This is a genomic window from Alcaligenes nematophilus, assembly GCF_026344155.1.
Taxonomy (GTDB): Bacteria; Pseudomonadota; Gammaproteobacteria; order Burkholderiales; family Burkholderiaceae_B; genus Alcaligenes; species Alcaligenes phenolicus.
In genome coordinates this window covers 56,181-112,262 of sequence record NZ_JAPKMZ010000006.1, presented here as the reverse complement: position 1 = coordinate 112,262, position 56,082 = coordinate 56,181, and the positions used below count along the sequence as shown (strand labels likewise).

Annotated in this window: 55 protein-coding genes (2 of these 55 running past the window's edge); 29 read left to right on the top strand and 26 right to left on the bottom strand. The window is 57.5% G+C overall.

Translation table 11 applies throughout. The features are described from left to right. The 3 genes from leuA to OSH04_RS16090 all read right to left on the bottom strand — a co-directional run. Positions 1–904: the 5' portion of a 2-isopropylmalate synthase gene (leuA, locus tag OSH04_RS16100; protein ID WP_251197007.1), read on the bottom strand. It extends 791 nt beyond the left edge of the window; only the first 904 of its 1,695 coding nucleotides appear in the window; the start codon lies at positions 902–904; its stop codon lies beyond the left edge, outside the window. Positions 905–1,042: 138 nt separating this feature from the next. Beyond that, a complete protein-coding gene (locus OSH04_RS16095) occupies positions 1,043–1,195 on the bottom strand; it encodes a hypothetical protein (RefSeq protein ID WP_155624357.1) in 153 nt (50 codons plus the stop codon). Between the two features lie 39 nt (positions 1,196–1,234). Further along, complete coding sequence (locus OSH04_RS16090) at positions 1,235–1,789, bottom strand: hypothetical protein (RefSeq protein ID WP_009460264.1); 555 nt, start codon at positions 1,787–1,789, stop codon at positions 1,235–1,237. Positions 1,790–1,805: 16 nt separating this feature from the next. Between OSH04_RS16090 and rpoN the strand changes: the two genes are divergently transcribed. Next, positions 1,806–3,191: an RNA polymerase factor sigma-54 gene (gene rpoN / locus OSH04_RS16085; protein ID WP_009460262.1), complete on the top strand. Its 1,386-nt coding sequence runs from the start codon at positions 1,806–1,808 to the stop codon at positions 3,189–3,191. Positions 3,192–3,371: 180 nt separating this feature from the next. Here the strand turns inward: rpoN and OSH04_RS16080 are convergent, their stop codons facing one another. The 9 genes from OSH04_RS16080 to OSH04_RS16040 all read right to left on the bottom strand — a co-directional run bounded on the left by OSH04_RS16080 (position 3,372) and on the right by OSH04_RS16040 (position 13,883). Next, positions 3,372–5,498, bottom strand: coding sequence for a TonB-dependent receptor (locus OSH04_RS16080; protein WP_060186555.1), 2,127 nt, complete (start codon positions 5,496–5,498; stop codon positions 3,372–3,374). Between the two features lie 564 nt (positions 5,499–6,062). Then, on the bottom strand, positions 6,063–6,701 hold the full coding sequence (leuD, locus tag OSH04_RS16075) for a 3-isopropylmalate dehydratase small subunit (protein ID WP_266108842.1): 639 nt from the start codon (positions 6,699–6,701) through the stop codon (positions 6,063–6,065). Continuing rightward, a complete protein-coding gene (gene leuC, locus OSH04_RS16070) occupies positions 6,698–8,110 on the bottom strand; it encodes a 3-isopropylmalate dehydratase large subunit (RefSeq protein WP_266108841.1) in 1,413 nt (470 codons plus the stop codon). Before leuC ends, leuD begins: the two co-directional genes overlap by 4 nt. After that, positions 8,107–9,012, bottom strand: coding sequence for a hydroxymethylglutaryl-CoA lyase (locus OSH04_RS16065; RefSeq protein ID WP_266108840.1), 906 nt, complete (start codon positions 9,010–9,012; stop codon positions 8,107–8,109). The genes leuC and OSH04_RS16065 overlap by 4 nt, the downstream gene beginning before the upstream one ends. Continuing rightward, positions 9,009–10,220: a CaiB/BaiF CoA transferase family protein gene (locus tag OSH04_RS16060; RefSeq protein ID WP_266108839.1), complete on the bottom strand. Its 1,212-nt coding sequence runs from the start codon at positions 10,218–10,220 to the stop codon at positions 9,009–9,011. The genes OSH04_RS16065 and OSH04_RS16060 overlap by 4 nt, the downstream gene beginning before the upstream one ends. A gap of 128 nt (positions 10,221–10,348) precedes the next feature. After that, positions 10,349–11,647: a TRAP transporter large permease gene (locus OSH04_RS16055; protein WP_060186550.1), complete on the bottom strand. Its 1,299-nt coding sequence runs from the start codon at positions 11,645–11,647 to the stop codon at positions 10,349–10,351. 1 nt (position 11,648) lies between these two features. After that, positions 11,649–12,167, bottom strand: coding sequence for a TRAP transporter small permease (locus OSH04_RS16050; protein ID WP_026483845.1), 519 nt, complete (start codon positions 12,165–12,167; stop codon positions 11,649–11,651). Between the two features lie 58 nt (positions 12,168–12,225). Beyond that, positions 12,226–13,227: a TRAP transporter substrate-binding protein gene (locus OSH04_RS16045; RefSeq protein ID WP_035268657.1), complete on the bottom strand. Its 1,002-nt coding sequence runs from the start codon at positions 13,225–13,227 to the stop codon at positions 12,226–12,228. A 35-nt stretch (positions 13,228–13,262) separates the two neighbouring features. Then, positions 13,263–13,883: an isochorismatase family protein gene (locus tag OSH04_RS16040; RefSeq protein ID WP_026483844.1), complete on the bottom strand. Its 621-nt coding sequence runs from the start codon at positions 13,881–13,883 to the stop codon at positions 13,263–13,265. Between the two features lie 173 nt (positions 13,884–14,056). On the opposite strand from OSH04_RS16040, the gene OSH04_RS16035 reads away from it, so the two are divergent. The 3 genes from OSH04_RS16035 (at position 14,057) to bfr (ending at position 16,092) form a co-directional block, all read left to right on the top strand. Beyond that, positions 14,057–14,941, top strand: coding sequence for a LysR family transcriptional regulator (locus tag OSH04_RS16035; protein ID WP_026483843.1), 885 nt, complete (start codon positions 14,057–14,059; stop codon positions 14,939–14,941). A gap of 131 nt (positions 14,942–15,072) precedes the next feature. Continuing rightward, the gene (locus OSH04_RS16030; protein ID WP_009460253.1) at positions 15,073–15,342 is read left to right on the top strand and encodes a (2Fe-2S)-binding protein; all 270 of its coding nucleotides are present in this window, start codon (positions 15,073–15,075) and stop codon (positions 15,340–15,342) included. 270 nt (positions 15,343–15,612) lie between these two features. Beyond that, positions 15,613–16,092 (top strand): bacterioferritin, encoded by a 480-nt coding sequence (bfr, locus tag OSH04_RS16025; protein ID WP_035268652.1) that lies wholly within the window; start codon positions 15,613–15,615, stop codon positions 16,090–16,092. Between the two features lie 139 nt (positions 16,093–16,231). Here the strand turns inward: bfr and OSH04_RS16020 are convergent, their stop codons facing one another. From OSH04_RS16020 to OSH04_RS16000, 5 genes are all read right to left on the bottom strand, one after another. Next, a complete protein-coding gene (locus OSH04_RS16020) occupies positions 16,232–17,650 on the bottom strand; it encodes a short-chain fatty acid transporter (protein ID WP_035268650.1) in 1,419 nt (472 codons plus the stop codon). A 364-nt stretch (positions 17,651–18,014) separates the two neighbouring features. Continuing rightward, positions 18,015–18,638, bottom strand: coding sequence for a hypothetical protein (locus tag OSH04_RS16015; protein WP_035268649.1), 624 nt, complete (start codon positions 18,636–18,638; stop codon positions 18,015–18,017). 108 nt (positions 18,639–18,746) lie between these two features. Continuing rightward, entirely contained in the window at positions 18,747–20,360 is a 1,614-nt protein-coding gene (locus tag OSH04_RS16010) for a peptide chain release factor 3 (RefSeq protein WP_266108838.1), read from the bottom strand. A 97-nt stretch (positions 20,361–20,457) separates the two neighbouring features. Beyond that, positions 20,458–21,081, bottom strand: a complete 624-nt coding sequence (locus OSH04_RS16005) for a LysE family transporter (protein ID WP_009460249.1) — start codon at positions 21,079–21,081, stop codon at positions 20,458–20,460. A 64-nt stretch (positions 21,082–21,145) separates the two neighbouring features. Further along, positions 21,146–22,609: a DEAD/DEAH box helicase gene (locus tag OSH04_RS16000; RefSeq protein WP_009460248.1), complete on the bottom strand. Its 1,464-nt coding sequence runs from the start codon at positions 22,607–22,609 to the stop codon at positions 21,146–21,148. 426 nt (positions 22,610–23,035) lie between these two features. Between OSH04_RS16000 and OSH04_RS15995 the strand changes: the two genes are divergently transcribed. From OSH04_RS15995 to OSH04_RS15975, 5 genes are read left to right on the top strand one after another with little or no spacing between them, the layout of a single operon-like run. Continuing rightward, positions 23,036–23,656, top strand: a complete 621-nt coding sequence (locus tag OSH04_RS15995) for a LemA family protein (protein WP_009460247.1) — start codon at positions 23,036–23,038, stop codon at positions 23,654–23,656. 20 nt (positions 23,657–23,676) lie between these two features. Beyond that, positions 23,677–24,636, top strand: a complete 960-nt coding sequence (locus tag OSH04_RS15990; protein WP_266108836.1) for a TPM domain-containing protein — start codon at positions 23,677–23,679, stop codon at positions 24,634–24,636. Positions 24,637–24,653: 17 nt separating this feature from the next. Beyond that, positions 24,654–25,151, top strand: a complete 498-nt coding sequence (locus tag OSH04_RS15985) for a TPM domain-containing protein (RefSeq protein WP_035268642.1) — start codon at positions 24,654–24,656, stop codon at positions 25,149–25,151. Between the two features lie 15 nt (positions 25,152–25,166). Further along, positions 25,167–26,573 (top strand): DUF2868 domain-containing protein, encoded by a 1,407-nt coding sequence (locus OSH04_RS15980; RefSeq protein WP_266108835.1) that lies wholly within the window; start codon positions 25,167–25,169, stop codon positions 26,571–26,573. Next, positions 26,570–28,018 carry a DUF3482 domain-containing protein gene (locus OSH04_RS15975; RefSeq protein WP_266108834.1) on the top strand — a complete coding sequence of 483 codons (1,449 nt, stop codon included), beginning with the start codon at positions 26,570–26,572 and terminating at the stop codon, positions 28,016–28,018. Before OSH04_RS15980 ends, OSH04_RS15975 begins: the two co-directional genes overlap by 4 nt. A gap of 11 nt (positions 28,019–28,029) precedes the next feature. On the opposite strand, the gene OSH04_RS15970 is transcribed toward OSH04_RS15975, so the two are convergent. From OSH04_RS15970 to OSH04_RS15960, 3 genes are all read right to left on the bottom strand, one after another. Continuing rightward, positions 28,030–28,473, bottom strand: coding sequence for a DUF488 domain-containing protein (locus tag OSH04_RS15970; RefSeq protein WP_266108833.1), 444 nt, complete (start codon positions 28,471–28,473; stop codon positions 28,030–28,032). Positions 28,474–28,699: 226 nt separating this feature from the next. Beyond that, positions 28,700–28,948 carry a GlsB/YeaQ/YmgE family stress response membrane protein gene (locus tag OSH04_RS15965; protein ID WP_026483834.1) on the bottom strand — a complete coding sequence of 83 codons (249 nt, stop codon included), beginning with the start codon at positions 28,946–28,948 and terminating at the stop codon, positions 28,700–28,702. 150 nt (positions 28,949–29,098) lie between these two features. After that, entirely contained in the window at positions 29,099–30,667 is a 1,569-nt protein-coding gene (locus OSH04_RS15960) for an amidase (RefSeq protein WP_266108832.1), read from the bottom strand. 142 nt (positions 30,668–30,809) lie between these two features. On the opposite strand from OSH04_RS15960, the gene OSH04_RS15955 reads away from it, so the two are divergent. From OSH04_RS15955 to OSH04_RS15895, 13 genes are all read left to right on the top strand, one after another. Then, positions 30,810–31,706, top strand: a complete 897-nt coding sequence (locus tag OSH04_RS15955) for a LysR family transcriptional regulator (protein WP_266108831.1) — start codon at positions 30,810–30,812, stop codon at positions 31,704–31,706. Positions 31,707–31,751: 45 nt separating this feature from the next. Continuing rightward, a complete protein-coding gene (gene thpR, locus OSH04_RS15950) occupies positions 31,752–32,351 on the top strand; it encodes an RNA 2',3'-cyclic phosphodiesterase (protein WP_022983394.1) in 600 nt (199 codons plus the stop codon). After that, positions 32,348–33,286, top strand: a complete 939-nt coding sequence (locus tag OSH04_RS15945) for a LysR family transcriptional regulator (protein WP_009460222.1) — start codon at positions 32,348–32,350, stop codon at positions 33,284–33,286. Before thpR ends, OSH04_RS15945 begins: the two co-directional genes overlap by 4 nt. 197 nt (positions 33,287–33,483) lie before the next feature. After that, complete coding sequence (locus tag OSH04_RS15940; RefSeq protein ID WP_060186544.1) at positions 33,484–34,158, top strand: DUF4286 family protein; 675 nt, start codon at positions 33,484–33,486, stop codon at positions 34,156–34,158. A gap of 37 nt (positions 34,159–34,195) precedes the next feature. Next, positions 34,196–35,164, top strand: coding sequence for a TRAP transporter substrate-binding protein (locus OSH04_RS15935; RefSeq protein WP_009460211.1), 969 nt, complete (start codon positions 34,196–34,198; stop codon positions 35,162–35,164). A gap of 15 nt (positions 35,165–35,179) precedes the next feature. Further along, positions 35,180–35,671: a TRAP transporter small permease gene (locus OSH04_RS15930; protein ID WP_035268627.1), complete on the top strand. Its 492-nt coding sequence runs from the start codon at positions 35,180–35,182 to the stop codon at positions 35,669–35,671. Next, positions 35,664–36,959, top strand: coding sequence for a TRAP transporter large permease (locus tag OSH04_RS15925; RefSeq protein WP_035268625.1), 1,296 nt, complete (start codon positions 35,664–35,666; stop codon positions 36,957–36,959). The genes OSH04_RS15930 and OSH04_RS15925 overlap by 8 nt, the downstream gene beginning before the upstream one ends. 18 nt (positions 36,960–36,977) lie before the next feature. Then, positions 36,978–37,796, top strand: coding sequence for an NHL repeat-containing protein (locus tag OSH04_RS15920; RefSeq protein WP_251197000.1), 819 nt, complete (start codon positions 36,978–36,980; stop codon positions 37,794–37,796). Positions 37,797–37,860: 64 nt separating this feature from the next. Beyond that, positions 37,861–38,997 carry an ABC transporter permease gene (locus OSH04_RS15915; RefSeq protein WP_009460199.1) on the top strand — a complete coding sequence of 379 codons (1,137 nt, stop codon included), beginning with the start codon at positions 37,861–37,863 and terminating at the stop codon, positions 38,995–38,997. Then, positions 38,991–39,788 (top strand): ABC transporter ATP-binding protein, encoded by a 798-nt coding sequence (locus OSH04_RS15910; RefSeq protein WP_009460197.1) that lies wholly within the window; start codon positions 38,991–38,993, stop codon positions 39,786–39,788. The genes OSH04_RS15915 and OSH04_RS15910 overlap by 7 nt, the downstream gene beginning before the upstream one ends. Continuing rightward, positions 39,788–40,705, top strand: coding sequence for an MlaD family protein (locus tag OSH04_RS15905; protein ID WP_035268619.1), 918 nt, complete (start codon positions 39,788–39,790; stop codon positions 40,703–40,705). The genes OSH04_RS15910 and OSH04_RS15905 overlap by 1 nt, the downstream gene beginning before the upstream one ends. After that, positions 40,702–41,337 (top strand): ABC-type transport auxiliary lipoprotein family protein, encoded by a 636-nt coding sequence (locus tag OSH04_RS15900; protein WP_035268616.1) that lies wholly within the window; start codon positions 40,702–40,704, stop codon positions 41,335–41,337. Before OSH04_RS15905 ends, OSH04_RS15900 begins: the two co-directional genes overlap by 4 nt. A gap of 4 nt (positions 41,338–41,341) precedes the next feature. Continuing rightward, positions 41,342–41,683, top strand: coding sequence for a hypothetical protein (locus OSH04_RS15895; RefSeq protein ID WP_009460191.1), 342 nt, complete (start codon positions 41,342–41,344; stop codon positions 41,681–41,683). Between the two features lie 196 nt (positions 41,684–41,879). Here the strand turns inward: OSH04_RS15895 and OSH04_RS15890 are convergent, their stop codons facing one another. Further along, positions 41,880–42,560 (bottom strand): HAD family hydrolase, encoded by a 681-nt coding sequence (locus OSH04_RS15890; RefSeq protein ID WP_035268613.1) that lies wholly within the window; start codon positions 42,558–42,560, stop codon positions 41,880–41,882. 206 nt (positions 42,561–42,766) lie between these two features. Here OSH04_RS15890 and dctP point away from each other — a divergent pair, with 206 nt between their 5' ends. From dctP to OSH04_RS15875, 3 genes are all read left to right on the top strand, one after another. Further along, complete coding sequence (dctP, locus tag OSH04_RS15885; RefSeq protein WP_035268610.1) at positions 42,767–43,741, top strand: TRAP transporter substrate-binding protein DctP; 975 nt, start codon at positions 42,767–42,769, stop codon at positions 43,739–43,741. Positions 43,742–43,873: 132 nt separating this feature from the next. Next, positions 43,874–44,398: a TRAP transporter small permease gene (locus OSH04_RS15880; RefSeq protein ID WP_035268608.1), complete on the top strand. Its 525-nt coding sequence runs from the start codon at positions 43,874–43,876 to the stop codon at positions 44,396–44,398. Between the two features lie 2 nt (positions 44,399–44,400). Further along, a complete protein-coding gene (locus OSH04_RS15875; protein ID WP_035268605.1) occupies positions 44,401–45,723 on the top strand; it encodes a TRAP transporter large permease in 1,323 nt (440 codons plus the stop codon). Positions 45,724–46,619: 896 nt separating this feature from the next. Here OSH04_RS15875 and OSH04_RS15870 read toward each other — a convergent pair. The 3 genes from OSH04_RS15870 to OSH04_RS15860 are packed head-to-tail and all read right to left on the bottom strand — an operon-like array spanning position 46,620 to position 49,720. Next, on the bottom strand, positions 46,620–46,922 hold the full coding sequence (locus OSH04_RS15870; protein WP_266108827.1) for a zinc ribbon domain-containing protein: 303 nt from the start codon (positions 46,920–46,922) through the stop codon (positions 46,620–46,622). Beyond that, on the bottom strand, positions 46,922–48,082 hold the full coding sequence (locus OSH04_RS15865; RefSeq protein WP_266108825.1) for a thiolase family protein: 1,161 nt from the start codon (positions 48,080–48,082) through the stop codon (positions 46,922–46,924). The genes OSH04_RS15870 and OSH04_RS15865 overlap by 1 nt, the downstream gene beginning before the upstream one ends. 21 nt (positions 48,083–48,103) lie before the next feature. Then, the gene (locus OSH04_RS15860) at positions 48,104–49,720 is read right to left on the bottom strand and encodes an ATP-dependent acyl-CoA ligase (protein ID WP_266108824.1); all 1,617 of its coding nucleotides are present in this window, start codon (positions 49,718–49,720) and stop codon (positions 48,104–48,106) included. A gap of 356 nt (positions 49,721–50,076) precedes the next feature. On the opposite strand from OSH04_RS15860, the gene OSH04_RS15855 reads away from it, so the two are divergent. After that, positions 50,077–51,033, top strand: coding sequence for a Bug family tripartite tricarboxylate transporter substrate binding protein (locus OSH04_RS15855; protein WP_026483815.1), 957 nt, complete (start codon positions 50,077–50,079; stop codon positions 51,031–51,033). Between the two features lie 233 nt (positions 51,034–51,266). Here OSH04_RS15855 and OSH04_RS15850 read toward each other — a convergent pair whose 3' ends face one another. After that, the gene (locus OSH04_RS15850; RefSeq protein ID WP_009460173.1) at positions 51,267–51,935 is read right to left on the bottom strand and encodes a GntR family transcriptional regulator; all 669 of its coding nucleotides are present in this window, start codon (positions 51,933–51,935) and stop codon (positions 51,267–51,269) included. A gap of 147 nt (positions 51,936–52,082) precedes the next feature. On the opposite strand from OSH04_RS15850, the gene OSH04_RS15845 reads away from it, so the two are divergent. Together OSH04_RS15845 and OSH04_RS15840 are read left to right on the top strand one after the other, a co-directional pair. Further along, complete coding sequence (locus tag OSH04_RS15845) at positions 52,083–52,967, top strand: LysR family transcriptional regulator (RefSeq protein ID WP_266108823.1); 885 nt, start codon at positions 52,083–52,085, stop codon at positions 52,965–52,967. A gap of 106 nt (positions 52,968–53,073) precedes the next feature. Further along, positions 53,074–54,321: a D-amino acid dehydrogenase gene (locus OSH04_RS15840; RefSeq protein WP_266108822.1), complete on the top strand. Its 1,248-nt coding sequence runs from the start codon at positions 53,074–53,076 to the stop codon at positions 54,319–54,321. Between the two features lie 198 nt (positions 54,322–54,519). On the opposite strand, the gene OSH04_RS15835 is transcribed toward OSH04_RS15840, so the two are convergent. Continuing rightward, complete coding sequence (locus OSH04_RS15835; RefSeq protein WP_266108821.1) at positions 54,520–55,530, bottom strand: acyltransferase; 1,011 nt, start codon at positions 55,528–55,530, stop codon at positions 54,520–54,522. A 278-nt stretch (positions 55,531–55,808) separates the two neighbouring features. On the opposite strand from OSH04_RS15835, the gene rmuC reads away from it, so the two are divergent. Then, positions 55,809–56,082: the beginning of a DNA recombination protein RmuC gene (gene rmuC / locus OSH04_RS15830; RefSeq protein WP_266108820.1), read on the top strand. Its footprint extends 1,094 nt past the window's final position; 274 of the gene's 1,368 nt are visible here — the first part of the coding sequence; it begins with the start codon at positions 55,809–55,811; its stop codon lies off the right edge, out of view.

Sequence of the window (56,082 nt, the reverse complement as noted above, 5' to 3'; positions counted from 1 at the left end):
CCAGTTCAGGGTCTACGCCCTGGGTGTACAAGTTCAGGGCCAAGGTCACCAGGCAAACGTTGCCGGTGCGCTCGCCGCTACCGAACAAGCAGCCCTCGATACGGTCTGCGCCCGCCATCACAGCCAGTTCAGCGGCAGCGACCGCAGTGCCACGGTCGTTGTGCGGGTGCACGCTCAAGGTGACGTTGCTGCGCTGTTCCAGATTGTTGTGCATCCATTCGATCTGGTCGGCGTACATATTGGGTGTGGTGGCCTCAATCGTAGCGGGCAAGTTCAGGATGACACGTTCGTCAGCGGCTGGACCCCAGGCTTTCACGACGGCGTTGCACACCTCCAGAGCAAATTCGGGCTCGGTAGTGCTGAACACTTCGGGCGAGTATTCGTAACCCCATTGGGTTTGCGGATACTTGGCCACTTCGTTCTTGACCAGGCGTGTACCGGTCAAGGCAATTTCCTTGATCTCGTCCTTGCTCAAGTTGAAAACAATCTTGCGAAAGGCGGGTGCACAAGCGTTGTACAAGTGAATGATGGCGCGTTTGGCACCGGCAGCCGCTTCAGCCGTGCGCTTGATCAGGTCTTCGCGCGACTGCGTCAGGACGATGATGGTGACATCTTCAGGAATGCGGTTTTCGTCGATCAGCTTGCGAACGAAATCGAAGTCGGTCTGCGATGCGGATGGGAAACCGACCTCGATTTCCTTGAAACCGATTTTGACGAGTTGCTCGAAAAAGCGCAGTTTGCGAGCCACGTTCATGGGCTCGATCAGGGACTGATTGCCGTCACGCAAGTCAGTGCTCATCCAGATGGGCGCTTTGGTAATGCGCTTGGAAGGCCAGGTGCGTTCAGTGAAGTCGCGATCAAAGGCGACAAAAGGACGATACTTTTGAGAGGGGTTTTTCAGCATTGCCATGGGGATACCTGTCGGACAAAAAGTGTTGATTACTTCTTGCCGTCACCAGCGATTGCAGCATTTACGTAGGCCGGTGGCGGCACAAATGACGTAGATGTGGCTGAGTATTGGCTGCCGAACTGCCACGGGACACTAGGCCCGGCAACCGGACGCTAGTAGTAGCAGCTGGGATAGGCTGGAGGCAGGGGCCGAAGAACGGCCTTCACGCACGGAACGCGACAAGGCTGCTTCAGCGGCGGGGCTGAAACCTTGGCAGGCGTAGGAGAATTGGCGTGCGTGAGTCATGACCGTTAGTCAAACACAAAAAAAACAGGAAGGCAAGCTTTAGGCTTGTGGCTCGTGACGTTCGTAGTCGGCTTGCAGCAGGCGGCTTTGCTGCTCGGCCAGTTCGATTTTGCTAAAACGTCCGGAGCGCAACTCGCTATGGGCTCGTTGTAAATCGCCCACAGTCAACGGGCTGCGCTGGTCGGGCCAGCACCACAAAATCACTTCACGGGCCGGACGGCTGAGTGATCGGGCCAGTTGAGCTACCGTGGACTCGTCGATAATGCGTTGCTGGTTGCGTCGCATGACCCCTTGTACGAAGCCATACAAAAGATAGGCAATAATGAGGGTTATGACGCCCACGACCGTCCACCAGAAAAACGGGTTGTATTGCTTGATCAGCGCCAGGTTTTGAATGCTCAAGGCCTGCAGGCCGGAGTAATCCAGGCCACGCCCAAAGCTGATAAGACGGTTGAGCAGGTCCCACCAGATAATGGCGACCACGATAGTGACTACGGTGCAGATAATAGTGGCCGTGGCGCACAGCTTGAACAGTGTGCTGCGCAGAGCCTGACTATCGTTGGCGGTGGGTGTCTGGGCGTTGTCAGTTTTCATGGAAACGATTGTACCTATGCTTACGCGTCAGTCACTAGATTTACGCCAGCAGCAAACGCTGGTTTTGACGCCGCAATTGCAACAGTCTATTAAAGTGTTGCAGCTATCGGGGGCCGAGCTGGAGCAGGAGTTGGCTCAAGCTTTGCTGGATAACCCCTTGCTGGAACGTCTGGACGTGCAGACGGATGTCGCCGCCGAGCCATTGCCCGAAGCCGCTTCGGGCGAGGCGGAATCCTCGTGGGCGAGCCTTGAGTTTCCCAAACATCAGGGAGATTCGGACGACCCTGACTGGACCCCTGAATCGGCCATTGCCCAGGACTTGGCGGCTTATTTAAGCGAGCAGCTGGGACTGTTGCGTTTGAGCGACCGTGACCGCGCTTTGGCCCAGTTATTGATCGATGAGCTGGACGATAACGGCTACCTGCCCGTCTCGCTGGAAGAGGTGCTGGACTGCCTGCCCGACGAGCTGGATATTGATGAAAGTGATTTGCGCTGTGCGCTGGCCCAGGTGCAGTCCCTGGACCCGGCCGGTGTCGGTGCGCGGGATCTGGCCGAGTGTCTGGACTTGCAACTGATGCAACAGGCTCAGCAATTGGAACCTGCCTTGCTCGACTGCGCCCGCTATCTGGTGCGCGAGCATGTCGGCATTCTGGCCTCTCCTAGTCAGTTGCGTCAGCGCTGTGCCGGCCGCTATTCGGCCGAGCTGGTCGAGCGCGCCCATCATCTGGTCTTGAAGCTGGACCCCAAGCCGGGGCGGGCCTGGACGCAGGACGTCTCGGCTTATGTGGTACCCGATGTGCTGTTGATTCGCGGCAAGGACAATTGGCAGGCGGCCTTGAATCCCCTGGCTGTGCCGCGCCTGCAATTGGTGAATCTGCACGATTACGAAATTGAAGCGCACCCTGCCTTGCTGGCAGAGCGCCAAAAAGCGACCGGCTTGCTGCGCAGCGTTAACAGCCGTTTCGTGACGATTTTGCGGGTGGCCCAAGCGATTGTGCAGATGCAGCAGGACTTCTTCACGCAAGGTGTGTCGGCGCTCAAACCCATGCAATTGGCCGATCTGGCAGCCGAGCTGGATTTGCACGAGTCTACGATTTCTCGTGCAACGCGGCAAAAGTACATGCAAACACCGCATGGGGTGATGGAGCTTAAACAGTTCTTTACCGTGGCCTTGGCCAGTGCTGATGGCAAGGCTGATCTGTCGGCGGCTTCGGTACGGGCACAGATCGCGCAGATGATTCGTGACGAGTCGCCAGCCAAGCCTTTGTCGGACCAGCAGATTACCGACCTCTTGCAGGCTCAGGGCCTGACTTTGGCGCGCCGTACGGTGGCGAAGTACCGGGAAGCGGAAGGTTTGGCACCAGCTTCACAACGCAAGATGCGGGCGGCGGCTGGAGTTTAGGAGCTAAACGCCATAGCAGCTTAAAGATGCTTGGTGGGCCCAGAGGCTCACCGTTCTGGCTGACAAGACCTGTCAAAAAAAAACAGGGCCCGCATACACGCATGAACAGGCCCTGCAAAAGCGGAGTTAGACCCTGCTAGCCAGACGGAGAACTGGATGGCAGGGGGATCGCTGGTCTACTTAGAATTTCATGGTGGCCGAAGCCAGGAAGGTACGTGGCGAACCTTGGCCATTGCTCAAGGGCACGACCCAGTAGGCCTTATTACCCACGTTTTCCAGGCTGGCGCGCAAGGTCACTTCCTTGCCGGCAAAGCGCGTTTTGTAGCGCATGCCCAGGTCATAGGTGGTCACGCCCGGCATGTAGTAGCTGTTGCTGGCGTCGGCATATTGCTTGGACTGGCTGTGCAGGTTGGCATTCAAGGTCAGGCCCTGAACAAAAGGCGTATCCCATTCAATTCCGGCTTTGGCGACCCAGCGGGACAGGCCCACGGCCATACGCCCTTCGTTGCTCGGGTTGCTGGCCTTGCGAATCTTGGGGTCCAGGTAGGCAATACCACCGGTCAAACGCCAGTTTTCGGCAATTTGACCAAAGACCTGCACTTCGACCCCTCGGTTGCGCTGACGGCCGTCGTAGCTCAGGTTGGGCTTGCCGTTGAAACGTTCAGCGCTCTCGTAGCTATTGGGTTGGGTGATGTCGAACAGGGCCGCTGTCAGAGCGTAATCCCCGCTGTCGTACTTCATCCCGATTTCGTATTGACGTGTTTTCTGGGGCGCGAAGATCTGGCCTTCGTTGGCGTAGTCGTCACCGACGATCATTCCTTGTGTCAGACCCTCGGCATAGTTGGCGTACAGCATCCAGTCGTCACGCAATTGCCAGACACCGGCAATGGTGGGCGTCAGTGCATTCTTGCTGTAGTTGTCGCTCTTGCCGCTTTTGTCTTTGGTGCTGACCCACTGCTGGCGCAGGCCCAGCGTCAGCTGATATTTGCCATCCGCAAAAGACAGGGTATCGGCTAACGCTGCACTGTACAGATAGCTGACGTTAGGCGCACTTAGCCCATTCATGGGGACATAGGGACGAGCCGGGTAGTCTGGGTCGTAAATATTGATGGTCTCGGACCAGCCTTTGATGGACGTGTTGTCGCTGCGCGAGCTTTTGCGGTTCCAGTCCACTCCGGCGCTGATGGTGTGGTGCACGGAGCCGGTGTCGAAGTTGTAGAACAGACCACTATTGGCGGCCAGGTTGTAGCCGGTATTGTTGCGGCGGGTCGCAGCCAGTTTCAGGTCCCCTTGCTCGTTCAGCAAGGTGCTGCCCTTGGTGTTGTAGTTGCTCATCTCGGACTTGCTGTAACCCGCAGAACCGTAGACCGCCAACTTGTCGTTGGCAGCCCAGTCTGCACGTACCAGTGCGGTGGTTTCACGCGTCAGGCCAGCCGCCCACGGTACGCCCAGCAAGACATTGCCTTTAGGTGGTGAGGGCAATGGGTTCTTGTCCAGCCCCTTGGCCAGACGCACGCCCCGGTTCAGACCGGAAATGTATTCTTCCAGGTGGTACAGGTCGGCAGACAGTTTGACTGTGCCCAGGCGATAGTCGGCCCCCAGAGAAATCAGCTTGTCGCGATTGGTGCGGTGGTCCACCACGCCCTCGCCGTCCTTGAATACGCCGTTCAAGCGCAGGCCCAATTCATTGGATTCCCCGAAACGGCGGCCCAGATCCAGATGCGTCCCGAATTGGGAAGGCTGGATGTAGGACAGGGTGACGTTGCTAATGGGATCATCCGTGGCGCGCTTGGACACCAGATTGATTGAGCCGCCCACATCATTGCTGGCATTCATGCCGTTCAGCACGGCAGAGGGGCCTTTGAGAATTTCTAAACGCTCTGCGATGGCCATCACGCGGCGGCCACTGGTCAAACCTTGCAAACCATTTAGAGACACGTCACCGGCACGGAAACCCCGTATATACATGGTGTCTTTGCCGCCCGTTCCACCTGCACCGGGGGTCTGTACGGAAGGATCGTTCTTGCTGATCAGAATGCGCAGTTCCTGACCTTGCAGATCTTCGATGTAGTCGCTGGTGTAGTTGATGGTGCTAAAGGGAGTGTTCATGACATCCCGGTTGCCCAGCAAACCCAGGTTGCCGCCGGTAGCGACATGATTGCCTTCATAAGCGGGCGGCAAGTCAATGTATTCGCTGGCTTTGACTTCAATGGTGGACAAAGACGTAACTGGGGGAGCATCGGAAGATTGAGCCCAACTGCTGCCCGCGCTGAGCAGGCTCAGGCCAATAAGATGAGAAATGCGCATGGATCTGTAAGTTAAATATAAATAAAAATGATTCTCATTAATGTTTCATTTGTAGCATTTGCTTGTAGGTGCTTCAAGCAGTTAGGCGCCTTTGTGATATAAAAACGACCCTAAAAAACTTATGGGTATAAGTAGACGGAGTAGTCGATTTTGCTCCGAAACCGCGCCGGAATCAGGGTTTCAGGGGGATTTTTGAGCAAAATCGAGGCCTCGTCTGACGCGAGGGTGGGAGTGCGTCCCATGGAACAGTTTTGGCAAGAACAGGTGATCTTTGCTTGGCAAGGGGGAGGCAAGGGAGCGGTGATGGCTCCTGGCTAATAAGGGAGCGGCTCAAGAAATTATTCTATTTGTGACTTGAACAGGCTTGAACTGTGTTTCGATACTTGTCGACTGCGACTGCGACTGCGACTGCGACTGCGACTGCGACTGCGACTGCGACTGCGACTGCGACTGCGACTGCGACTGCGACTGCGACTGCGACTGCGACTGCCAGGGCGGGAGGCAGGGCGGGAGGCAGGCAGCGGCAGAAGTCCCCTTCCGCCGCTGCCCCTCTATCTATCATGCTTAGCTAAATAACCAGGGTTCCTGTTCCCGGCGCCGTTGCTCGTAAGCCTGGATCTGATCCATTTTTTGCTCTGTCACGCTGATATCGTCCAGCGCCAGCAGCAGGCGGTGGCGGCGTTCAGGCTCCACCTGGAAACGGATGTGCTGGTTGGGACCGATCAACATGCAGGCCTCCAGATCTACCGTCCATTCATCCCACGGATTTTGTGTGGCTGTGGTGAATAAACCATCAATTTGCTCCGCAGCCATCTGGATGGGCAATATGCCGTTTTTAAAGCAGTTATTGCGGAAGATGTCGGCAAATGAAGGGGCGATCAGCACGGCAATGCCCAAGTCCTTCAAGGCCCAGACGGCGTGTTCACGGCTGGACCCGCAGCCGAAGTTCTCGCGTCCGAGCAGAATCTGGGCTCCCTGGGCGTGCGGCTGATGCAGGCAAAAACTGTTGATGGGTTCACGCTCGTCCAGTGGTTTGCCGGGGTAGCCAATGTCCGCGTACCGCCAGTTGTCGAAGGCATATTGTCCAAAGCCAGTGCGCGACAAGGATGTCATGTACTGCTTGGGTAAGATAGCGTCGGTGTCTACATTGGCGCGGTCCAGCGCAATCACGCGCGAGCGCACGGAAGTAAAAGGTGTGTTCATGCGGCGTCCCAGTTACGGATATCAACAAGATGGCCCGCAATTGCAGCGGCAGCAGCCATGGCGGGGCTCATCAGGTGTGTACGTCCCAAGGCGCCCTGCCGGCCCTCGAAATTACGGTTGGAGGTGGAGGCGCAGCGCTCGCCCGGGTTCAGGCGGTCTTCGTTCATGCCCAGGCACATGGAGCAGCCCGGCTCGCGCCATTCAAAACCGGCTTGCGTAAAAATCTGGTCCAAGCCTTCCTGCTCGGCCTGACGACGTACCAGTCCCGAGCCGGGTACAACCAAAGCTTGCAGCACTGTGCTGGCCACGCGTTTGCCTTTGATCATGGCAGCGGCGCTGCGCAGGTCTTCAATACGGGCATTGGTACAGGAACCGATGAACACCCGGTCTATGGTGATGCCTGCCAGCGGCTGCCCGGCCTGCAAAGCCATATAGTCCAAGGCGCGTTGGGCATCAGCTTGTTTGCCCGTGGCAGCGGCTAATGGATCAGGTACAAGCTGGTCGATGGCCGCCGCCATGTCGGGCGATGTGCCCCAAGTGACTGTGGGGGCGACCTGCGTGGCGTCGATCAGCAAGTGCTGATCGTATTGGCAGCCTTCATCGCTGATCAGCGTGCGCCAGTACTGCTCTGCTTTGTCCCATGCCTCTCCTTTTGGTGCCAAGGGGCGGCCGCGCACATAGTCCAGGGTCTTGTCGTCCACAGCGACCAGACCAATACGGGCCCCCGCTTCGATCGCCATATTGCACAAGGTCATGCGCCCTTCCATGGACAAGGCGCGGATGGCGGGGCCGGTAAATTCGATGGCACAGTCCCGTCCTCCATCCGCACCCATGCGGGCAATGATGTGCAGGACCAGATCCTTGGCGGTGCTGGTGGCAGGCAATTCACCTTGCACATCGACCTGCAGGCTGCGCATGCGTTTTGCGGCCAAGCATTGCGTGGCCAGAACATGCTCCACTTCGGAGGTGCCAATACCAAAGGCCAAGGCCGCAAACGCACCATGCGTGCTGGTATGGGAATCTCCTGCCACGATGCTGGAGCCGGGCAAGGTCATGCCCTGCTCGGGTCCGATCACGTGGATGATGCCCTGGCGCTCGTCATCCAGGCCAAAGTAGCGCAGGCCAAACTCCCGGCTATTAATCTCCATCTGGTCGATCTGTGCCTGCGCCAACGGATCTTCCAGACGCTGATTGCGGCGGTGCGTGGGCACGTTGTGGTCCACCGTGGTCAGCGCAGTTTCCGGGCGACGCACTTGGCGTCCGGCCAAGCGCAAACTCTCGAAGGCTTGTGGACTGGTGACTTCGTACAACAACTGGCGGTCTATGTAGATCAGATCATGCTCATCGTCTACCGTCGCAACGCGATGTGCATCCCAGAGCTTTTGAAAAAGGGTGCGGGCCGTGCTCATGGTTGGCATACTTTCAAGGCGTAGGCGGGTCCCGCTTTGTGCAGGCGACTTTGAATGGGCTCTTGCGTCAGGGCTGCGATTTCTTCGGCTAAGGGCTGGAGTGCTTCCAGATTCAAGCCTGTTTCCACACCGCTGATCTGGAACATATGGGCCAGATCTTCCAGGCTGGCATTACCGCTGGCACCGGGGGCGTAAGGGCAACCGCCCAAACCGGCCAAGGCTGCGTCGAACCGACGCCCTCCTTCGCGATATGCGGCCCAGGCATTGGCCAGAGCCAGCCCGCGGGTGTCATGGAAATGGCCGGTGACGCCTTGTTCACCATATAAGCTCAAGGCAGCCTGAGTCAGGCGTTCTACATCCACGGGCGAACCCATGCCGGTGGTATCGCACAGGCTGACGGAGCTGGCTCCCATGCGCTGCACTTGCTGCATCAGTGCAATCACGTGCGTGGGGGCGACGGCGCCGGTAAAGGGACAGCCAAAAGCGGTGGACAGGGACACGTTGACTGGCGTTTTGCCCGCCGCTTCCAGCACTTGCTCCAGCTGGGCCAGTGATTGCGCAATGTTCATGCGCAGATTGGCCAGGTTATGCGCTTCAGAGGCCGAAAATACAAAGTTCAGCTCGTCCATATTGGCCGCTAAAGCACGCTGTGCACCGCGCAGATTGGGAACCAGGGCGGTGTAGCAGACTTGGGGCGCGCGCGCGGTCAGGCGAGCCAGCTCGTCGGCATCCGCCAGGGATGGGATGGCTTTGGGCGAGGTAAAGGACGTCAGCTCTATCTTGCGCACGCCGCATCGAGGCAGTGCTTGCGCGATACGCAGCTTGTCCGGCGTAGGCACCCAGCGTGGCACAATTTGCAGGCCGTCACGCAAGGTGACATCAGTTAATAACACGGTACTCATTCCACGATTCCTTGTTCACGCAGAGCTTGGCGGCGCTCCGGGCTCATGCCCAGTTCTTGCAGGATGCTGTCTGTGTGTTCACCCAACTCCGGCCCCAACCATTGGGTGGCACCGGGGCTGCGGCTTAGCTTGGGGACGATGCCGGGTATGGTCAGTTCCTGGCCGTCCTCCAAGGTGTGTTTCTCCAGCATGCCGCGGGCCTGGTAATGCGGGTCATCAAGAATGTCGGCGGCGGTGTAGATGCTGCCGCTGGGGACTTCCGCCAGATCCAGCACGCTCAGTACCTCTTCCAGACTGCGGGCGCCTGTCCAGTCGCCAATAGTCTGGTCCAGCATGGCGCTGTGTTCTACACGTCCGGCGTTGTCGGACAAGCGTGGATCGCTGGCCAGATCAGGGCGGTTCATGGCCTGCATCAGACGGATGAAAATCGCGTCACTATTGGCGGCAATCACTACCCATTTACCGTCGCCGGTGGGATAGGTGTTGGAGGGGGAGATACCGGGCAGGCTGGCCCCGGTACGTTCGCGCTGATGACCGTTCAGTTGATAGTCTGGAATCAGGCTTTCCATGATGGCAAAGACAGATTCATACAAGGCCACATCAATCATCTGCCCCTGCCCGCCTTCCTGACGTAGATGGTGCATGGCCAGCAGCGCACCAATAGTGCCGTATAGCGAAGCCAGCGTATCGCCCAGGCTGACACCGGCTCGTACAGGGGGCCTATCCGGATAGCCGGTGCCATAACGCAGGCCACCCATACATTCTGCAATGGCGGCAAAGCCGGGACGACGGTGGTAGGGGCCGTCCTGCCCATAACCGGAGACGCGCACCATGATCAGGCGTGGGTTCAGTGCGTGCAGCGTTTCCCAGCCCAGGCCCCAGCGTTCCAGCACGCCGGGGCGGAAGTTTTCAATGACGATATCGCTTTGCAGGGCCAGTTCACGAGCAATCTCCTGGCCGTCGGGCTGGCGCAGATCCAGCGCAATGGAACGCTTGTTGCGACTTTGCACGCGCCACCACAGGGAGGTGTCTTTGTGCAACTGCCGCCAGCGGCGCAGCGGGTCGCCCTTGCCGGGCGGTTCGATCTTGATGACATCGGCCCCGAATTGGGCCAGCAGGCTGCCGGCATAGGGGCCGGCAATCAAGGAACCCAGCTCCAGGACTTTGATGCCTTTGAGCGGGGGTTCGGTAAAGCTGTTCTTATCCATTTCTGTTTCCTCCAGTTATTGATTTTGGGATAGAAAAAGAAAGTAGAAAAGCAATCAAATATTATGCTGCCATCGTAAAAAACGTGGATGGAAAATTAAAAAAACCCGCATGAAGCGGGTTTTATTTTTTAAAGCGTTCTGGGTAACCAAAGAATGATTTCGGGGAAGATTGTCAAAATCACAATCGCCAAAATTTCCAGTGCCACAAAGGGCAGAGCCCCGCGTGTAATCTGCTGTAGCGATATTTGTGGGGCAATGCCCTTGATCACATACAGGTTCAAACCCACCGGCGGCGTAATGACGGCCATTTCGCAGGCAATAATCATCACAATGCCAAACCATAATGGATCGTAGCCCAGCGCCACAATTACAGGCAGTAAAACAGGTGTGGTGATCAGGATAAGAGAAACAATATCCAGGAACATGCCCACGACAATCAGGAACAACAGCACAAACAGGAGAATGACCCAGGCTGGCTGAGACGATGCCGTAATCAGGGCCACCAGCTTTTGCGGAATCATCAAGCGGGTCATGATGTAGCCAAACAGCAGCGCTGCGGCCAGAATCAGCAAAATCATGCCACTGGTGACGGCGGTGGAGCGCAGGATCTGCAAAGCCGTGCGCCAGTTCATTTCCTTGTAGGCAATGGCAATGATGAATGCCCCTGCAGCACCAATACCGGCCGCCTCTGTCGGAGTAGCAATACCCAGATAGATCGTGCCCAGCACCAGCAGAATCAGCAAGGAAGCAGCCCAGATGTCTTTCAGGGCGGCCAGTTTCTGTGCCCAGGTAACGACTTCCGAATTGCGCGGGGCGGACTCTGGCTTGAATATCGCAACCAGAGCGACATAGATCACCATCATGACGGTGACCATCAAGGCGGGTAGCAAGGCACCAATGAACAGCTTGCCGATGGATTGATCCGCCATTTCGCCATACAGCACAAAGCCAATGCTGGGTGGAATCAGCAAAGCCAGGGCACCGGCCGCAGCAATCGTGCCGCCAGACAGGCTGGGCGAGTAACCACGCTTGAGCATTTCTGGGATGGCAAAGCGACCAATCGTGGCGGCACCCGCCACGCTGACCCCGCTCATGGCACCGAAAACGGCCGAGCTGCCCACACTGGCTACAGCCAAACCACCGGGCAGGCGGTTCAGCCACAGATAGAACAGCTGATACAGCTTGCCGCCAATACTGGTGCGGGCAATGACCTCACCCATCAGAATGAACAGCGGAATGGCGATCAGGGAATAGCTGGCCATGCCTCGGTGCAAAGTGGCGGGAATGACGTCCAGGCCACCCAGGCCGGATTTCATCAGAATGCCGGAAATACTGGCAACACCCAGTGCGGCAAAAATGGGGGTGCCGATAACCATCAGGATGGCAAAGCAGGCCATCATCAGGCTGAAAATGAGCATGGAATCCATGTCAGAACTCCTTGATGCTGTCGTTGGATTCCACACTGTTCGGGATGAACAGCTGGCGCAGAGTAGCCAGGCCCAGCAAGGTGCCGCCCAGTGGGATCATGCCGTAGGCAATCCACAGGGGGAAGCGCAGCATGGAGGCCGAGCGGTAGTTACGGGCAATCGCTGTTTCCACCACGGAAATACCGGCCCACAACAGCACCAGGCAGAAGAACAAGATGCACAGCTGCGAAATGCAGGTGGCCAGGCGCTGGCCGCGTGGCGAGAAGCGCATATGGAAGGCTTCCACGCTGACGTGGCGGTTTTCCAGGTGAACCCAGCCGATGGACAGCCAGGAGCAGACCAGCAGCAAGTACACGCACACTTCGGTGATGTAGATGCTGGGGCTATTAAAGACGTAGCGTGCAATGACGCCGTAGGTGCAGGCAATCATCAGGGCGGCCAGTGCAACTTCGGCCACCAGAATGGCGAGCCGATTGCTACCGCGCGCAAATGCGCCCAGAAAATGAATAAGTGGATTCATGGTGTCTCCACACGAGGGATGCGCGCCGGTTTGTGGTCCGGCGCGCAGTCACGCGTGATCAGGGCTGGCGGGTTTTTTCGATCAGTTCCAGATAAGCGGGACCGTTTTCAACCTGCTTGCTCCATTCATCAATGGCGGCTTGGGTTTGCTGACGCATTTCGGCCAGTTGAGCGGGCTCAACACGATTGATGGTCACACCGGCTTGCTCGTAGCGTTGCAGGGCCTGGCCTATAAAGGCGTTCACGCGCTCAAACTGTTCTTCGTCGCGCTGGTGGGCGGCCTTGCTGATGATCTCTTGCAGATCAGGGGGCAGGGATTCCCACTTTTTGCGGTTGATGGTCAGCACGGACACATCAATACCGAAGTTGGCGATGGACAGGTACTTGGCCACTTCATACAGGTTGCGGCCAATGCCGGTCAGCAAGGGACGTGGGGTGGCGTCGATCACGCCACGGTCAAAGGCCAGGTACAGCTCGGAAGACGGCATGCCGGTAGGTGAGCCCCCCAGCAGTTGCAGGGCGCGTGCGTCCATGGAGCTGGTCGATGCCCAGACTTTGCCCTTGATGTCCGCGGCCGAGTTGATCGGTGCCTTGCGGCTGTAAAACTCGTACGGGTCCCAAGGGGCCAGGCCCAGCACCACGGCATCGTGGGTGTCACGCAGTTCCTGCTCGGCACCCAGCTTGAACAGACCTTGATCCAGGGCACGCTTCAGGTGGGCCGTGCTGTCAAACAGGAATGGCAGGGTAAAGATGTTCAGCGCTGGCACGGTGCCGCTGGGGTACGTGCTGGTCATGTTGACGATATCCACGTCACCGCGCGACAAGGCTGGCAGCTCCTCGTAGCCATCGAACAGTTGACCGGAATGGAACACGTTGATCTTGATGCGACCCTGGCTTTCTTTTTCCACGGTCTGAACGAAGTTCTCGATGGGTTTCCAGGCGTATTCGTAGGCCGGAGGTAAATAGGTTGAGAAAGTCAGCTCAACTTCTTGGGCTTGGGCGGGCGAGATGCCCAGCGCCAGGGTGCAGGCGGCCATCGCCGCTGTCAGGGCTTTTTTCATGAGAGTCTCCTGTGGTTTCTTTTTTTGTTGCGCGTTTAAAGCGTGTGTAGATGAGCGATCAAGTCTGCCGAGGGCAGGACTTCGGCGTACTTGCTGGCCATATCGATCAGATTGCTGCGATGTTGGGCTGCCGAGCGGTCAGCCACCGCATCTTCAGCCACGAACGGGGCAAATCCCGACTGCAAGCTGTCCACCACGCTGGCACGCACGCAACCGCTGGTGGTGGCACCGGCCACAATCAGCATGTCGCAGCCCTGATGGGCCAGCAAGGCGGGCAGCGGCGTGCCGTAAAAGGCGGAAGCCTGGGTCTTGTACAGGATGATGTCTTGTTCGGGGTCGTAGTCCAGCCGCGGGTCCAGCTCACAGGCAGGCGAACCACGCAGCAGGCAGCGCAAGGACGAGGCCTTGGTCAGCCAAAGATTGGCGTCGGCCAGATGGGCTTCGTAGCCGATGATGGTGAAAATAACGCGACCCTTGCCACGCATGGCGCGAATCAGGGTGTTGGTTTGTTCGATCTGGCTGTCGCAGTTCGAGGCCAGTGGCGTCAAGCCAGGCTCGGTAAAGCCGCGTTGAAAATCGATAACGACCAAAGCCGGTTGTTGCCCCATGGGCAGGGTGCCGTCAAAGCCCCCTTTCAGATTGTCGCTGTCGCGCATCTTGTTTCTCCCCTCACTCTCTATTCCTGACTTAAATAATCAGGTTCCGTATTATGTGCGTAGTCTGTCATCGCTAATGACGTGAGTACAGCGTCAAATTGCGATGGTGCTATCGCAATTGATGATGGCAGAGTGCTTGTCGACCCGCCCTTCCTAGGATGGAATACTGGCTTATGAACATCGATCCCAAATCTTTACGGCTGTTTTTATTGGTGCTGGAACGCGGCACCATCTCGGGGGCGGCCGAGCAGTTTCATATTGCGCCTGCCGCGGTCAGCAAGCGCCTGAGCGATCTGGAGCAGCAACTGGGCGCAGCCCTGATCGAGCGCAGCAACAAGGGTGTGTATCCGACGGCAGCGGGCAAATCATTGGCGGCCATGTCCCAGCGCCTGCTGGACGATATGGATGCCATGGGCGCGCTGATGCGCGACTTTGCCGGCGGGGCCACTGGGCATGTGCGGATTGCGGCCAACCTGTCGTCCATCACGCAGTTTTTGCCGCAGGCTTTGAGCTCCTTTATGGCGCGGCATCCCAAAGTGCGGGTGTCGCTGGAGGAACGTATCAGTGCGGGAGTGGCCCAGGCGGTGGCCGATAACAATGCCGATCTGGGCGTGCTGATACGCGGTGTAGGTAGTGCGGAGGTGGAGTACTACGACTATCGCCAGGACGAGCTGGTGTTGCTGGTGCCTGCTACCCATCCTTTGGCAGGACGGGGAGAACTGGCCTTTGCCGACACGCTGGATTTTGACTACGTAGGTATGCATACCGGCAGTCACCCCAATCTGTTGCTGTTACGCGCCGCCAGCGAGCTGGAGCGCACCTGGCGTTGCCGCGTGCAGGTGACCAGTTACGATGCCCAGTGCCGCATGATTGAGGCGGGGCTTGGAATTGGCGTGTTGCCACGTTCTGTGGCCGAATCCTATGTACAAAGCCTGGGCCTGGCCTTGTGCGTGATCAAGGAGCCCTGGACCTCACGCCGCGTGGCCTTGTGCGTGCGTAGCCGCTATAGCTTGTCGCCCGCCGCGCGCTTGTTGATGGACCATCTACTGCAGAATTGATGCGACTGTCGTTTTCAGGCCAAGACCGCAAAGGCAGGCTGCAAGCCATTCCCAAGGCCATATCGAGGTAAGACAGTTCTTAATGAGAATGACTCTTGATATTTTTAGGTTTCTTGATAATAATAGTTCTCATGTTTATCTGCATATGTAACGCGATCACCGAGCGTCAAGTACAAGAAGCAGTACGTGGCGGCGCTTCCAGCCTGGCAGACCTGCAAGGTCAGCTTGGCGTGGCGTCTTGCTGTGGCTGTTGCGCGGAGACGGCTCAGGACTATTTGCCCGGCGGACGCTATGCCAATCAGACCATGATTGCCAGTCTTGAAACCGCCCGGGTGGATTACGCTGCCAACGACAGCCTGATTCCTGCCCCTGAGTTCGGCCGTCTTGTTTGCCGCGCCTAAGCGCGTGTTTTTGATCAGGATTTTCCATTCCCGCTATTGCTAGTGGGAATGATTGTTATTGGTCCTGTTACTAACCCAAAAGTGCAACGCTTTCTGGGTGTTGAGCTGTTTTTTAAGCCATGGCACATGCGTGCATGGTAGCCTGTCACATTCATCCCCCACTGTGTTTTTGCCTGCATCGCGCCTGCGTGCGATCTGTGGCGTGAGCGGCATTTGTGGGGGCTCGGCGGCTCCTTGGGGGGAGCGCCGTCAGATTTACAGGAGAACAGCATGTTTGGCGATAAAGTGGTAATTCAGCATCTGAACAAGCAGCTAAAGAACGAACTAACAGCAATCAATCAATACTTCTTGCACGCTCGCATGTTGAACCATTGGGGCTTTAACAAGCTGGGCAAACACGAGTATGACGAGTCCATCGGCGAGATGAAGCACGCCGATATGCTGATCGAACGTATCTTCATGCTGGACGGCCTGCCCAACCTGCAGGACATGCACAAGATCATGATCGGTGAGAACGTGCCTGAACTGCTGGGCTGTGACCTGAAGCTGGAACAGGCTGCCCGTCAGACCGTGGTAGAGGCTATCGAGTACTGTGAGTCCACCCGCGACTACGTGTCGCGTGATTTGTTCTTGAAGATTCTGGACGACACCGAAGAGCACATCGATTGGCTGGGTACACAGCTGGAGCTGATCGAAAAAGTGGGCCTGCAAAACTACCTGCAATCGCAGATGGGCGACCACGACGAGTAAGCGACACAGTTCTTGCTGGTGTGATGCCGACAAGACATAAGCGGCTTGCTCTGGAATGCAAAACACCCCATAGCCTGGATGAGCTCCAGTGCTATGGGGTGTTTTTTTATGGCTATCGTACGGCTTCGGTATCAGGATGCTAGGGCTGGATCGGCGGGAAGTACGCCAAGGTCTGCCCCAGGCCCCATAAGAGCAGCAGCACTACGGGAATATGGACCAGTAGTTGCACGAAGGTAAAACCAATCAGATCTCGCGCCTTCAAGCCCAGCACACCCAGCAAGGGCAGCATGTAGAAGGGGTTGATCAGGTTGGGCAGTGCTTCGGCCGCGTTATAGATCTGTACGGCCCAGCCCAGGTGATATTGCAGGTCATTGGCTACCTGCATCACATAAGGGGCTTCAATAATCCACTTGCCACCGCCCGAAGGAATGAAGAAACCCAGGACGGCCGAGTACACGCCCATCAGCAGCGCGTAGGTATCGTGCGAGGCAATCCGAACGAAGAATTCGGAGATGTGGTGGGCAATGGTTTCCCCGCCCGAGCCTTGTACCGTCGTCATGATGGCAGCAATCGAGCCATATAGCGGGAATTGAATCAGCACCCCGGTGGTGGTGGGCACGGCGCGAGACACGGCTTCCAGGAAGCTGCGAGGACGCCAATGCAGCAAGGCGCCTGCCATCAGGAACAACAGGTTATAGGTGTTCAGGCCTGAGATCGCCAGAATCGCAGGCTTGGTAGCGAATTCTTGCCACAACCAGCCACCGGCCAGCGCGACCAGTACAAGGATCAGGAAGGGGCTGTGCTCCAGCCATTCGCCAGGACGTTGTGGCTTGGGTGTCTCAGGCAGGACAACCGTAGGATCAATACCGCAGGCCGCCGCATCTTTTGCACTGGCGTCGCTGGGTGCGGTGGCATAGGCCACGATCAGGGAGACGACAACCAGGACCAGCAGCATGATGCCCGACTGCCATAGGAAAATGGTTTCCGTAAAGGGGATGACGCCTGTAATGGCCAGGATGGAGGGTGGCAGACTGGCAGGGTTGGCTTGCAGCTGCGCAGCCGACGACGACAGACCCAATGCCCAGACGGCGCCCAGACCCAGATAGGCGGCTGCGCCAGCTGCGCGGTAGTCCATCTTCAGGTCGGTACGGCGGGCCAAAGCCTTGACCAGCAAGCCGCCAAATACCAGGCTCAAGCCCCAGTTCAGCAAGGAGGCTGCCATGGAGATCAGGGCGACCCAAGCCACGGCGGAACGTCCGTTGCGCGGCACGGCAGCACAAATATCAATCAGGCGGGAAGCCGGTTTGGAACTGGCCACCACATATCCGCCAATCACCACAAAGGCCATTTGCATGGTAAAGGGGATCAGACTCCAGAAACCGTCGCCAAATGCTTTGGCGGTTGCGGTCACAGGTGCGCCGATAGCCAGGGCGGCCACGGCCACAATCAGTACGGCCAGGGTCGCAAATACCCACGAATCCGGGAACCAGCGTTCAGCCCAACTTGCACAGCGCATTGCAAAACGTGCTGAGCGGCTTTCTTGTAATGCTCCAGACATAAAGTGCCCTCCACTTATTGATATGAAAACAAACAGCCGCACCTCTTCTCGGACGTGCTGATCTGGTCAGAGGTATCGGCTGTAAAGACTTCTGGGTACAAAGCTTGAGGTCGCTAAAACAAGCGGCCTGACCATCTGTTCCCAAGTGATCCCATGCCGTTGTTGAGCAGGACAGTGCGTGTCCGTTCCCCGGTCTCCGTCTGGAATTATTGATTTGCTTGCTACTGGCGGTTATTACGCACAGAAAAAGACAGGAAGGCGACCCAACCTGACGACATACCTTTTTTATATACGCGGACGCGGTGAGGCGATCCCACCGGGCATGGGCTTGACAATGACTGGGTCAAGCCTGAGCCCGGGAATATCAGAAGGATTTGCTAGGACAGCCTGCAACTTTGCCCCACGCATTATTGGGACCGCAGTACTTGTTGCGAGCATCCCAGGAACAACTTGGGCGATCGAAAAAGCCTTTTTGGCTACAGGCATTCAACTCTTGCTGCAGTTGTGCCTGCCAGGCGCCGTTATTGTTGCCGGCCACTTGAATATCCTGTGGTGGCGGTGGTGGGGGCGTGCCTACATCTACCGGCTGGATAGGCTCGGAGCCGCCCAGGTTTACACGAGCAATCCCTTGCAACTCCCGGTTCTGCTCGGTCATGGCAATTTGAATGGCCTGCTCCAGCGAAATGGACGTGGTGGCCAAGGCAATAGGTGGCTTTTCTTCCGTCAGCGTAGACGTGTCGATTTCCCAAGCGATCGGGGTGGGTGCTTGTGGCACTCCCAGGCGACCATTGGGTAAAGGCTGCGGCGGTTGCGCGGTAAAGGGTTTGCCATCGGCATCAAGCGTAGGCAAGTCTGACGGGTCGGGGGTGCTGACCGCCATGGACTTTTCAGGGCCGTGCGCGATTAGCCAGTTCCCCAGTTCCAGGCCGCCCCACACTGAAGCACCTGCGGCCAGCAGCAAGACAGCAATGATAAAACGCCAGGGCATAAGCGATGTCTCGGTTGAATCAGGGGCAATCCGGTCGGCCGGATGCGCGTAATTAAAAGAAAAGAGCCGTCATTGTAGCGAAATGTCGGCCCTGCTCTTGTGACAGAATTAGACGGCATCCCCGAAAACGTGTCCACCATGTTCACGTAATGCGTGGAATTCAATGCCTGGATTCAGCTCCTGAGCCACGCGCAACTGCGCAGGCGAGGTTGCTAAAAAGGCAATGGCCTCGACCACGTCATAAGCAATATTGCCCGCGTTGGTCTCGATAAACTTCTTCATGTCCTTGGGGTCTTTGGCTGTTACCCAGCGAGCCATATTGAAGCGGCTGGAGGACAGGCGCGCTTCCACACCGTACTCCGTTTTCAGGCGGTGGGCCACCACTTCAAACTGCAGTTGGCCAACCGCGCCCAGCAGCATCATTCCGCCTGCCATATGGGGACGGAACACCTGAATGGCGCCCTCTTCACCCAGCTGGGTCAGGCCGGTACGCAATTGCTTGGTGCGCAATGGGTCTTTGACCTCAATGGACTGGAACAGTTCGGGGGCGAAGAAAGGCAGCCCGGTAAATTGCAGGTTTTCGCCTTCGGTCAGCACATCACCCAATTGCAGGATGCCGTGGTTGGGCACACCGATAATGTCGCCAGCAAAGGCATCGTCCAGAAGTTCACGGCGTTGCGACAGGAAGGACACCACGTTATTGGGGCGGATTTCCTTGCCGGTACGCGACACTTTCAGTTTCATCCCGCGCTTGAAATGGCCGGAGCTGACGCGCACAAAGGCCACACGGTCGCGGTGGGCGGGGTCCATATTGGCTTGCACCTTGAACACCACACCACTGAACTTGGGCTCATCGGGCTGTACTTCGCGCTGCAAGGCGGCGCGTGGGCCAGGAGCAGGCGCCAGGTCAACCAGTGCGTCCAGCACTTCCTGCACACCGAAGTTATTGATGGCCGAACCAAAGAACACAGGAGTTTGCTTGCCTTGCAAGAACAGGTCCAGGTCGAATTCGGGCGCTGCAGCATTGAGCAGCTCGATTTCTTCCTGAACCTTTGCAAAGGGCTCGCCAAAGCGTTCGGCAATCACGGGATTGTCCAGGCCGGGGATGATTTCATCCTCGCCATGACGTTCCTGACCGGGCTTGAACACACGCATATGGTTGGCGCGCAGATTGAACACACCGCCAAAGCGACGTGCCATCCCGATAGGCCAGGAAAACGGCACCACTTCCATGCCCAGGTGCGATTCGATTTCCGACAGTACATCCAGCGGCTCTTGAACTTCGCGGTCCAGCTTGTTCACGAAAGTGATGATGGGCGTATTGCGGGCCCGGCACACTTGCAAGAGGCGAATGGTTTGCGGTTCCACACCGTTGGCCGCGTCAATCACCATCAAGGCGGCGTCCACGGCGGTCAGCACACGGTAGGTGTCTTCGGAGAAGTCCTGGTGACCGGGGGTGTCCAGCAAGTTGATCACGCAGTCGCGGTATTCCATCTGCATGACCGAGGAGGCCACCGAAATACCACGTTGCTTTTCAATTTCCATCCAGTCCGAGGAGGCGTGACGGCTGGCTTTACGGGCCTTGACGCTACCTGCAATCTGAATCGCACCCGCGAACAACAGCAGTTTTTCTGTCAGTGTGGTCTTACCCGCGTCAGGGTGAGAAATAATGGCAAAGGTGCGGCGTTTCTTGACTTCAGAGCGTATGTCACCGGACGACATTGAAAATCCTTGTGGCAGCGCCAGTCTGGCGCGTGGAAAACAGTGAGCGAATTATCCGTAAAGCAGGGCTTGGGGGCAAGCTGATGCGTGCACAAGGCTAACGCGACACGCTGGCCAATACCGTCCCTGCCAGAATAAATAGCGAACCGAACACGCGGTTCAGCAGCCGTACATGGCTGGCCTGACGCAGCAAATGCAACATGCGAGCGGCCAGCGACGTGTAGCAACCCATGGCCACCAGATCCGTAAAGCACAGGGTCATGGCGATCAGCAGGTATTGCAGCGGCATGGGCCGATTCAAGTCCAGAAACTGGGGCATGATGGCCAGCAAAAATACCAGACCCTTGGGGTTGGTGATATTGATCAGGCAACCCCGTATCAACAAATCGCGAATACGAAAGTCGCTGGGTTCCTGACCTGTGACCTGCACCGGCATGGCGTCGGTGCGCAATTGCTTCCAGCCCAGATAAATCAGGTAGGCGGCACCCAACCATTTAAGCGTGGTGAACGCCAGTTCCGAGCGCGCCAGGACTTGGCCCAATCCCAGGCTGATGATGAATATCTGGATCATGATCCCGATATTCAGGCCTATCGCCATCCAGTAGCCACGCTTGAAGCCGTATTTCAGGCCGGAGGACATGGAGGAAATCGCACCTGGGCCAGGTGAAAACGAAATAACCCAGGAAGCCGCGAAAAAGGCGAGCCAGGTGCTCAGTGCCATGGTGTGCTCGGTTCAAAGGCGGGCGCTGTGCCCGCCTTTGGCAGGCACAGCCCCTTTGCAGGGTTTAGGCTTTGGCTTGTGCGGAACTGCGGTTGCTGCGGTTCGGGCCGCGGCTGTCCTGACGGCCACCGGGGCGACCTTGGCCAGCACGGGCTGCGCCACCGCCTGCACCGCCAGGAGCGGCGCTGCGACGTGGGCGGTTGTCGTTGCCAGGACGGCGCGGACGGCTTTCGCCATTGCCACCACGGCCTTCAGCGGAGCGACCTTGACCACCACCGTTAGGGCGACGGGCACCAGGAGCACGAGCGCCAGGAGCGCTGTTGAAGCGGCGCTCTGCGTAGGTGTCTTCCTTGGCTTCTTCAGCCAGAGCGGCGCGCGAAGGAGGCGTCCAGCCTTCCACCACGATGCGTTCGATAGGATTGCGGGTCATGCGCTCGATCTGCTTGAGCAAACGCATTTCGCTGCGATCTACCAGCGACAGGGCCACGCCTTCGCTACCGGCACGGCCAGTACGGCCAATGCGGTGAACGTAGTCTTCAGGAACGTTAGGCAGTTCGAAATTGACCACGTAAGGCAGTTGATCAATGTCCAGACCACGTGCGGCGATGTCGGTGGCAACCAGTACCACAACCTTGCCGTTCTTGAAGCCGGCCAGCGCACGGGTACGAGCCGCCTGGCTCTTGTTGCCGTGCAGGGCTTCAGCGGCCATACCGTCCTTGGACAGTTTTTCGGCCAAACGGTTGGCGCCGTGCTTGGTGCGGCAGAACACCAGAACCTGGTTCCAGCCGCTTTCGCGGATGATGTGGCTCAGCAGGTCACGCTTGTGTGCCTGGTCAGCCAGAATCACTTGCTGGGTAATCAGTTCGTTGGTGGTGTTGCGGGCAGCAACGGCCACTTCGTCAGGGTTGTTCAGCGAACCACGGGCCAGTTCACGGATTTCGTCCGAGAAAGTCGCCGAGAACAGCAGAGTCTGACGATCAACCGGCATCAGGCTGATGATCTTGCGAATGTCGCGGATAAAGCCCATGTCCAGCATGCGGTCGGCTTCGTCCAGCACCAGGATTTCCACGCCGGTCAGGTCCACGGTGCGTTGACGCACGTGGTCCAGCAAACGGCCAGGAGTGGCTACCAGAATGTCCAGGGGCTTGCGCAGCGCATGGAACTGGGGGTTGATGTTCACGCCACCAAACATGACCATCGAGCGCAGACGGGTGTGCTGGCTGTACAAACGTACCGATTCTTCAACCTGGGCGGCCAGTTCACGGGTAGGGGCCAGGATCAGCGCACGCGGGCGGCCTGGTTTACGGTTTTGCTGAGGGTTGTTCAGCAGACGGTGCAAGATAGGCAGGGTAAAGCCTGCGGTCTTGCCGGTGCCGGTTTGAGCGGCAGCCAACAGGTCGCCACCTTCAATGACCTTGGGGATGGCCTGGGCTTGAATAGGGGTGGGGTGGGTATAGCCTGCGTCGGTTACAGCACGCAACAGAGGTTCTGCCAGCTCAAGAGAGGCAAAAGTGATTTGAGAGTCCAAGAATTTTCCAGTGACTAGCCCAAAAGCCCTCTTTGGGGCCCTACCAATCCAGGCTAAGGTGTTTTGTTATGGCGACAATGCCACGGCAGGGGCAAGAACGCCGCCTGCTGCAAGAGGCGCAGTGATTGGTGCGCTGCGCAATCTGCCATTATAGCGTGAAATTAGTAAAAATCCTCATTGACCATCTTGTATCATTTTGAGCGGTAGCGTTAAAACAACCTGCTTCAAACGTAAACGGTCAGGCGGATTGCCCTGTCGGATTTGACAGAAATTGTTAAGCGCCGCCATAGACGTACTTGTTATGCTGCGGTACGCGGTTTACGCTTGGCGTGCACGGACCGCCGGGCTCTGTTTGGCACGTGCCCGAGCAAATGGGTCGTAACCCGTTTTTGTTGTTTATCTGCTTATTTTTGCAGGAAAAAAATCATGACATCATGGATACGATGGGTCTTTATCAGCAGCGTGGCGGTTTTGCTGTCGGGTTGTGGGTATAACGAGATCCAGCGCCTGGACGAGCAGGTCAAGGCCGCTTGGTCGCAAACCTTGAATCAATACGAGCGCCGCGCCGAACTGGTGCCCAAGCTGGTCAGCTCGGTCAATGCCTATATGGTGAACGAGCGCGCGGTGCTGACGCAGGTTACCGAGGCGCGCGCCAAGGTCGGCACCATTCAGATGAAAGTGGATGATCTGGACAACCCCGAAGTGATGGCTCGCTTCCAGGAAGCCCAGAATCAGTTGTCTTCGGCGCTATCGCGTCTGATCGCCGTGTCGGAAAACTACCCGCAACTGAAAAGCGATGGCCTGTTCCGCGACTTGATGACGCAGCTGGAAGGCACGGAAAACCGTATTGCCACCGAACGTGGCCGCTATGTACAGACGGTGCAGGAATACAACCTGTTCATCCGTCAGTTCCCTACCCTGATTACCGCCAAGCTGTTTGGCTACAAGGTCAAGGAAAACTACGGTGTGGATCGTCAAAGCGAAATCACGCGTGACCCCGAGGTCAAGTTTGATATTCCTGCGACCCCCGCTCCTGCTGGGTATTGATTAATTCTGGAGGTGGAGTCATGAACGTGCACGATCTTGCACTGACTGCTGGGCCTGGGTCTGCACGTTCTGGCAGGCTGGCCTGGGCCTGTGGTTTGTTGATGGCCTTGTTATTGCTGTGCTGGCCCTGGACGCAGGCGCAGGCCAAACCTGAACCTGTTCCTGCCATTGCAGGGTGGGTAACGGATACCACGGGCACCCTTAGCCCGGATCAAAAAGACGCCCTGAACCAGCAGCTCAAAGCCGTGGAACAGGAAAAGGGCGCGCAGGTCGTGATTCTGATGGTACCTACCACAGGCGAAGAAACCATCGAACAATACGCGTTGCGTGTCTTTGATCAGTGGGAAATTGGCCGCAAGAAAGTGGGCGATGGCATCTTGCTGCTGGTGGCCAAGGATGATCGCCGCATGCGTATCCAGACCGGCTATGGTCTGGAAGGCGCGGTCACGGACTTGCAGGCGGGGCGCATCATCCGCGAACAGATGACGCCTCGTTTTATCGAAGGCAACTTCTATGCCGGCATCCAGGCCGCAGCCGATAGTCTGGTGGGTCTGGTCAACGGCGAAGAGCTTCCCCCTCCTCCTAAAAATGCCCCTGTCACCTCGTCGGGTGAAGAAGGCGTGTTCTGGGAGCCTTTGCTGGCTGTAGGCGCGATTGTATTTTTTGCTTCGCCTTTGTTTGCCGCCTTTGCTGCTGGTGTGTTCACGCTGGTGGTGTCGGGCAGTATTGGCCTGGCCCTGCTTGCCGCTGTTGTCGGTGCAGGCTTGAGCATGATTGGCCGACTCTTTGGGGCAGGCGGCAAGTCCAGTTCCGGGCGTGCCTCGCGCCGGGGTGGTGTCATTGGCGGCTTGGGCGGTTATTCCTCCGGTGGTTTTGGCGGGAATGGTGGCAGCAGCGGTGGTGGCTTCGGCGGTTTTGGCGGGGGCAGCGGCGGCGGTGGTGGCGGTAGCGGAGGCGGTGGCGCTTCCGGTAGTTGGTAAGGCCACAGGGGAGCGACATGAGTGTGAATTGGAAAGAATTGTCGGGTTGGGCATCGGTACAAGGCCAATGGCTGCGCCGTCGTCATTTCAATGCCGAAATGTTGGGCCATCTGGCTGAGCAGATCCGCAAGGGTGAAGAGAACCATAGTGGTGAACTGGTCGTGGCGATTGAAGCGGTTTTGCCCGCCCATGAAGCCGATAGCGCCCAGCGTGCCCTTGAAGTCTTCGGTCGTTTACGTGTCTGGGACACACCCTTGAACTCCGGCGTCTTGCTGTATCTGGCCTTGGGTCAGCGCCGTATCCACATCATTGCAGACCGGGGCATCAAGGCCGATCAGGCTCAATGGACACAGATCTGTCAGCAGTTGGAAAAAGATCTGGCCTCGCGTGAGTATTTGTCTGGTTTGCTGGCCGCTGTCAGCGCGATTGAAACCGTCTTGCAGCAAGGCGCTCCGGCGCAGACTCCAGGCGTGGCGGCAGTCAATGCCTTGCCTGACGAACCTGTACTTCTTTAAGTGATGGCCAGTGCCATGAAACCGTCTGAATCCGTCGGCTCCTGGCAGCAGCAAACTCTGGTTGAAGCCATACGTTTGCGCGAGACCCTGTGGGGGCCTGTTGAAGACCTGTCTGAATCGCGCCGTGCGCGGGCTGCAGGCGGCTCCTTTGCCCAACGTGTGTCGGCTCGGGCCTTGGCGCTGGCGCGACGCGATGGGCTGGAACAAGCCTGGACGCGCTGGTGGCGTGTTGCCCGCCTTCTATTGATTGCCATGGCGGTGCTGGCTTTGCTGGCCGGGGCTGGTACAGCTGCGGGTGCATTGGGCGATGGCAGTCGAGCCGTGAATGTAGTGACGGCTTTGGGTGCGTTGCTGGGTCTGCACGTACTGACTTTTATTTTCTGGCTGTTCAGCCTGGCCTGGTCGGGCAAGAGTAGCGGCACAGGCAGTTGGGCCGGTGATGCCTGGTGGTGGCTCAGTCGCCGCTTCGTCAAAGGCGACGCCAGTCTGGTTCCCCAGGCTTTTGCCGCCGTGCTGGCGCGCCGGGGCAGCCAATCCTGGTTGGCCGGTCTGATCAGCCATAGCTTGTGGGTGCTGGCCTTTTTGTCGGCCCTGAGTACCCTGCTGCTACTGCTGGCCTCACGCCGCTATCACTTCAATTGGGAAACCACGCTTTTGACGCCGGATACCTTTGTCTGGCTGGTTGAAGGCCTGGGCGCCCTGCCATCCTTGTTGGGCTTTGCCCTGCCCGATACCCTCACCATACGTAGCAGCGATGGCCTGCAAATGCTCGATGCCCAGGCTCAGGCCTTGTGGTCCAGCTGGCTATTGGGTGCCGTGGTGACCTATGGTTTGATCCCCCGCGTGCTGGCTCTGGGCTGGAGCTTGTGGCAATGGCGCAGACATACAGCGCGTCTGACGCTGGATGACAGCTTGCCGGGTTTGGCGGAGCTGCGCCCGCGCCTGATGCCCGCTAGTGAGCCCACCGGTGTGGATGAGCTGGCCTCGCCCGATCGAGTGGCCCGTATTCAAAACGACACCCACCCTCCCTTGGAGGCGAATGCCTTGTGTGTGGTGGGGTTGGAGCTGCCACCAGAACATAGCTGGCCCCCTGCTTTCATGCAGGCGCAGATGCAGGATCTGGGGCGGGTGGACTCGCGGGCTGAGCGTCTGGATATTCTGGGCCGCTTGCAGTCCGCCCACCCTCGTCATTTGTTGATGGTCTGTGATTCCGCTCAGACGCCGGATCGCGGGGTGGTGGCAACGCTGGTTGAATGGGCACAATTGGCGCAGCAGTCCGATGTGGTGTTGTTGGATGAAGCTTTGGCCGACCCGGATCAAACGCGTCGTCGTAGCTGGCATGAACGTTTGGTGGCGGCAGGCTTTGCGCCTGGGCAGATTCACGATCAATGGCCTGACTTGTCTTTGAAGGAGCCATCATGAGTGCTGCGGCTTTGACGCTGGCGGTGGTGGGTCACACCAATACGGGCAAGACCTCTTTGCTGCGTACCCTCACGCGAGATACGGAGTTCGGCCAGGTCAGCAATAGCCCTGGCACCACACGGCATGTGGAAGGCGCCAGGCTGACGGTGGACGGCGAGGCTTTGGTGGAGTTGTTCGATACCCCTGGTCTGGAAGACAGCATGGCCTTGTTGGACTTCATGGATCAGCTCAGCCAAGCCGGTGAACGTATTGATGGGCCAGAGCGGGTACGTCGTTTTTTGGAATCCCCAGCGGCACAGGGCCGTTTCGAGCAAGAAGCGCGCGTGTTGCGCAAGCTGCAATCCTGCGATGCGGGCTTGTATGTGGTGGATGCGCGCGATCCGGTCTTGAGCAAGCATAAGGACGAGCTGACCTTGCTGGCCTATAGCGGGCGGCCTTTGCTGCCTGTACTCAATTTCGTTCGTAGTCCACAGGCGCGGGTGCAGGAATGGCGCAGTGCCTTGGCACGCTTGGGCCTTCATGCCTTGGCGGAATTCGATACGGTGGCACCGGCTTTGGATGGCGAGGCCTTGCTGTACGACAAGCTGGCGGTGCTGCTGGAGACGCATACTGGGGTGTTGCAGCAGTTGAAGGTGGATTTGGCGCAGCAGGCAGCATTGCGGCGGCGGGATGCCTTGCGCTTGCTGGCAGAGCTGTTGATTGATGTGGCGGCCTGGCGTGTCAGTACACCCTCGGACAAGGAGTCCATGGAGCTGGCCGCGCAACAGTTAAGGGAGCCGGTGTTGGCCCGCGAGGCCAAGAGTGTGCAGGCTTTGCTCAAGCGCTACAGCTTTGGCCGTCAGGATGTAGTGGCCGATTTGCTGCATTTCGAGGGCGGCCGTTGGGGCATGGACTTGTTTGATCCCCAGGCTTTGAAGGAATTTGGCGTGCAGTTGGGCAAGGGCGTGGCCGCAGGTGCCATGGCAGGCGCCACGCTGGATGTGATGACAGGTGGCCTGAGCCTGGGAACCGGGACGGTGCTGGGTGCCTTGGCCGGTGGTTTGTGGCAAGGCGCGGATAAGTGGGGCCAGCGTTTGATGGGCAAGTTGCGGGGCGAGACGGAACTTAGCGTGGATGATGCCGTGCTGCGTTTGCTGGCCGTGCGGCAGCTAAGCTTGATTGCGGCTTTGGAGCGGCGCGGTCATGCTGCACAGACGCCGATTCGCCTGGGCGAGATTGATGCCGAGAATTTCGATCAGGCCTTGCAGCGGGAATTGAATGTCTGGCGGGCGCAAGGCCTGCCGGAGGAACTGGCGCAGGCACGGATACATCCGACCTGGTCTACCTTGCGCTCAGACTATGCGCCGGATTCGCGGCGGGAGACCTGTGTGCAGAGCTTGGTGCAGCGTTTGCTGGGGGCGCGTAATGGGCCGAATGCTAACGCTGTCGGGCAGGCGCAGGAATAACAAACCCCGGATTATTTCTTTTCATCTTTCATTAAGTGCGCATAGCAAACCGGCGAGCTGGGTTCATTGCCGTCGTGTATGCGATCTTCTTCAAGCAAAGCCTGAATCACAGCCTGTTTGAGCACCGTCAGGTACGAGGTTTGCGGGTCGTGGGTGGCGGTTAGCAATTGCAGTTCGCCTTTGCGGGCCAGCTTCATCAAGGAGAGCAAGGAATCAGGGTCGTGCTTGAGCTGTTCCTGATAGCGACGCTGGAATTGTTCGGGCGAAATATCGCCGCTATGAAAGCTTTTGCGTAATTCGCTTGTGGGGCTGGCCTCGTGCAGCCACTGGATGTCGCCCAATTCGTCTTTGCTCAGGCCGCGTGGCCAGAGGCGGTCTGTGAGTACACGGGCCGCTTTGCCGGCAGGCTCATGGACGGCGTCGTAAATGCGACTCAAGGTGATGGTGTAGGGCATGACTGGCTCCGGGAGCGTCAGGCTTTTTGTGTTCACGCGCTGGCGGTCAATGACTTATTGCCTATTTTTTCTGTGGGTCAGAGTCGCGTATCGACAGGTATCGGCGAATCGAGCCTCATGCAGACTAGCAAATTGTTGTGTAGCAGCCTTGCAGCCGTGTGTGGTGAGGTTTCGGATCGCCAATCACATAAGCTGCAAGGCTGCTGTTTTGTATTTATACGGCGTTTTACGCTTTCTTGCTGACCAGTCCGTAGACAAACAGGACGATGATGGCACCCACAATGGAACCGATCCAGCCTGCGCCTTCACCAGGCACGTACCAGCCCATGGTTTGTCCCAGGTAGCCTGCGACAAAGGAGCCGACAATACCCAGGATGGTGGTCATTATCCATCCCATTTTTTGATCGCCAGGCATGATGGCTCGTGCCAGCAAACCTACGATAAAGCCCACAATAATCATGGAGATAATACCCATCGTGCTACTCCTGTTCTGTGTTTGCCGGTCTGGGATTCGGACCGCTCTGCTTATCTTAGGTATGGAGTTTTTAGGCGTCTATCGTTTTGCGTTTTTGAAACAGTTAAAAACGTCAGGTTTTGTAAATGGATGGTGTGTAATCAGCTTTGCTTAAGTCAGCAAGGCAGGTTTACGCTTTTGCACCCACTGTGTGGCCTGCTCATAGGCGTAGGACAGCTGCAGCACCGCCATATCGGCCTGGGCAGGGCCCATGATCTGCAAGCCCATGGGCAATCCGGCTTCGTTAAAGCCCGCAGGCACGTTCATGACGGGCAGCCCTGCCAGAGAGCCGCCGATCACGATTTCCATCCAGCGGTGGTAGGTGTCCATTCTGCGCCCGGCGATTTCGCCAGGCCAGTGGGTGGTGCCAGCAAAGGGGAAGACCTGGGCGGTAGGCAGCACCAGATAGTCGTAGGTCTGGAACAGCTTGCGCAGGCTTTCGTACCATTTGCTGCGGTTGATGGAGGCTTGATAGACCTGCGCCCCGCTCAGGTTCAGGCCCCCCGCTACTTCCCAGATCGCCTCAGGCTTCATTTGGGCGCGCAGTTCCGGTTTGGCGTACAGGCCCTGTGCGCTTCCGGCTACGGTGAAGTGGCGCAGCGTCAGCCAGGTTTGCCATAGCTGCTCCATGGAGTAGTCGGGCTGGGCTGCTTCAACGGTGCAGCCTATGGCTTCAAAGCTCTTCAATGCGCTTTGGCACAGGTCCATGATGCCGGCTTCCATAGGCAGATAACCGTTGTAGTCGCCCAGCCAGCCAATGCGGGTGCCTTTGAAGTCGCGTTGCAGTTTCCCGGCAAATTGTTGTGGGTCTTGACCGATGCTAAGGGGGGCGCGAGCATCGAAACCGGCCTGGGTGGACAGCAGCATGGCCAGGTCGGACACGGTACGGCCCATGGGGCCTTCGTAGCCCATTTGCTGGAAGAACACTTCGGAGGACGGGCCATAGGGCACGCGGCCTTGGGAGGGGCGAAAGCCGTAGACGTTGTTGAAAGCACCGGGGTTGCGCAGGGAGCCCATCATGTCGCTGCCATCAGCGACGGGCAACATGCGGGTGGCCAGGGCCACGGCGGCCCCGCCACTGCTGCCGCCAGCACACAGATCGGGCTGGTAGGCATTGCCGGTGGTACCGAACACGGAGTTGTAGGTGTGCGACCCCAGGCCAAATTCCGGGGTATTGGTTTTACCGATCAGAATGGCACCGGATTGCCGCACGCGCTCCACGACAATGGCATCTTGTTTGGGCAGATAGTCCTTGAAAATCGGTGAACCGCTGGTGGTGACAATATCGACCGTGGCCGCCAGATCTTTGGGTGCCTGGGGCATGCCGTGCATCCAGCCCATGTACTGACCTGCTTTCAGTTGCTGATCGCGCTTGTCGGCCTGGGCCAGCAGGCCGCTGCGCTCTTGCAGGGACACAATGGCGTTGACCTTGGGGTTCACACGGTCGATGTGGTCCAGATAGGCCACCATCACTTCGCGGCAGGAGACTTGGCGTTGTGCGATCCAGCCCGACAGAGTCAACGCGTCGGCCATGATGATGTCTTGAGCCGTGCCCGGACCGGGAGCGGTTTTTGCGAAGGCCTGGCGTCCCAAGGAAGGGGCCATACCCGCCAGCGACAGCAGTCCGGTGGTTTTCAAAAAGCGGCGGCGTGTACCCAGCGGCGTTGGGGAATCAGTCATGTTTGTCTCCGGTGTTTTTGTAGGGCCATCCAAGTGGCCAAGCCATTCTATGCAGGTACAATGCGCGGCTCAAACGCCAAAAAATCATCAAGTTGATGCGGTCTGTGCATAAGCCGGTTCAAGCGTCAGCAAGGGGACAAGCATGGACTTTCGCAAGCTACGGCACTTTGTGGCCGTTTGCGAACACGGTACGTTTCACCGGGCCGCGCAAGCTGTCCACTTAAGCCAGTCTGCCTTGAGCCGTAGCATTCAGGCTCTGGAGCAGGAGCTGGGTGTGCCGCTGTTTGATCGCAGCAGTCAGCGCATTTTCTTGACGCCTTATGGTCGGGTACTGCTGGAGCGAGCTCCCCGGGTTTTGCAGGAAGGCCGTGCCTTGCAGCGCGAGCTGGCCCTGCTTCAGGGCGAAGACGCAGGCAGCCTGCGCTTAGGCTTAAGTTCGACCCCCGCTGCGGTCTTGCTGCATCCGTGCATGGTGGCGCTGCTGGACGAGTACCCGCGTTTGCGTGTGGACGCGGTGATTGGCCGCACGCTGGAACTGATCGAAGGTTTGCGCCGGGAACGCTACGATATGGTGGTGCTGGACGTCAGCGCGGTGACCGATGTGCGTGGCCTGGATATTGAGTATTTGCCCGCCATGCAAGGCGATATGCTGGTACGCAAAGGCCACCCGCTGTTGCAGCTGGAGTCGCTGGACTTTGCTGCGATCAGCCAGTATCCCGTGGCCTGCTCCGTGATCAGTGATGATTTGACCGACCGTCTGATTGCCGAGTTTGGCGCCCAAGGCCATCCCGGCAGCTTTGTACGCTTTTGTTGTGATAGCTTCAGCATTCAGCGCGATGTGGTGCTGGATAGCGATATGGTCTTGATGAGTGTGCTGGCGGCGGTACGGCGCGATATTGATGCTGGTGATCTGGTGCCGCTGGGCCTGTTCTCTTCATCCTTGTCCGGTCACTATGCCTTGGTGCGCCTGTCGGGCCGTACGCAATTGCCGGCTCTGGATATTGTGTACGATCTGGCGCGTCGCCTGTGCAGGGCCTAGGCTAGACGCCCCGCTTTCTGATCTGCCTTGTTTGAGGGTTTGCTGATGACGATTCCCTTGCCCATTCTGGACCTGAAGCACTCAGGTGCCGAACACGTTTTTCGCGCTTTCATCGGCTGGTGGCCAGACGCGCAAACCCGCGCCTGGCTGGCGGAGCAGGCGCTGCACGCACATGCGATTTACGGCGGGCGGATGATGCAGCCTGATCACTTTCACTTGACCCTGGCGTTTCTGGACGGCAGCCGTGTGTCGGATCTGCAGACTTTGGCGACACAGATGGCGCAATGGACGGTGCCGCAGATCAAGTTGGATCTGACCATACGGGATGTATTCGAGAAGCCAAGGGTAGTGTGGGCCGGGCCGGACGAGTCGCAAACTCAGGCACTGGCGGCCTTGCAGCAGTGGCATGATGAGATCTGGGCCAAGCTGAGTGCTTTGGGCTGGACGCAGCCGCCGCGTCGTTTTCGCCCGCATGTGTCCTTGCTGCGCCATGCGCGGATTGCCGCCGATCAGTCCCATTGCCATGCTTTGCCCACGCAGGCCTTTGTGGGTGCTGGTGCCGGTCTGATCGTGTCCGTTCCCGCAGAGCTGCGTAGCCAATATCATCTGGCCGCCCTGATGAAGCCTGAAAGGACAGGTACATGAATATCCGCTTTTTAGAAACTTTTATCTGGATTGCCCGTTTGGGCAGTTTCCGTGCGGCAGCGAACAAGCAGCATCTGACACAAGCCGCCGTGTCGGGGCGGATTGCAGCCCTGGAAGCCGAGTTCCAGAAAACCCTGTTCGAGCGGGGCCACCGCGATCTACGCCTGACTCCGGCAGGTCGAAAATTGATGCAGTACGCCGAGCAGATGCTGGGCATGGAGCACGATTTACGTGAAGCTCTGGCAGGCTCCAGCCGCTTGAGTGGTCGGGTACGCCTGGGCGTGGTCGAGTCCATTGTGCATACCTGGTTCAAGGATTTGATTCGTCAGCTGCATGCGCTCTACCCCGAACTGGAAATTGAGCTGACCGCCGAGTCCACCTTGCGCCTTCACGACTTGCTCAAGCGCGGCACCATTGATGTGGCCTTGCAGACCGACCCCATCATGGGGGACGGTATACGCAACTTGCCCATGGGCTCCATGCGCATGGGCTGGGTATGCATGGCCGATGAGTCCATGCCGGTACGCAGCGGTTTGCAGGAGCTGGTGCAACGCTGGCCTTTGGTGACCTTCCCTCGTGGTTCCCAGCCGCATCTGGCCTTGGTGCAGCTGCTTGAGCCCTTGCCTGTGGATCAGGCCCGGATTCACTACGTTTCTTCAATTGCCGCCAGCACGCAATTGATCGAAGCCCAGCCTTGCATTGCCACCTTGCCCCTGGCGGCAGTCAGCCGTCAGCTGGACAGCGGTCTGTACCAGGAAATTGTTTGCGAACATGCTTTGCCTGATTTGCGCCTGGTCGCCAGTTGGCGGCCCGACCCTTTAACGCAGACCGCTCAAGCGGTGATTGGCGTGGCGCTGGAGCGCATGCACCATTTTGCTGCCCAGCATCCTGGCCTGGCTTTACCCCCGCCAGACACGCGTGTCTTCGCGATTTAGCCTTTGAGGGTTTTCCCCTTGCCTGCGCATGTGTACTGAGCGTGGGCTTGCTTGATAATCTATATACCGCGCCATTCGCTTGATCTGATCGCTTTTTCTTATTGCCCCAGGCTGAAATAAACCGTTTGGAATCTGCTTAGCAGCCGTTGGACACTCCCACAAAGAGTGTGCAATGACCTTGATTCGGGAGGGCTGTCGTGTCTGCTACTTTTCGCACTGATCGTGATGCGCCGGGGGAACTGTTCATCTGGACAGACATCGCCCCAGAGCATGAGCAGGATTTCAATCAATGGTATGAGCGCGAGCACATGGCTGAACGCGCTGCCATACCGGGTTTTCAATGGTCGCGCCGTTATGTGCGCCAAGGCGCCGGGCGCAAGTATCTGGCCTTGTATCGCACCGAGTCCCTGCGGGTTTTTGGGACGGCAGAATACAAGAAGGCCTTTGAGCAGCAAACGGATTGGTCCAATACCAACTTTGCCCGCATGAGCAATACCCAGCGTCGCGTGATGGCGGTGTCCTTGCTGGGAGGGGTTGGCACCGGGGCCGTGGTCTTGCTGGTGCGTTTGCCGGAGGCAGCACAACTGGATGTGCTGGCAGCTCAGAGTTCAGCCTATCTGGAGCAAACCGATGGCCTGCTGGCCTTGCGTGTGTTGACGCCAGACCCAGAGCTTTCGACCCCTTTGCCGTCCGAGGATACGCAGCAGCGCAGCCTGGACCCCTACCTGGTGGCGGATCTGACCACCTTGAATGCTGCTCGTACCCTGGCTGCCCGTTTGCAGCAGGATCTGGGGGTGGCGACCAACGATGTATCCGAGTTTTCTTTGTTGTGGGATCTGCAGTCACGGGATCTGAATGCAAGCCGCTCATAAGGCGGCCATCACCTCAATTCTTGGGAGAAGCGACATCATGATCAAAAAACTACTTTCCATGGCTTGCGTTCTGGCGCTGGCTGGCACCGCGCAGGCGGCGACCAACTGGAACATGAGTACCGAGCAGCCTGATAACAACTTCTTGACGCAAAACGCGCGTGAGTTTGCGGCAGACATCAAGGCGGCCACCAACGGGGAACTGAATATCAACGTGCAATCGAACTCGGTGCTGCTCAAGCGCCCCGAGGTCAAGCGCGGTGTACAGCAAGGTGTGGTCCAGGCTGGTGAAATGCTGGTGGCGGCCATTGGCAACGAAGATCCTTTGTTCGAGGTCGATAGTGTGCCGTTCCTGGCCTCGTCCTTCGATCAGTCGGAAAAACTGTGGAAAGCCACTCGCCCTTTCCTGGCGGAGCGTCTGGACAAGCAGGGCATCGTCCTGGTTTATGGTTCGCCCTGGCCACCGCAAGGCATTTACACCAAAAAGCCGGTGGAACAGCTGTCTGATCTGGCCGGTGTCCGTTTCCGTGCCTACAGCCCCGCTACCAGCCGCCTGGTTTCCTTGATGGGAGCAGTGCCCACCACGGTGCAAACACCCGAAGTGCCTCAGGCGTTTTCTACCGGCATTATTGATGCCATGCTGACTTCGCCCGCAACCGGGGTGGATTCGCAGGCTTGGGACTACGTGAAGTATTACTACGACGCCCAGGTCTTCATTCCACAAAGCTTTGTGATCATCAATAAGCGCGCCTTCCAGCGCCTGCCTGAAACTGTGCAAAAAGCCGTGCTGGATGCGGGTGCACGTGCCGAGGAACGGGGTTGGGCCATGTCGCGCGAGCAAACGTCCAAGTTGACGCAAACCATGGCGGATAAAGGCATGGTAGTGGGTAATCTCAGCGAAAAACTGTCCAGCGAAATGCACGCGATTGGCCAAACCATGACCGAAGAGTGGCTGAAGAAAGCCGGTGCAGATGGTCAGAAGTTGCTTGACGCTTACCGTCAACCATAAGCAAGGGGTGCGTCCATGATCGTTCTGGAGCGTATGGCCAGAGTCTGCGGCGCACTGGCCGCATTCTTCCTGTGTTTGATCGGGGTTGTGGTGACTGCGCAGATTGTGGCGCGCCTGTTTTCCATGCAAATACCCGCCTCGGATGACTTTGCGGGCTGGTTTATGGCGGCGTCTATTTTCCTGGCACTGCCTTATGCCATGTTGCGCGGGGATCATATCCGCGTCACGCTTTTGCTGCAGGTGATTCCCGAGCGTTTGCATCGCCCGTACGAGCTGCTGGCCACCACGATTGGTCTGGTGCTGGCCGCCTGGTGCACTTGGGAGACGGCTCATTTTGTTTATGAGTCCTTTATCTACAAGGAAGTGGCACAGGGAATGGTGGCGGTACCGCTGTGGATTCCGCAGCTGGGTATGCCGATTGGTCTGGGATTGTTGACCCTGATGCTGTTGCGGCGCTTGCTGCACGCGGCGCAAGGTCAAACACTGGAGGCAACTGAACATGGCTGATTTATCTCAGGCAATAGTGCTGTTTGTTGTTCTGCTTGCCTTGCTGGCCAGTGGCGTGTGGGTGGCGCTGGTTCTGATCGCTTGCGGTATCTTGTCCATCATTTTGTATGCCGATGCACCGGCGGGCATTATCTTTGCCACCAAGGCCTGGGACTCTTCGGCCAGTTGGGCCTTGACGGCCTTGCCCCTGTTTATCTGGATGGGGGAAATTCTGTATCGAACGCGGTTGGCTGAAGATATGTTCAGCGGCCTGGGGCCTTGGGTACAGCGCTTGCCTGGGCGACTGGTGCACGTGAACACGTTTGGTTGCGGTATCTTTGCCGCGGTCAGTGGTTCCTCGGCGGCAACGGCGGCGACCATCGGGCGCATCTCCTTGCCCGAGCTGAAAGCGCGTGGCTATGACGACAGCATCAGCATTGGCTCCCTGGCCGGAGCAGGGACCTTGGGCCTGCTGATTCCACCGTCCATTGTGATGATTGTGTATGCCGTTGCTGCTCAGGTTTCCATCATTCGCCTGTTTGTGGCGGGGGTGCTGCCCGGCATCATGCTGATGTGCCTGTTCTCGCTGTACATCGCGATCTGGTCCTTGCGTCACCCGGACCGTGTGCCTGCTGATGTCGAAACCTTGACCTGGGGCGAGAAAATTCGCCGTCTGCGCTTGCTCTTGCCCGTGGTGCTGCTGATTATGGCGGTGATCGGCTCTATCTACGGCGGTATCGCCACCGCCACCGAAGCCGCGGTGCTGGGTGTGATCGGCTCTTTGGTCATCGCTGCGTTTGGACGATCGCTTAACTGGAAGAATTTTGTGGAGAGTTTGCTGGGGGCGGCACGGACCTCCTGCATGATTTCTTTCATCCTGATCGGCGCCGCTTACCTGACCAGTGCCATGAGCTTTACCGGACTGCCTGCGAATCTGGCCGCCTGGATTGGCTCCCTGGGCCTGAGTCAGTACGCGCTGATTGCAGTGCTGACGGTGTTCTTCATCATTCTGGGGGCATTCCTGGATGGCATCTCGATTGTGGTCTTGACCACATCGGTCTTGCTGCCTGCCGTGATCGCTGCGGGTATTGATCCAATCTGGTTTGGTATTTACCTGATCTTGACAGTGGAGATGGCGCAGATCACCCCGCCTATCGGCTTTAACTTGTTCGTGATTCAGGGCATTACCGGGCGCAACTTGTTCGAGCTGGTGCGCATGGCCTTCCCCTTCTTCCTGGTGCTGGTTCTGGCCACGGTGATTGTGACGATATTCCCGCAAATCGTCATGGTCTTGCCCAACGCCATGTAAGGGGGATGGGAGATGGCAATGGCTTACGTAACTCTGGGTTCTCAGCGCTACAAGGTAGAGCGCGCCTGGACTCAGGCGGACATCAGCAGCATCACCAGTGTGGCGGTGCTGGTTGATGGGCGCATCGCGGCCTTGCTGCGTCGCCCGGCCTGCGTGCTGGTGCTTGGTCCGGATGGGCAGGTGTCGGCGCGCTGGTCCCTGGAGGAAATCCTGTGTCCGCACCATATCAGCGCCCGGCCGCAAGGCGGGGTGCTGGTCACGGATCTGGACGGGCATCAGGTTCTGGCGCTGGACACCCAAGGCAATGAGCAATGGCGTTTGGGCAAACCCGAGCAGCCTCGCTGGCAAGAGCCTTTCAACCATCCTACGCATGCGGTCGAGTGCGCCGACGGGGGCTTATGGGTCACTGATGGCTACGGCAATACGGTGGTCCATCGCTTTGACCCGCAACGCCAATGGCTGGCGGCATTAGGCGCGCCGGGCGCTGGTCCCTTGCAGTTCAGCACCCCCCATATGCTGGCCTGTGCCGCCGACGGCTCGGTCTGGGTGGCTGACCGGGAGAACAACCGTGTCCAGCATCTGGATGCGCAAGGCCGTTATCTGGGTGAGCTGCGCCCCATGCACAAGCCCATGGCGGTAGCTGTGCAAACAGACGGTGCGGTGCTAGTTAGTGACCAAACGGCCAGTCTGTCCTTGTTCGACCCGGATTCGGGCACCTTGGTGGGACGTTGCCGGGTGCAAGGCGTGTACGGGCACGGCCTGTCCGCCGGTTTGGATGGGCGCATTTATATAGCGGAAATGTTGCCGGATTGTTTGACCTGCTTACAGCCTGCTTAATTGTCCACAAAGCATGAAAAAGTAGTCGGTGCTATGGAAGCTCTCAGAGCAAATCCATTAGACTATGCGCATGAATACGTCCGTGCCTCTGTATGTTCGTACAGATTCCTCCGGCCAGCTGCAATTGCTAGGCGATTGGTCCTTGCGTCACTACGAAGCGCTGCAAAGCAGTTTGCGCTCGCTCAGTGACAAGCAGGGCCGTTGGTCTTTGGATTTCAGCGAACTGAAGTCCTTGGACACCACGGGAGCTCAAGTTCTGTGCGAATGGCTGGGTGCCGAGCGTGTGCAGGCGGCGCTGGACAGTGCGCAAGGCTTGTCCAAAGAGCGCCATCAACTATTGCAAACCGTTGCCAAGGCGATGAGCCGCATGGACCATGAGCAGTTGGTTCCGGCGCGTTGGGGCATTACAGATTTGTTCGAACGCGTGGGCCTGTCCATGGTCCACATCTCGCGCAATGTGCGTGAGCTGTTGGGTTTTATCGGCTTGACGCTGGAAACCCTGATTCTGAACATGCTGCGGCCCAGCCAGTGGCGCGTTACGTCGATTGTGGCGCAGCTGGAAGAGACGGCCTTTAACGCCGTCCCTATTGTGGCCTTGCTGACTTTTCTGGTGGGCGCAGTGATCGCGTTTCTGGGGGCGACGGTGTTGGCGGACTTTGGTGCCACCATTTACACCGTAAACCTGGTCGGCTTTTCCTTTTTGCGTGAATTTGCGGTGCTCTTGACCGCCATCCTGATGGCAGGCCGCACCGCCAGTGCCTTTACCGCGCAGATCGGCTCCATGAAAGCGAACGAGGAAATCGACGCTTTGCGCGCCCAGGGCTTGAATCCCATGCTGATTCTGGTCATTCCGCGTGTACTGGCCATGTTGCTGGCCATGCCTATTTTGACTTTCGTGGGGATGGTGGCCGGGATCTTTGGCGGTGGGTTGGTCTGCGCCCTGATTCTGGATATTTCACCCACCATGTTCATCAATATCTTCAATCAGGATATTGATTTGCGGCACTTTGTGCTGGGTATGGCCAAGGCCCCGATCTTTGCCTTTTTGATTGCCGTCATCGGTTGTCAGGAAGGCTTCAAGGTGACCGGTAGCGCACAGTCCGTGGGTGAACACACGACCTCGGCGGTGGTGCAGTCCATCTTTATCGTGATCCTGATTGATGCGCTGGCAGCGCTGTTCTTCATGGAGATGGGATGGTAGAGGCCACCGCTCGTCCCATTATTCAAGTACGTGACCTGGACAATCGCTTTGGCGATCACGTCGTGCACGAGCATTTGGATATGGATGTGTATCCCGGTGAAATCGTGGGCGTGGTGGGCGGCTCCGGCACGGGCAAGTCCGTGCTGCTGCGCTCCATTCTGGGATTGCGCCCACCTACTGGCGGTACAGTACGCATTTTTGATCAGGAAATAGGCACGTTGTCGCCCGAAGCCCGTTCGCGGCTGGAGCGTCGTTTAGGCGTGCTGTTCCAGCAAGGGGCTTTATTCTCCTCGCTGACGGTGGTGGAAAACATTGCCATGCCCCTGATCGAGCATATTGGCTTGTCCCGGTCTTCTGCAGAACATATCGCCGCCATGAAAATGTCTCTGGCGGGTTTGCCGGCCAACGCGGCCACCAAATATCCGGCAGAGCTGTCCGGTGGCATGATCAAGCGTGCCGCTCTGGCGCGTGCTCTGGCACTGGACCCGGAAATTCTGTTTCTGGACGAACCCACTGCCGGGCTGGACCCGGTCGGTGCGGGGGATTTTGACCAGCTTATTTTGACCTTGCGCGATGCGCTGGGATTGACCGTGTTTCTGGTTACACACGATCTGGATACGCTCTACACCATTTGTGATCGAGTGGCCGTGCTGGCGCAAAAGCGTGTGCTGGTTAACGACACATTGGCGCGCGTAGAGCAAGTTGATAACGACTGGATCCGGGAGTATTTCCACGGTCCACGGGGACGGGCCGCCGAACAGGCCCAAAACCGTCGTCAGGAGCATAGTTAATGGAACCGCGTGCCCATCATGTATTGATCGGGGTCTTTACCTTGGTAGTGGCTGTGGCTGCTGTCCTGTTCTCGCTTTGGCTGGCCAAGGCGGGGCAAGATGCCGAGACCCGCGATTACGATATTGTCTTTCTGGAAGGTGTGCGTGGTCTGTCTCGTGGCAGCGCCGTGCAGTACAACGGCCTGCGGGTTGGTGAGGTGCGCTCGCTGCGCCTGGACCCGAACGACTTGCAGCGTGTGCGTGCGCAAGTGTCAATTCAGGCCGCCATCCCTATTCACGAAGATACCCAGGCTCGCCTGGCACTGGCTGGCATTACCGGCCAATCCGTGATCGAACTTAGCGGGGGGACTCCGAACAGCCCCTTGCTGGAAGCCACCGGCGATAACCTGCCCATGATTGTGGCTTCGCCTTCCCCTCTGGCCCAGTTGATGGCCGGTGGTGAAGAGTTGATGACGCAAATTTCCAAGCTGCTGGAGAACGCCAATACCTTCTTGTCGTCCGAGAACTCCAAGTCCCTGTCCGCCAGTTTGCAAAAGCTGGAAGCCTTGATGGGCCAGCTCTCGACCGCTAGCGAAGGCGTGCCATCCTTGGTCAAGGAGTTGTCCCAGGCCAGCCAGCAAGCCACCACCCTGCTGTCGTCTACACAAGGTCTGGTAGACCGTCAGGGTACGCAAGCCATGAATGCCATCCAGAAATCCATGGAGGATTTCAGCCGTGCCACACAAAGCTTGAACAAGCTGTTGGAGCAGAATTCGGCCGCTATTGGCCGGGGTGCTCAGGGTCTGACCGAGATCGAACCCGCCTTGCGTGAATTGCGTCAGGTGCTGGCCGGTTTCCGTGCCGTCACTTCCCGTCTGGAAGATAATCCAGCCGGCTACCTTTTGGGTCGCGACAAATTACAGGAGTTCACACCATGATGCCCACTGTTGTGCGTCGTTTCTTGCAGGTATCGCTAGTCGGTCTGGCCGTCTTGTCCACCGCCTGCTCGGTCCTGCCTCAGGCCGAATCCCTGACGTATTATCAGCTTCCCGCTACCAGTTTGAAGGCCCAGCAAGCGCCCGCTTCGCATAAGAGCCTGATTATTCAGGTGAACCGGCCCCACGCCGAGCGCCTGCTGGCCAGCTCGCGCATTACGGTTCTGCCTCAAGGTAACGAGCTAAGTGCCTACAAAGGCGTACGCTGGGGTGACGATGTGCCCGCCTTGTTGCGTAATCGACTGGCCGATGCCTTGCGTGACTCGGCTCAGTTCCGGGCGGTTGTGCTGGATACCGAATCTGTCATCGCTGATGTGGAAGTGGGCGGGACGCTGGGAGCATTCCAGGTCGAGTATATTCAGGGCGCCCCACGGGTACGGATTCAGTTTGATGCGCTAGTACGCGATCAGCGCTCGGGCCAGTTGATTCAGACCCGTCGCTTTGTCGCTCAACAGGATGTTGTCGGCACGGCCGTGCCACAGGTGGTTGAAGCATTTGGGCAGGCCACGGATGCCTTGTCCTTGCAGGTCAGCCAATGGTTAGCTTCTTTAACGGTCCAGGCTAATACTCTTTAATGACATGTATGAGTCACGTGATGAGCCCCTGATTACGGGGTGGCAATTTGCCAAGCGCCTGTTGGCGCATGCCCTTATCGGTATTGTTTTTGTGGCCTTTTCCCTGATGTTGGGTGCATTGGGCCATATGTGGTTTGAAGAGAATGTGCACTGGCACGATGCGGCCTTGAATGCCGCCATGATGGTCGGTGGGCTGGGGCCGATGGCCTTGCCTGAAACGTGGGCTGGCAAGGTATTCTTTGCCATTTATGGCGCGTATATCAGTCTGGTACTGGCCGCGACTTTCGGTCTGATTATTGCCCCTGTGCTGCATAGAATTTTGCACACCTTCCATCTGGAAGACTAGGCAACAGAAAAAAGGCCCCACACTACGCTTTTCGGTTTGCTGCCGCCCGAGGGGGCTTTTTATTGGCGGCACCGAGTCTTAAGACGGTCTGGCGGCAAAAAAGGCGCTGTGTTTTGAGCAGTTCCAAAAGGTGGGATCTCCCTCTTTTGAAGAAACTGCCTAAAACACAGCGCCTTTTCTATTGTTTCGCTGTGAATCAGCTTTGTACCCGTTCCTGCTCCAACTTGGCGATCAAAGCGGGTAGCTCGTCCATGCGGCGGAAGGTGTCACGCACACCCAGGCGGCGCAATTCCTCTTCCTTGTCAGGAACCGGGCAGTAGCCCAGCACGGTTGCACCGGCGGCCAAGCCTGCACTTGCGCCAGTCACGCTGTCTTCCACGACCAGGCATTGTTGCGGGTCAACGCCCAGCCCTTGAGCGGCGGCCAGATAGACATCCGGGTAAGGCTTGTTGCGTGGCGTTTCAGCGCCGCTATAGATATGGGTGCCGAAGTAATCCAGCAGGCCGGTCTGGCCTAATTGCAGCACCAATTTGGCGCGGTCTGCGCCAGACGCGCAGGCAATCATGCCGGGCTTGTCGCGCAAGATCGCATCCAGCGTGTCCTGAATACCGGGAATGGCCATGACTTCATTGGTTAGGGCGTGGTTGCGGCGCATGCGAAAGGCCATCACCCATTCCATGTCCAGATCTTTACCTGTCATCTTGCGCACGGTGGGCAGCTCGTCGGGTAGCGCCTTGCCAATGAACCAGTCATAGCACTGCTCATAAGTCATCACCCAGCCTTCTTCTTGCAACATATCCCGCAGTACACGAACCGTGATTGGTTCGCTGTCTACCAGCACACCGTCACAATCAAACAGCACAGCGGAAAATGTCATGGGTAATACCTTTTAAGCCAACAAAACTAGAAGTCTGTGATGATACAGCAGGCCGTCCGCATACAGAATTCAGGTGCAATATCGGCGCCAGACCTTATGGGCCCGTAGCGCGCTTAGTGAAAACCCCGACTTATAAATAATTGATTATTGATATATTTATATCTAAACTAAAATTTCATAACAAACCTTTCTGCGGAAGTTCCGTCATGGTGAATAAAACAACTCGGGTGGTGGCAGCGGCCTTGCTGGCTTTGGGAATGGCTGGCGCGCAGGCAGCGGAAGTAACGCTGAAAGCGGTATCTGTCTTTACGATGGACACCTTCTTTACCAAGCGCTTCAAACAGTTTGTGGATAAGGTCAACGCAGAAGGCAAGGGCCTGGTGCAGATCAACGTGATTGGTGGTCCAGAGGCCATTCCTCCTTTCGAGGTAGGTAACGCGCTACGTTCCGGCGTGATTGATTTTGCCAATACCACAGCCGTATTCCACGCCAATCTGGTGCCTGAAGCATTGGCTTTGACGCTGACAGAAAAACCCATGAGCGAGCTGCGTCAGAACGGTGGCTACGAGCTGATGGACAAGATTCACCGCGAGAAAGCCAACATCACCTGGCTGGCTCGTACGACAGATGGTTTGCAATACCACATCTATACCAACAAGCCTGTGACCTCGGCAGACCTGTCGGGCTTCAAGCTGCGTGGCGTGCCCGTGTACCTGTCCTTCTTCCGCGAAATTGGCGCAACGCCGCTGCAGATTCCACCGGGCGAGGTCTACACCGCGCTGGAACGCGGCGTGGTTGACGGCTATGGCTGGCCTTCTGTGGGTGTGATGGAAATGGGCTGGCATGAAAAGACCAAATACCGTGTCGAGCCAGGCTTCTACAACGTGGAAGTGGGTTTCTTCATGAACCAGAAGAGCTGGGAAAAACTGGACGAAGACCAGAAAGCCTTCATGCGTAAGCAAATCGAGTGGATGGAGTCGCAGAACGTGACTGAACACCAGATGGCAATTGATGAAAAAGCGGCCACCGAACAAGCCGGTGTGCAAGCCTTGGTTCTGGAACCTGAAGTGGCTCGTGCCTTGCGTACCAAGGCTTACGAAGCAGGCTGGGCCGGTATCGATAAATCCAGCCCCAAATACGCCGCGCAACTGCGTGAACTGTTTGGTGGTTATCAGCCTTAAACAAGATTGCTGATTACGTAGTTTTTGACAGTGGACATTGCGCCCTTGGGGACAGTGTCCACTTTTTGATGGTGCCATACGGGCGGCAAGATGCCCGCCCTTTCAGTGACTTTGATCTGCGGAGAAGACGCGATGTCTGCTGCAACTGCCCCGGAAGGCCAGCCTTCCAACACGACCTGGGGGCGTCCTTACGCCCTGTTAATGAACGCTTGCGGAGCCGTTGCGGCGCTGACTTTCGGGCTGATGAGCCTGCTGGTTTGTGCCGACGTGGTGCTGCGCAACCTGGGTTACGACGCGCTGTCCACCAGCGTGGAAGTAACCGAATACATGCTGATCATTGCCACCTTCGTGGCAGCGCCGTGGGTGCTGTACCTGGGCGGTCATATCCGTATCGACGTGCTGTTCAACAATCTGCCCACGTCTGTCCAGCGCTTGCTGGACCTGATCTCCAACCTGCTGGGTCTGGTGGTTTGTGGTGTGTTGGCCTGGCAATGTGCCGTCGTCGCTCTGGATGCTCACGAGCAAGGAGCCATGGTATTTAAAGCCCTGGTGTTCCCGGAGTGGTGGCTGAATCTGCCTTTGCTGTTTGGTGCATCCATGTTGGCGCTGGAATTCCTGCGTCGCCTGATTTCCCGTCCTGTTGAGCAAGGAGTCTGAGCATGGAATGGCACATGGCCTTGATCCTGCTGCTGGGATCACTTTTTCTCTTGATGGCCATCGGCACACCGGTGGTCTTTGCCTTCCTGTCCGTGAATTTGCTGGGCGCGTGGCTGTTTCTGGGTGAGGCGGCTGGTTTGGCCCAATGGGCGCGTAACACCACCGCCTCTATTGGCAGTTTTTCCTTAACTCCTATCCCATTATTCGTCCTGATGGGCGAGGTGCTGTTCCACACTGGATTGGCCTTCAAAGCCATCGACTCCATCGAACGCATGATCTCGCGCGTGCCGGGCAAACTGTCCATCGTCAGTATTCTGGGCGGTACGACCTTCGCTACCTTGTCGGGTTCGTCCATTGCCAACACCGCCATGATGGGCGGCGTGATGCTGCCAGAAATGCTGCGTCGCGGCTATCACCCCACCATGGCCATGGGCCCCATCATGGCCGTAGGCGGCATTGCCATGCTGATCCCACCTTCGGCTCTGGCAGTCATGCTGGGTAGCCTGGCTGGCATTTCCATCGAACGACTACTGATTGGAGGCATCCTGCCCGGCATGTTGATGGCAGCAGGCTTTCTGGCCTACGTGGTCGTGCGCAGCCGCCTGCGTCCGCAAGACGCCCCCATGAGCGACGAAGATCCAGCCACTCGCCTGAAAGGCTGGGCCTTGTGGAAACCCTTCGTGTTCAACGTCGTGCCGTTGTTGGGTATCTTTATTGCGGTGGTTGGCTCGATGTTGGCCGGCTGGGCATCGCCCACTGAATCGGCCGCGATCGGCGTGGTGGCTTCGGTGATCGCCACCATCGCCTACCGTGCCCTGACCTTGAAAGCCTTGTGGAAAAGCCTGATCGAAACTGCCAAAGTCTCAGTTGTGATCCTGTTCATCCTGGCTGCGTCCACCACCTTCGCACAACTGCTGAGTTTCTCCGGTGCTAGCGCAGGCTTCCTGGGCATGATCAAGAACTACAACCTGTCGCCTTTCGAACTGGTTGTGTGCATGTTGCTGGTCCTGTTGGTCATCGGTACCGTGCTGGATCAAATCTCCATGATGATGATCGCTTTGCCCTTCTTCATGCCCTTGGCTCTGGCCGCTGGTGTGGATACCGTCTGGCTGGGTGTAATGATCCTGATCGCACTGGAAATTGGCTTGCTGACGCCACCGTTTGGCCTGTTGCTGATCGTGATGCAAAGCGTGGCACCCCCGTCCATCCGTTTGCCCCACATCTACCGAGCAGCCGTGCCCTTCCTGGTCATAGAAGTCGGCATCCTGGCCCTGGTCTTGTTCGTTCCCTGGATTGCCGTGGGCCTGCCAGGACTGATCGGCTAAGACAGAGCAGGCAGTCTGAAAGCGGGACAATAAGGATGTTGTCCCGCGAAGAAAGCCAGAGTCTGGAAAAGCTTTCCAAAACAAAAAAACCTCAGTTCGGCAGATGCCAAACTGAGGTTTTTTTATGCTCGATAGCGTTGATCACTTTTTGCCGCATATCTATGTGCAACAAAGTGATTTATGTGGGAGCGGCGCATAAGAACTTTAACGATCTTTCTGCCTGTTGCTGAGATCGATTTTGGAGGTGAGCAGGACGCAGGTTGTGTGCGTATCGACAGCGTTCAAGTCAGCTTTTAAGGCTTAAGCGCATAAGCCGCTACGTTTTTAACCTGTATGTATTAAAGCGCACTCAGACATTGGCAAATACGGGCGTAGGACAGCGACTGTCTACTCCTATCTTTCCAAGTAATCCCTTTCATCAAGCAGCTCTACGATCAATCATTTCTACGATCAGCGATCCCGTTAAGAACACTAAGTCGAAGCATTCAAACCCCAATCAACAATCGTCCGATAAAAGATGCTGTGAGCTGATTGAGGGGCTGTCCCCGTGTTGGGGCGGATCAGGTGACTTGCCGCAGGCAGATAATTGCGCAGGGGTGCAAGCACCTTGCTGTTTGAGTCCGACGCTTGTGGTTTGTCCGGGGGACAAACCACCGGACGAGTTCAAGGTGCGCCCGTAGCGATTATCTGACCAGGGCACCGGCGCGCAGCGCCGGCAAGTTGCCAGCCCCAACACGGGGACAGCCCCTCAATCAGCGTCTTATAGTCACCTTCTTCATCGCGTCGAACAGTTGCTGACTCCAAGCCTTGCGTCATCCCGATCTCTACACGCTGGGCATCTAAACCCAACCCCATCCAATTGAGCCATTCCAAAGAAAGCTGTTGAGAACGTGCCTTTACTCTCGCACAGGATCAGCATAGATCCCGCCATCCCGCAAAGCCAAAGCGACCTTATCTCCCCGCTGTACTGCTTCATCCAGCACACGAGCAATCAACACCGGCCCTGCATCGCTGGTCACCGTTGCCAGCATATACACGCTTGGCTCCTCGCCAGAGATGGCACTACGCGTCAGTTCTGTGATCACACCAGACGCACACGTCTGCGCCTCAAACTCATCCCCATGACACTTCGGACACAAGAACCGCGCCGGAAACACCCGATGATCACACTGCACACAGCGAAATACAGAAGGACTCATCACAAGGCCTCCAAAACAAGAGCCGTTGAACACATGCCATAGCGATACTCCACCATGCCGTATCCCGTGACCAAACCATAACGGGCCTGCGCCACTTGACGCTCCCCCGCCTGATTGCTCAACTGACGCATCACCTCCACCAGTCCATGCAGACTGCAAGCAGCCCCAGCCTGCCCAGCCGACAATTGCCCGCCAGAGGTATTCAAAGGCACACGTCCCGTTGCAATCGACTCGTGAATAAACTGCTTGGCGTTATCAGCCCGAAAGAAGCCCAAATCCTGCAATTGAGCCAGAACCATGACGGGGTAGTCATCATAAATACTGAGGACATCCATATCAGCCGGACTCAGCCCCGAGTCCGCCCACAAAGCCGGAGCCAAAGCCGTCAAACCCGTGCTCAAGCCATCGCCTTGCTGATCATCAATATTATGAAAACTGCGTAAAGCCTTTACCGTAATCGTAGGCTGATTCTGCGCCGCCGGATGATCCGCGCGCATCACAATCAAGGCATTGGCTCCATCCACCACCGGCACACAATCCAGCCGCGTCAAAGGATCTGCCACTTGAGGCGCATTCAAGTACTCATCCAGATTCATGGGACTGCGATACGCAGCACCCGGATTCATGCTGGCCCATAGCCGCTGGCGCATCACCAGAGCTGCGTAGTCCTCTCGCTCCAAACCCAGCTTGCGCATTTGATTCGCCGTCAGCATGGCAAAGCGATGATTCGGACTGCCCGCGCCCAAAGGTCGCAAATGATCGTAAGTTGTCTGGTTATAGTTTTCGACCAGTTGCTGGAAGTCCTTGGCCTGAAAATGATCCCCGGCCACAATCGCAATACAGCGGGCATCACCCGCCTGTACCGCACGAATAGCGTGCTGCAGAATGTTCAGACCACTGGCGCCGCCATTGCTGTCATCCATGATCCAGCCTACCTTCAAGCCCAGCTTCCAGGCCAGATCAATAGCCCGATCGGGAGCGTGGGTGAACGAGGCTACCCCTAAACCGTCAATATCACTGGCCTTTACGCCGGCAGCCGCAATGGACTGTTTGAAAGCCTGGGCCAGCAGCTCGGAGGTGCCAAGCTGACCACGCCGGGTGTAGGTGACCTCGGTTGCGCCCAGCAGGCGCACCGTGTCCAGATTGAAATTAGGCGTCATCTTGAATTCCTGTGGCAGCCATTAGCGGCGAACCTGATAGCCCGCTTTTTCTCTATCCCAGGTGTCGGGACCAATGCCGCGATCACGTAGGGCAAACTTCTGAATCTTGCCATTTTCCGTGGTGGGCAAGACTTGGGCAAACTCAATAAAGCGCGGCACCGCAAAGTAGGGCAGACGGCGCTCGCAATGCTGCAGCAGCTCCTCGCAGCTGACCGTGCAATCCGGACGCAACACAATCATGGCCATGACCTCGTCTTCGGCCAGCTCGGACTTGGCGGCATAGACAGCAACCGTATGGACCGCAGGATGGCTGGCCAAAGCCTGCTCGACTTCGTAGGAGGAAATGTTTTCACCACGACGGCGAATCATGTCCTTCAGGCGGTCCACAAAGCGGTAGTAACCATCCGCATCGCGCACGACGCGGTCACCCGTGTGGAACCACAGGTTTTTCCAGGTTTCGACTGTCTTGTCCGGTTGACCGTAGTATCCCAGCGCGAAGGCGTAGGGTTCATCGGCGCGCAGTAACAGCTCGCCCACTTCACCGTCTGGCAGGGGGTTGTCATTCTCATCCACCACCAGCGCCTCAAAACCTTCCGACACACGGCCCATATAGCCATTGCGCTGTTCCTGAATGCCACGGCCCATGACATAGTTGGTCTCGGTAGAGCCAAAGCCATCCAGCAGATGCATGCGGCAGCGCTCCAGAAACTGGCTATGAAATTGCTCGGGAACACCGGGGCCCAGGGCAATGCGCGTCCTGTGCAGCTTCTCTGCCGCCGTCTCAGGTTTGGACAGCAGGATAGGCACCATTGCGCCTAGCAGATAGGTAATCGTGGCGCCGGTTTCATACAGATTGTCGAAGAAACGGCTGGCCGAGAAACGCTTGTCCACCACCATGCAGGCGTCGCTGACCAGAGCCTGGAAAAACGTGTTCAAGGCATTGGTGTGGAACATGGGCAGGCAGGTGTACAACACATCATCGGGCTTCATGCCCAGCTTGCTGGCAGTGTAAATGCCCCACCAGTAGAACTGGGCGTGCGGGCACTGAACGCCTTTGGAAGGGCCCGAGGTGCCGGAGGTGTACAGAATGGCCAGCGTATCGCCGGGGCCTATATCGGCAGGCTCGCAGTAATCGCCCAAAGCAGGCAGATCGCAGGTGCTCACCGCCAGTGTTTGTGCCGCTTCCTGGCCTTGAATCAACCAGGCTTGCTGGACGGCGGTAGCGCCAAGGTCCACATCGGCCAGCAGCGGCGTCAGATCCGTTTCCACGACCAGCAAACTGGCTTGGCTATTGCACAAGATGTGCTGCAACTGCGCCCCGCGCGAGGCCGTATTGATAGGCACCACAATCGCGCCCAGCCAGCCGCAACCCAGAACCATATCCAGGAATTCGTGGCGGTTGGTGCACAGCAAGGCAACACGGTCGCCACGTTTGATACCGGCGCGGCTCAATCGACTGGCACTGGCAGCGGCCGTCTGCAAGGTTTGCTGGCCGGTGTAGTGAGTGTTGCGGTCTGAAAACAGCGGAGCATCACCCATGCGCTCTGCGCGCAGGCGCAACAGGGCGGGTACCGTGCGTTGCGTGGCAGGTATTGAAAACAGCGGCAATTCAGAAGCAGGAATGGAATGGGCGTGCATGATCTATCTGTCTCCCGGCCAACGCGCGATCAAGGCGGCAAGCCGATATGCATGGGTGAAATTACTAATATCCTGCAAACAGTATACTGCAATATATTATTTTGAAATTCCTGTCCTTCACCGGAAAAACCCGAAGTAGCAGAGCTCACCAGGCAGTGGTATTTCGCGCAAACCAGGGGCGGAGCAAGGACAGAAAAGGGGGCGTTTTGCAGGCCGGAGCAGGATGGCCAGCAAGACGGTTGATCAGGTTTATGGACGACAGTCGATCAGCAACAAGCAAGCCAGGCTCACGTGTTTGAGCCAATGTGCTTCACAATGACTTTGAATAAGCCCACAGGGGCAACGGGGATAGAACAATGAAGGTATGGCTTAAATTAGCAACGTGTTGTGCGCTGATGTTGGGTGCACAGGCCCATGCTCAAAACAAGAATGTGACGCTGGTTGTGCCTTACCCACCGGGCGGTGCGGCTGACCAGTTGGCGCGGGTGATTTCTCAGGAAATGGGCACACGCTTTGATCAGAAAGTCATTGTGGAAAACCGCCCGGGTGCGGGTGCCCAGGTTGCCATGAACGTGGTGAAAAACGCCAACCCCAGCTCCTTGGGTACGGTGTTGTTCCTGGCCGATAGCGGTGCTTACTCCTTGAACCGCCACCTGTACCAACGTCTGAATTACGACGTGGCTACCGACCTGATCCCCATGACGCTGGCTGCCAAGGCGCCGGTGTTCCTGCTGGTCAATAAAGACAGCCCCTTCAAGACGGTTCAGGATCTGGTTGCAGCTGGCCAGAAGCAGGAGCTGACATACGGTTCGCCTGGTATGGGTACGGGCACTCATCTTTTGGGCGAGATGCTGCGTAAAGAAACCGGCGCTCGTCTGGTGCACGTGCCTTACAAGGGCGCAGGCCCCGCTTTGATTGATGCCGTCAGCGGCCAGATCGACTTTATCTTTGACGTGCTGACGGGCAGCCGTGGCTTCCTGGAAGATGGCCGCCTGCGCGCGATTGCCGCAGCGACAACGGAGCGCAGCCCTCTGCGTCCAGATGTGCCTACCATTGCCGAAGCCGGTATCCCCAATGTGGCATTCACCATCTGGTGGGGTATTTCGGCCAAAGCTGGTACGCCTGATGAAGACGTGGCCCGCTTGACCGAGCAACTGACGGCTGTCCTGAAAGAGGATGCAGTGGTCAAGAAATTCGTGGACTTCGGCATCCAGATCGAGCCTTCCACTCCCAAAGAGTTTGCTGATCTGATCGAGCACGATGCTCAGGCCATGGGACCAACCATCAAGGCCCTGGAAATCACGCTGGACTAAGACGTGACGGCTTGAAGAAAAAAGGCGCTACGGCGCCTTTTTTTGTTGTGCGTGGGCTGTTCCCGGAGCCAAGAGGGGACACTGTCTTCAGCACACTAGACAGTTGCTTGGGCTGACGGGCTAAACCTTGTATATGGGTTACAGCCGGGGTTTTATATTGCCGGTGATTGAGCAGGAAGCATCGGCGGCGGCAATCACCGCCTGCCTTGCAGCTTCCTGCTTATGCTGAATCATTAAGCCAGTAGCTCCGCCTGCTTGAGGCAGTAAGCCGAGCAGCAAATGACCAGATTTTCCATAATCAGATGAGCTGCCTGCTCTTCCTGACGCTCACTGAAGGCCTGACAAATCCCCTTGGCCCGCTGCATGGTTTCCAGACGGAATTGAGGGTCTTGCAAGCAGGCAATCCGGGCCTGATCGGCCTGGTCATGCAGACGCGCCATCGTATCGACCAGCTGCTTGTTGGGCACCATGCTGATCCAGGCGCTGCGGAACGCCCAGTTGGCCTGAATATTGTCGATGGGATCGCCTTGCTGATGGGTAGCTTCAATACGGCTCAAGGCCTGTTCCATGGCCTGCATGCCCACTCTGCTTTGATTGACGCAAGCCAGCTTGGCGGCAGGCGGTTCCAGCAACAGGCGCACCGAGAAAATATCTTCAATATCCTGGGCGGTGTAGACCCGCAATACAAAACCGCGCGAAGTTCCTTCCAGCACCCCTTCGTTTTTCAGTTGCAGCAAGGCTTCGCGCACCGGCATGCGTGAGACATTCAGGCTGGCGGCAATTTCGTTATCCACCAGCCGCACATCAAAACCGATTTTGCCCAAGGCAATGTCCTGGCGCAGCATGCCGTAGACTTGTTCACGGATATTGGGTTCGCGTTTTTTATAAGGATTGGCAGCCATAAGCTCGCCCGGCGCTTGGCGCACGGCAAAAGACTCAAAGGGCTATAGGATACCAAGTAAGCACCGGGGACTGACGCGTTTTATGTCAGGCCAAGTTGCAGGATAATACCTTGTTTTCAGACCAGTACGCAGCAGGAGGGCCAAGCGATGCGGTGGCGGCATGTGGAAATTTTTGATGCGATTTGCCGTGGCGGCTCGTTGACGCAGGCCGCGCAGCTGCTGCATATCTCTCAGCCAGCGGCCAGCAAAATGTTGGCGACTGCAGAAATGCAGCTGGGCTTTCGATTGTTCGACCGTGTGCGCGGCCGCCTGATCCCTACGCGTGAGGCCAGCATTCTGGCTCCCTACGTTGCGCGTCTGCATCAGAATCTGGATGACGTCAGCCGCTTGGCGCGTAATCTGCGCTCCCACCATGAAGGCTTGTGGCGTATTGGCAGCAGCCCGGCTTTTGGTTTGGAGCTATTGCCGGTGGCCTTGAGCCGTTGTCGTCGGGCTCACCCGGCCATGAGTTTCGAGCTGCGCACACACCACAGCGGTGAGCTCTTGCAAGCTCTGGAGACGCGCGACCTGGATATGGTGATGAGCTTTGATCAGGGCGAATCTTCCGGTGTGCAACAGCAGGTGCTGGCCCATACCGAACTGGTGCACGTTACCTTGCCGGGCGTTGCACCCTTACGCCATTGGGAGGAGATGGCCGAGCGTGCTTTCATCGCTTTGGACGCTGACGATCCCGTTGGCGCGATGGTGGAGAATCTGCTGCAAAGCTATGTCCCCGATGTTGCGCCCTTCATGCGTGTGCAGACCCATTACGTGGCTTGTGGTCTGGTTTTACAACAGGTGGGCGAGGCTCTGGTGGATCTGGTTACGGCCCGTGCCATGCAGGGCCGAGGCCTTGCCATACACCGCCTGCCCGAGCCTTTGCCAATTCCAGTCAGCATTTTGACGGCTCACGACGATGCCGGTTCTGGCTCGCGTGAACGTGTGTTGGACCACATCCGGCAGGCTCTGCTGGAATGCCGTTTTCCGGATTGAGTAGAACGCTGATTCCATAACCCAGGGTTATGGAGTGCGCCAACTATTCATTGGCGCTCTGCAGCGACCCCCAAGACAATAGAGGCCAGTTATTGGGGGTATTTCCATGCATGTATGTATTATCGGCGCCGGTGTCATTGGGATGAGCACCGCGTTCATGTTGCGCCAGAAAGGGGTGAAGGTCACGGTACTGGAAGCTGGTTCGCAAGTAGCCGGACAGACCAGCTTTGCCAACGGCGGACAACTGAGCTACAGCTATGTGGCCCCCCTGGCCGATCCCGGTGTGTTCAAGGATTTGCCACGCTGGTTATTGAATAAAGACTCGCCCCTGCGCTTCAAGCCTGCGTTGAGCCCGCAGCAGTGGCGCTGGCTGCTGCATTTTCTGAAAGCCTGCCGAGGCGATGTGGTGCGCCGTACCACCGCGCAGATGCTGACCTTGTCCTATCTGAGCCGCGATATCCTGCACGACTGGCAAGAGCGCTTCAATCTGGAGTTTGCCCATCAAAACAATGGCAAATTGATTGTGTTCCGCAGTCCCGGCCCGTTCCAGCATGCGCGTGAACAGGCGCAATTGCAGGCGGATATGGGATCGTCACAACAAGTGCTGGAAGCGGCCCAAGTGCTGGAGCTGGAGCCTTCTTTGCAGGCGTTGGGCTCGCGCTTGCAGGGTGCGATTTACACACCTAGCGAAGAAGCGGGCGACGCTTATCTGTTTTCCGTGGCCTTGCATGAGCGCATGCAAAACGATAGCGACTACCAGTTGAAGTTGAACACGCCGGTGCAGCGCTTCGTGATGGAAGGGCGTGATATTCGTGCGGTGCAAACCGCTGAAGGCGAGATACAGGCGGATCAGTTTGTTGTGGCCAGCGGTATGGGCACGGTGCCTTTGCTGCGTCAGCTGGGTGGCCGTCCCCTGATCTACCCCTTGAAGGGTTATAGCTTGAGCCTACCTCTGGAAGGCTTGAAGCAGGCCGTGCCGGCTATCAGCGTGACCGACTACGAACAGCGCATTGTGTACGCCCGTCTGGGTGAAGTGCTGCGTATGGCAGCGATGGTAGATATTGGTTTTGATGGCCTGGATATTCCCGCTGCCCGTATGGCAACTTTGAAGCAACAGGTGAAGGATCTATTCCCTGGCCTGCCGCTGGAGCAGGCGCAGACCTGGGCCGGTTTGCGCCCTGCTACGCCTTCGGGCAAGCCCGTTGTGGGGGCCAGCAAGCTGGCAGGTCGCTTGTGGGTGAATGCAGGCCACGGCGCATTGGGCTTCACCTTGGCTTGCGGCAGCGCGGCGATTCTGGCGGCTCACCTGACGGGCGAGGCTTCGCCTATTGATGATGCTCCATTTCGTCCTTAGACCTTGAAGCGGATGATGGGTACGTGGCAATCAATTGTCCGTGGCCGGTCATGGGTTTACGGTAGCAGGGCGTGGTATTGAACGTTTGGCGCTGGGTAATTGGCCGCTAGTAATCAGTAGCGATGATTGCGTACCAGTAGATGGAGATGGGCAAGTTTTCCCTTGGAAGCTTGCCCATTTTTTTTGACGTATTTGTTTTTAGACGGTTGCCCGCAAAACCGGCGTCGCTTTGAAGCCCGCCGTCAGCAACAGGGATAGCCCATAAATAGCTACCGCCAGCACAGGAATCGACCACAGCGCATTGAAATCCAGTGCCGTGAACAGGTAGCGGTACATCAGGTCGATCAGCCAGGGGTGGATCAAATACACCCCCAAGGTCAGCTCCGCCAGATGGGCGCTGATACGCGAATTGATCAAAGGCTGATCCCAGTCACGCAGCAGCAGAATCAGCGCGATGGACATGGGGATGACGGTGATGCTCAGGTAATCATAAAAGTACGCACCCGTTTGTCTATCGTGCGTGATAGCCAGTGCATAAAAGCCCCAGGCCGTTGCCACGATACTGCCCAGCAGCACCGTGATAGTCAGCCAGCGGGGCACATTCACCGGCACTTTGCGCAGCAGGTAACCGAGCAGGAAATAGGGCAGATAGGACAGGAACCAGGTAAAGAAGGGTGCAGAGTGAGTGTTCAAATCCGGATTACTGAGGGTGCTAAGGGCGGACAGCACAAACGCCGCTCCGGTCAGCGCAGCCAGCTGCTTCAAGTTGGTGTTCTGAACCATGCGACGCAAAAAGGGCGTGAACAGGTACAGGAACACAATCATGTACAGAAACCAGAGATGGAAATAAGGCCGACCCTGCAGCAGCCGCTCCAGATAGGGATAGGGGGCCGCGTCCGGCGTCCACCAATGCTGCTTGAAGGCCGTCCAGCCCAGATAGAAAGCGGTCCAGAACAGCAGCGGCAGCAAGACTCGCGATGCTCGCTTCCGATAAAACAGCTTCATGCCTTCCTGGGGACGAGGCTCCAGCAAGAGTGCGCCGCTGACCATGACGAATACCGGCACACACCAGCGGGTGGCAGCATCGTAGAAGTTGCCACTCCACCAGTTTGCAGTACCCAACTCGGCGTTCAGGACGGCATAGGCGGCGATATGCAGGCAGACGACAGAGAAAATCGCCACGATCCGTGCATTGCTGATCCAGTTCATGACAAGACATAAAAATCAGAGACCTCCCCATCCTAACGAGCAGACGTTTCTGATTTGTCCCCCAAATACGGGATTTAGCGTCCAGTTTTATCTGGATGTGACTGTATGGCTGAAGGTGGTATGTGAATGCGGATTGGATGAAATCATCCCGCTCCCTTTCGAGAGAGACTGTAAAAGGGTGTATAAATTACCAGCGTTATACGGTTAAATAGCAGGCTTAGCCAGACAGACCCGCCAGGGCATTCCTGAGCGAGCGGTGCTGGGCAGGAGTACGGTAGATGGAGCTGGATTTGAGGGGCTTGGATGTGCTGATTGCCCTGGTCGCCTTGGCGCTGGGTTTGCTGATCGGGCTGTGGCTGCGGGCGCGCATGAGTGCGCCTATCGAGCAGGCACTGGAAGATCGCTGCACACGTCTGGAACAAGATCTGGCCCATGCTCAGGAGCAGACTCAGGATGCGCAGGATAGGGCAGTGGAGCTGGACAAAGAGCTGATACGCCGCGATGCCCAGTTGCAGGCTCAGGAGATGCGCAATCAGGCCATACAAGAGGACC

Bases quoted from the DNA above. Each gene is read 5' to 3' on its own strand.
- OSH04_RS16010 (WP_266108838.1), bottom strand. From the start codon at position 20,360: ATGTCGTCCGGTGACATACGCTCTGAAGTCAAGAAACGCCGCACCTTT.
- OSH04_RS15890 (WP_035268613.1), bottom strand. From the start codon at position 42,560: ATGACATTTTCCGCTGTGCTGTTTGATTGTGACGGTGTGCTGGTAGAC.
- OSH04_RS16095 (WP_155624357.1), bottom strand. From the start codon at position 1,195: ATGACTCACGCACGCCAATTCTCCTACGCCTGCCAAGGTTTCAGCCCC.
- OSH04_RS15900 (WP_035268616.1), top strand. From the start codon at position 40,702: ATGATGCCCACTGTTGTGCGTCGTTTCTTGCAGGTATCGCTAGTCGGT.
- OSH04_RS15905 (WP_035268619.1), top strand. From the start codon at position 39,788: ATGGAACCGCGTGCCCATCATGTATTGATCGGGGTCTTTACCTTGGTA.
- OSH04_RS16040 (WP_026483844.1), bottom strand. From the start codon at position 13,883: ATGCGCGACAGCGACAATCTGAAAGGGGGCTTTGACGGCACCCTGCCC.
- OSH04_RS15920 (WP_251197000.1), top strand. From the start codon at position 36,978: ATGGCTTACGTAACTCTGGGTTCTCAGCGCTACAAGGTAGAGCGCGCC.
- OSH04_RS15960 (WP_266108832.1), bottom strand. From the start codon at position 30,667: ATGACTGATTCCCCAACGCCGCTGGGTACACGCCGCCGCTTTTTGAAA.
- OSH04_RS16090 (WP_009460264.1), bottom strand. From the start codon at position 1,789: ATGAAAACTGACAACGCCCAGACACCCACCGCCAACGATAGTCAGGCT.
- OSH04_RS15850 (WP_009460173.1), bottom strand. From the start codon at position 51,935: ATGGCTGCCAATCCTTATAAAAAACGCGAACCCAATATCCGTGAACAA.
- OSH04_RS15995 (WP_009460247.1), top strand. From the start codon at position 23,036: ATGACATCATGGATACGATGGGTCTTTATCAGCAGCGTGGCGGTTTTG.
- OSH04_RS15835 (WP_266108821.1), bottom strand. From the start codon at position 55,530: ATGAACTGGATCAGCAATGCACGGATCGTGGCGATTTTCTCTGTCGTC.
- OSH04_RS15955 (WP_266108831.1), top strand. From the start codon at position 30,810: ATGGACTTTCGCAAGCTACGGCACTTTGTGGCCGTTTGCGAACACGGT.
- OSH04_RS15870 (WP_266108827.1), bottom strand. From the start codon at position 46,922: ATGAGTCCTTCTGTATTTCGCTGTGTGCAGTGTGATCATCGGGTGTTT.
- OSH04_RS16080 (WP_060186555.1), bottom strand. From the start codon at position 5,498: ATGCGCATTTCTCATCTTATTGGCCTGAGCCTGCTCAGCGCGGGCAGC.
- OSH04_RS15965 (WP_026483834.1), bottom strand. From the start codon at position 28,948: ATGGGTATTATCTCCATGATTATTGTGGGCTTTATCGTAGGTTTGCTG.
- bfr (WP_035268652.1), top strand. From the start codon at position 15,613: ATGTTTGGCGATAAAGTGGTAATTCAGCATCTGAACAAGCAGCTAAAG.
- OSH04_RS15880 (WP_035268608.1), top strand. From the start codon at position 43,874: ATGTCTGCTGCAACTGCCCCGGAAGGCCAGCCTTCCAACACGACCTGG.
- OSH04_RS15855 (WP_026483815.1), top strand. From the start codon at position 50,077: ATGAAGGTATGGCTTAAATTAGCAACGTGTTGTGCGCTGATGTTGGGT.
- OSH04_RS15840 (WP_266108822.1), top strand. From the start codon at position 53,074: ATGCATGTATGTATTATCGGCGCCGGTGTCATTGGGATGAGCACCGCG.
- thpR (WP_022983394.1), top strand. From the start codon at position 31,752: ATGACGATTCCCTTGCCCATTCTGGACCTGAAGCACTCAGGTGCCGAA.
- OSH04_RS16005 (WP_009460249.1), bottom strand. From the start codon at position 21,081: ATGGCACTGAGCACCTGGCTCGCCTTTTTCGCGGCTTCCTGGGTTATT.
- OSH04_RS15895 (WP_009460191.1), top strand. From the start codon at position 41,342: ATGTATGAGTCACGTGATGAGCCCCTGATTACGGGGTGGCAATTTGCC.
- OSH04_RS16065 (WP_266108840.1), bottom strand. From the start codon at position 9,012: ATGAGTACCGTGTTATTAACTGATGTCACCTTGCGTGACGGCCTGCAA.
- OSH04_RS15990 (WP_266108836.1), top strand. From the start codon at position 23,677: ATGAACGTGCACGATCTTGCACTGACTGCTGGGCCTGGGTCTGCACGT.
- OSH04_RS16055 (WP_060186550.1), bottom strand. From the start codon at position 11,647: ATGGATTCCATGCTCATTTTCAGCCTGATGATGGCCTGCTTTGCCATC.
- OSH04_RS16030 (WP_009460253.1), top strand. From the start codon at position 15,073: ATGTTTATCTGCATATGTAACGCGATCACCGAGCGTCAAGTACAAGAA.
- OSH04_RS15860 (WP_266108824.1), bottom strand. From the start codon at position 49,720: ATGCACGCCCATTCCATTCCTGCTTCTGAATTGCCGCTGTTTTCAATA.
- rpoN (WP_009460262.1), top strand. From the start codon at position 1,806: ATGCTTACGCGTCAGTCACTAGATTTACGCCAGCAGCAAACGCTGGTT.
- OSH04_RS16035 (WP_026483843.1), top strand. From the start codon at position 14,057: ATGAACATCGATCCCAAATCTTTACGGCTGTTTTTATTGGTGCTGGAA.
- OSH04_RS15915 (WP_009460199.1), top strand. From the start codon at position 37,861: ATGCGCATGAATACGTCCGTGCCTCTGTATGTTCGTACAGATTCCTCC.
- OSH04_RS16015 (WP_035268649.1), bottom strand. From the start codon at position 18,638: ATGCCCTGGCGTTTTATCATTGCTGTCTTGCTGCTGGCCGCAGGTGCT.
- OSH04_RS15930 (WP_035268627.1), top strand. From the start codon at position 35,180: ATGATCGTTCTGGAGCGTATGGCCAGAGTCTGCGGCGCACTGGCCGCA.
- OSH04_RS16060 (WP_266108839.1), bottom strand. From the start codon at position 10,220: ATGGATAAGAACAGCTTTACCGAACCCCCGCTCAAAGGCATCAAAGTC.
- OSH04_RS15875 (WP_035268605.1), top strand. From the start codon at position 44,401: ATGGAATGGCACATGGCCTTGATCCTGCTGCTGGGATCACTTTTTCTC.
- leuC (WP_266108841.1), bottom strand. From the start codon at position 8,110: ATGAGCACGGCCCGCACCCTTTTTCAAAAGCTCTGGGATGCACATCGC.
- OSH04_RS15845 (WP_266108823.1), top strand. From the start codon at position 52,083: ATGCGGTGGCGGCATGTGGAAATTTTTGATGCGATTTGCCGTGGCGGC.
- OSH04_RS15865 (WP_266108825.1), bottom strand. From the start codon at position 48,082: ATGACGCCTAATTTCAATCTGGACACGGTGCGCCTGCTGGGCGCAACC.
- OSH04_RS16050 (WP_026483845.1), bottom strand. From the start codon at position 12,167: ATGAATCCACTTATTCATTTTCTGGGCGCATTTGCGCGCGGTAGCAAT.
- OSH04_RS16045 (WP_035268657.1), bottom strand. From the start codon at position 13,227: ATGAAAAAAGCCCTGACAGCGGCGATGGCCGCCTGCACCCTGGCGCTG.
- OSH04_RS15935 (WP_009460211.1), top strand. From the start codon at position 34,196: ATGATCAAAAAACTACTTTCCATGGCTTGCGTTCTGGCGCTGGCTGGC.
- OSH04_RS15985 (WP_035268642.1), top strand. From the start codon at position 24,654: ATGAGTGTGAATTGGAAAGAATTGTCGGGTTGGGCATCGGTACAAGGC.
- OSH04_RS16020 (WP_035268650.1), bottom strand. From the start codon at position 17,650: ATGTCTGGAGCATTACAAGAAAGCCGCTCAGCACGTTTTGCAATGCGC.
- OSH04_RS15970 (WP_266108833.1), bottom strand. From the start codon at position 28,473: ATGCCCTACACCATCACCTTGAGTCGCATTTACGACGCCGTCCATGAG.
- OSH04_RS15925 (WP_035268625.1), top strand. From the start codon at position 35,664: ATGGCTGATTTATCTCAGGCAATAGTGCTGTTTGTTGTTCTGCTTGCC.
- OSH04_RS15945 (WP_009460222.1), top strand. From the start codon at position 32,348: ATGAATATCCGCTTTTTAGAAACTTTTATCTGGATTGCCCGTTTGGGC.
- OSH04_RS15980 (WP_266108835.1), top strand. From the start codon at position 25,167: ATGAAACCGTCTGAATCCGTCGGCTCCTGGCAGCAGCAAACTCTGGTT.
- OSH04_RS15975 (WP_266108834.1), top strand. From the start codon at position 26,570: ATGAGTGCTGCGGCTTTGACGCTGGCGGTGGTGGGTCACACCAATACG.
- leuD (WP_266108842.1), bottom strand. From the start codon at position 6,701: ATGAACACACCTTTTACTTCCGTGCGCTCGCGCGTGATTGCGCTGGAC.
- dctP (WP_035268610.1), top strand. From the start codon at position 42,767: ATGGTGAATAAAACAACTCGGGTGGTGGCAGCGGCCTTGCTGGCTTTG.
- OSH04_RS15910 (WP_009460197.1), top strand. From the start codon at position 38,991: ATGGTAGAGGCCACCGCTCGTCCCATTATTCAAGTACGTGACCTGGAC.